This window comes from Martinezella lusitana, assembly GCF_010668395.1.
Lineage (GTDB): Bacteria > Pseudomonadota > Alphaproteobacteria > Rhizobiales > Rhizobiaceae > Rhizobium > Rhizobium lusitanum_A.
In genome coordinates, this window is sequence record NZ_WUEY01000034.1 from 1 (window position 1) to 47,914 (window position 47,914).

Annotated in this window: 35 protein-coding genes and 6 pseudogenes; 24 read left to right on the plus strand and 17 right to left on the minus strand. The window is 60.2% G+C overall.

The features are described from left to right. The 3 genes and pseudogenes from GR212_RS34085 to cyoA all read right to left on the minus strand — a co-directional run. Positions 1-613, minus strand: a 613-nt coding sequence (locus GR212_RS34085) for a cbb3-type cytochrome c oxidase subunit I (protein WP_204326883.1), incomplete at its 3' end; no start/stop codon positions are given. Positions 614-723: 110 nt separating this feature from the next. Continuing rightward, positions 724-1,316: pseudogene (locus GR212_RS34090) on the minus strand (SCO family protein). Positions 1,317-1,346: 30 nt separating this feature from the next. Then, the gene (gene cyoA, locus GR212_RS34095) at positions 1,347-2,393 is read right to left on the minus strand and encodes a ubiquinol oxidase subunit II (RefSeq protein WP_246726193.1); all 1,047 of its coding nucleotides are present in this window, start codon (positions 2,391-2,393) and stop codon (positions 1,347-1,349) included. 1,175 nt (positions 2,394-3,568) lie between these two features. On the opposite strand from cyoA, the pseudogene panC reads away from it, so the two are divergent. The 4 genes and pseudogenes from panC (at position 3,569) to GR212_RS34115 (ending at position 8,204) form a co-directional block, all read left to right on the plus strand. Further along, positions 3,569-4,438: pseudogene (gene panC / locus GR212_RS34100) on the plus strand (pantoate--beta-alanine ligase). A 47-nt stretch (positions 4,439-4,485) separates the two neighbouring features. Continuing rightward, positions 4,486-5,251: pseudogene (gene panB, locus GR212_RS34105) on the plus strand (3-methyl-2-oxobutanoate hydroxymethyltransferase). 725 nt (positions 5,252-5,976) lie between these two features. Further along, positions 5,977-6,717 carry an SDR family oxidoreductase gene (locus GR212_RS34110; RefSeq protein ID WP_113335227.1) on the plus strand — a complete coding sequence of 247 codons (741 nt, stop codon included), beginning with the start codon at positions 5,977-5,979 and terminating at the stop codon, positions 6,715-6,717. A gap of 278 nt (positions 6,718-6,995) precedes the next feature. Then, positions 6,996-8,204: an MFS transporter gene (locus tag GR212_RS34115; protein ID WP_163993990.1), complete on the plus strand. Its 1,209-nt coding sequence runs from the start codon at positions 6,996-6,998 to the stop codon at positions 8,202-8,204. A gap of 240 nt (positions 8,205-8,444) precedes the next feature. Here the strand turns inward: GR212_RS34115 and GR212_RS34120 are convergent, their stop codons facing one another. Beyond that, positions 8,445-8,930, minus strand: a complete 486-nt coding sequence (locus GR212_RS34120; RefSeq protein WP_113335215.1) for an Lrp/AsnC family transcriptional regulator — start codon at positions 8,928-8,930, stop codon at positions 8,445-8,447. A 132-nt stretch (positions 8,931-9,062) separates the two neighbouring features. Here GR212_RS34120 and mdeB point away from each other — a divergent pair, with 132 nt between their 5' ends. The 4 genes from mdeB (at position 9,063) to GR212_RS34140 (ending at position 15,972) form a co-directional block, all read left to right on the plus strand. Then, positions 9,063-11,744 (plus strand): alpha-ketoglutarate dehydrogenase, encoded by a 2,682-nt coding sequence (gene mdeB, locus GR212_RS34125; RefSeq protein WP_163994049.1) that lies wholly within the window; start codon positions 9,063-9,065, stop codon positions 11,742-11,744. Between the two features lie 113 nt (positions 11,745-11,857). Further along, positions 11,858-13,138, plus strand: a complete 1,281-nt coding sequence (gene aceF, locus GR212_RS34130) for a dihydrolipoyllysine-residue acetyltransferase (protein WP_163993992.1) — start codon at positions 11,858-11,860, stop codon at positions 13,136-13,138. A gap of 39 nt (positions 13,139-13,177) precedes the next feature. Next, positions 13,178-14,911 (plus strand): dihydrolipoyl dehydrogenase, encoded by a 1,734-nt coding sequence (gene lpdA, locus GR212_RS34135; RefSeq protein ID WP_163993995.1) that lies wholly within the window; start codon positions 13,178-13,180, stop codon positions 14,909-14,911. Positions 14,912-15,084: 173 nt separating this feature from the next. Beyond that, complete coding sequence (locus GR212_RS34140; RefSeq protein ID WP_163993996.1) at positions 15,085-15,972, plus strand: DMT family transporter; 888 nt, start codon at positions 15,085-15,087, stop codon at positions 15,970-15,972. Between the two features lie 151 nt (positions 15,973-16,123). Here the strand turns inward: GR212_RS34140 and GR212_RS37405 are convergent. The 11 genes and pseudogenes from GR212_RS37405 to GR212_RS37665 form a co-directional block, all read right to left on the minus strand. Further along, positions 16,124-16,717 (minus strand): annotated as a pseudogene (locus tag GR212_RS37405) (3-oxoacyl-[acyl-carrier-protein] synthase III C-terminal domain-containing protein); the annotation flags it as partial. Next, a pseudogene (locus tag GR212_RS34150) lies at positions 16,707-17,156 on the minus strand (aminotransferase class III-fold pyridoxal phosphate-dependent enzyme); the annotation flags it as partial. The pseudogenes GR212_RS37405 and GR212_RS34150, both read right to left, overlap by 11 nt. An 8-nt stretch (positions 17,157-17,164) precedes the next feature. Beyond that, positions 17,165-17,791 (minus strand): dethiobiotin synthase, encoded by a 627-nt coding sequence (gene bioD / locus GR212_RS34155; RefSeq protein ID WP_163994004.1) that lies wholly within the window; start codon positions 17,789-17,791, stop codon positions 17,165-17,167. Continuing rightward, positions 17,788-18,932, minus strand: a pseudogene (locus GR212_RS34160) (8-amino-7-oxononanoate synthase). Before GR212_RS34160 ends, bioD begins: the two are co-directional and overlap by 4 nt. Then, on the minus strand, positions 18,929-19,906 hold the full coding sequence (gene bioB / locus GR212_RS34165) for a biotin synthase BioB (protein WP_348643595.1): 978 nt from the start codon (positions 19,904-19,906) through the stop codon (positions 18,929-18,931). The pseudogene GR212_RS34160 and the gene bioB overlap by 4 nt, the downstream one beginning before the upstream one ends. Before the next feature lie 189 nt (positions 19,907-20,095). Next, positions 20,096-20,395, minus strand: a complete 300-nt coding sequence (locus GR212_RS34170) for a putative quinol monooxygenase (protein WP_163994008.1) — start codon at positions 20,393-20,395, stop codon at positions 20,096-20,098. Positions 20,396-20,445: 50 nt separating this feature from the next. Beyond that, positions 20,446-21,084, minus strand: a complete 639-nt coding sequence (locus GR212_RS34175) for an RraA family protein (RefSeq protein ID WP_163994009.1) — start codon at positions 21,082-21,084, stop codon at positions 20,446-20,448. Between the two features lie 160 nt (positions 21,085-21,244). Then, complete coding sequence (locus GR212_RS34180; protein WP_163994011.1) at positions 21,245-22,258, minus strand: zinc-binding alcohol dehydrogenase family protein; 1,014 nt, start codon at positions 22,256-22,258, stop codon at positions 21,245-21,247. 151 nt (positions 22,259-22,409) lie between these two features. Continuing rightward, complete coding sequence (locus GR212_RS34185) at positions 22,410-23,600, minus strand: M24 family metallopeptidase (RefSeq protein ID WP_348643596.1); 1,191 nt, start codon at positions 23,598-23,600, stop codon at positions 22,410-22,412. Positions 23,601-23,723: 123 nt separating this feature from the next. Continuing rightward, positions 23,724-24,260 (minus strand): flavin reductase family protein, encoded by a 537-nt coding sequence (locus tag GR212_RS34190; RefSeq protein WP_163994015.1) that lies wholly within the window; start codon positions 24,258-24,260, stop codon positions 23,724-23,726. A gap of 64 nt (positions 24,261-24,324) precedes the next feature. Continuing rightward, positions 24,325-25,539 (minus strand): hypothetical protein, encoded by a 1,215-nt coding sequence (locus tag GR212_RS37665; RefSeq protein ID WP_204326884.1) that lies wholly within the window; start codon positions 25,537-25,539, stop codon positions 24,325-24,327. Positions 25,540-25,748: 209 nt separating this feature from the next. Between GR212_RS37665 and GR212_RS34200 the strand changes: the two genes are divergently transcribed. From GR212_RS34200 to GR212_RS34235, 8 genes are all read left to right on the plus strand, one after another. Then, a complete protein-coding gene (locus GR212_RS34200) occupies positions 25,749-26,348 on the plus strand; it encodes a TetR/AcrR family transcriptional regulator (RefSeq protein WP_163994017.1) in 600 nt (199 codons plus the stop codon). Positions 26,349-26,405: 57 nt separating this feature from the next. Beyond that, complete coding sequence (locus GR212_RS34205) at positions 26,406-27,608, plus strand: acyl-CoA dehydrogenase (RefSeq protein ID WP_163994019.1); 1,203 nt, start codon at positions 26,406-26,408, stop codon at positions 27,606-27,608. 222 nt (positions 27,609-27,830) lie between these two features. Continuing rightward, positions 27,831-28,904 (plus strand): sugar ABC transporter substrate-binding protein, encoded by a 1,074-nt coding sequence (locus GR212_RS34210; protein ID WP_163994021.1) that lies wholly within the window; start codon positions 27,831-27,833, stop codon positions 28,902-28,904. Between the two features lie 14 nt (positions 28,905-28,918). Then, positions 28,919-30,511, plus strand: coding sequence for an ATP-binding cassette domain-containing protein (locus tag GR212_RS34215; RefSeq protein WP_204326885.1), 1,593 nt, complete (start codon positions 28,919-28,921; stop codon positions 30,509-30,511). Beyond that, positions 30,508-31,710 (plus strand): sugar ABC transporter permease, encoded by a 1,203-nt coding sequence (locus GR212_RS34220; RefSeq protein ID WP_163994024.1) that lies wholly within the window; start codon positions 30,508-30,510, stop codon positions 31,708-31,710. The genes GR212_RS34215 and GR212_RS34220 overlap by 4 nt, the downstream gene beginning before the upstream one ends. Positions 31,711-31,850: 140 nt before the next feature. Beyond that, complete coding sequence (locus tag GR212_RS34225) at positions 31,851-32,267, plus strand: hypothetical protein (RefSeq protein WP_163994026.1); 417 nt, start codon at positions 31,851-31,853, stop codon at positions 32,265-32,267. A gap of 162 nt (positions 32,268-32,429) precedes the next feature. Next, entirely contained in the window at positions 32,430-33,821 is a 1,392-nt protein-coding gene (locus tag GR212_RS34230) for an amidase family protein (RefSeq protein ID WP_163994028.1), read from the plus strand. Positions 33,822-33,907: 86 nt separating this feature from the next. Further along, the gene (locus GR212_RS34235) at positions 33,908-34,300 is read left to right on the plus strand and encodes a PAS domain-containing protein (protein WP_163994030.1); all 393 of its coding nucleotides are present in this window, start codon (positions 33,908-33,910) and stop codon (positions 34,298-34,300) included. Between the two features lie 138 nt (positions 34,301-34,438). Here the strand turns inward: GR212_RS34235 and GR212_RS34240 are convergent, their stop codons facing one another. Further along, on the minus strand, positions 34,439-35,155 hold the full coding sequence (locus GR212_RS34240; protein WP_163994032.1) for a DJ-1/PfpI family protein: 717 nt from the start codon (positions 35,153-35,155) through the stop codon (positions 34,439-34,441). 140 nt (positions 35,156-35,295) lie between these two features. Here GR212_RS34240 and GR212_RS34245 point away from each other — a divergent pair, with 140 nt between their 5' ends. Continuing rightward, positions 35,296-36,246: a GlxA family transcriptional regulator gene (locus GR212_RS34245; protein WP_163994034.1), complete on the plus strand. Its 951-nt coding sequence runs from the start codon at positions 35,296-35,298 to the stop codon at positions 36,244-36,246. 297 nt (positions 36,247-36,543) lie between these two features. Further along, a complete protein-coding gene (locus GR212_RS34250; protein WP_163994053.1) occupies positions 36,544-37,746 on the plus strand; it encodes a pyridoxal phosphate-dependent aminotransferase in 1,203 nt (400 codons plus the stop codon). A 41-nt stretch (positions 37,747-37,787) separates the two neighbouring features. Here GR212_RS34250 and GR212_RS34255 read toward each other — a convergent pair whose 3' ends face one another. Next, positions 37,788-39,206, minus strand: coding sequence for a helix-turn-helix domain-containing protein (locus tag GR212_RS34255; RefSeq protein WP_163994036.1), 1,419 nt, complete (start codon positions 39,204-39,206; stop codon positions 37,788-37,790). Between the two features lie 128 nt (positions 39,207-39,334). On the opposite strand from GR212_RS34255, the gene GR212_RS34260 reads away from it, so the two are divergent. The 6 genes from GR212_RS34260 (at position 39,335) to mce (ending at position 47,727) form a co-directional block, all read left to right on the plus strand. Further along, a complete protein-coding gene (locus GR212_RS34260) occupies positions 39,335-40,867 on the plus strand; it encodes an acyl-CoA carboxylase subunit beta (protein WP_163994037.1) in 1,533 nt (510 codons plus the stop codon). A gap of 113 nt (positions 40,868-40,980) precedes the next feature. Further along, positions 40,981-42,174, plus strand: coding sequence for an ADP-forming succinate--CoA ligase subunit beta (gene sucC, locus GR212_RS34265; RefSeq protein ID WP_163994039.1), 1,194 nt, complete (start codon positions 40,981-40,983; stop codon positions 42,172-42,174). 18 nt (positions 42,175-42,192) lie between these two features. Then, the gene (gene sucD / locus GR212_RS34270; protein WP_163994041.1) at positions 42,193-43,095 is read left to right on the plus strand and encodes a succinate--CoA ligase subunit alpha; all 903 of its coding nucleotides are present in this window, start codon (positions 42,193-42,195) and stop codon (positions 43,093-43,095) included. Positions 43,096-43,168: 73 nt separating this feature from the next. After that, positions 43,169-45,169, plus strand: a complete 2,001-nt coding sequence (locus tag GR212_RS34275; RefSeq protein WP_163994043.1) for an acetyl-CoA carboxylase biotin carboxylase subunit — start codon at positions 43,169-43,171, stop codon at positions 45,167-45,169. Further along, positions 45,169-47,310 carry a methylmalonyl-CoA mutase gene (gene scpA, locus GR212_RS34280; protein WP_163994046.1) on the plus strand — a complete coding sequence of 714 codons (2,142 nt, stop codon included), beginning with the start codon at positions 45,169-45,171 and terminating at the stop codon, positions 47,308-47,310. Before GR212_RS34275 ends, scpA begins: the two co-directional genes overlap by 1 nt. Before the next feature lie 6 nt (positions 47,311-47,316). Further along, positions 47,317-47,727, plus strand: a complete 411-nt coding sequence (gene mce / locus GR212_RS34285) for a methylmalonyl-CoA epimerase (protein ID WP_163994048.1) — start codon at positions 47,317-47,319, stop codon at positions 47,725-47,727. The last annotated feature ends 187 nt before the right edge of the window (positions 47,728-47,914 follow it).

Consider the following 47,914-nt stretch of genomic DNA (forward strand, 5'->3'; position numbering starts at 1 on the left):
GCAGGCCCCAGATATAATAATCGACGCCGACGTCGGGACTGTAGGCGATGCCGGAAAGCGGCGGATAGGCGAGCCAGCCGGTCTTTGCGAATTCGCCGATGAAGAGCGAGATCATGATGATGATCGCGCCGGCCGTCGTCATCCAGAACGAGAAGTTGTTCAGGAACGGGAAGGACACGTCGCGCGCGCCGATCTGCAGCGGCACGACGAGGTTCATCAGGCCGGTGACGAAGGGCATCGCCACGAAAAAGATCATGATGACGCCGTGGGCGGTGAAGATCTGGTCGTAATGGTGCGGCGGCAGGTAGCCCTCGGAACCGTTGAAGGCGATGGCCTGCTGCACGCGCATGAGCAGCGCGTCCGAAAAGCCGCGCAGCAGCATGATCAGCGCCAGCACCACGTACATGATGCCGATCTTCTTGTGATCGATGCTGGTGAACCACTCCTTCCAGAGGAAGCCCCAGAGGCGGAAATAGGTCAGCAGGCCGAGAACGGCGATACCGCCGATGGCGACGCCGATGAAGGTCGCGACGAGGATCGGCTCGTGATACGGGATGGAGTCGAGCGTCAGCCGGCCGAAGATGAACTTCAGGAGGTCAGGATTGGAAAACATTGGATAGGCCCCATGGTGGCGACGGGTTTGCGTCACCGATTTTTGCCGCCGGTACGGAAAAACGCCGTCCTGGCAGGACACGAATTGAGAAAGCTACGGATGGGCTCTCGTCACTTGAGCAGCTTGCGGGTTTTATCGACCGCCGAATCCGCGCTCTCTCGATAGGCAATTGTGCCTTTGAGATCGCCGTTGCATCGACAAGGAGAACCGAGGCCGTATGGTCCATTGTATAATCACCATCGTCGGTCGGAACTTTCTTGGCGTAGATCCGCCATCCCTTGATCACGCGTTGAACCTCCGCCGGATCGCCGGTTATGCCCGTCACCTTGTCGCTGAACGAGGAGACATATGTCCGCATTGTTTCGGGCGTGTCCCGCTCCGGATCGACCGAGAAGAAGAAGGCGTGCAGGTCCTTGGCGCCTGGTCCAAGCGTCTTGAACCAACCAGACATCTCAAAAAGCGTTGTCGGGCAGATTTCAGGGCAATGCGTAAACCCGAAAAAGACAAGCGACGGATGTCCCTTCAACGCAGCCTCGGTAATCGGTTGGCCGTTGTCAGCGATCAGGCGAAAGCTCGCCCCGAAACCTGACGACGCGGGCTCCTGTTTGCCCGCCGGCATCTTCGAGACATAGCCGGCGGCACTCACACCCGCGAGCACGGCAAAGCCGATAACGACGGAGAGGAACGTTTTCCTGTTGATCATGGTATGCACCTTGATAGATGGCTGGACGGCTTAGAAGCTGAGCTTCGCTGCTGGCGGAAGCACTTCGCTGCCGCCAGGACCAGAACCGGTTGGTGTGCACCGCGCGACGACGAAGGGCAGCGAGCTGCGCCCATTTGCCCCCCATGTTCGCTCGCGATCGTAGGTGAGTCTGAAGACGTTGTTGACCGACTCCATGCCGCCGCCACCCCTGGCATCGAGGTCGTACATTTCGTTGAGACACATTTTCGATGGATCCGTGCACATGTTCAGGATGGCATCGTAGAGGCCGTCTTCGACCCTTGCGTAGTACCGCACGGGATCGTTTTGGCTCGGAAGGTCGAGATCGCGATAGACAGGTCGCGTCAACGCAACACCGCCGTTTCGCACTCTTGCGACCCAACGGTCGAAGTCATCCTTTTCCATTCCGTGGAACTTGAAGCGCATCTGGGAAAACCCGGGCCCGCTGTAGTTTGCGGAAAAACCGTCGTAGATGCCCACGTGATTGATGACGGCATGCATCTTTGTTTCCATGCCGGCCATCGCATAGATCTGTCCGGCAAGTGCGGGGATGTAAAACGAGTTCATGACCGTCGAGGCGGTGATCTTGAAGTTGATGGGAACATCAACAGGCGCAGCCAATTCGTTGACGGTCGCTATTTTGAGGTCGGGATAGACAAACAACCACTTCCAATCCATGGCCACGACTTCGACCGTGAGCGGCTTGACGTCCGGGGTGACCATTCGGTCGGCGTCGATCCGGTCAAGTTGGCGGTATGGGTCGAGCTTATGCGTGCTGATCCATGTGATCGTCCCAAGGGCGATAATGATGGCGAGTGGAGCCGACCAAACGATGATTTCCAGTCGCGTGGAATGATGCCATTCAGGATCATAGGGCGCGGAAGTATTAGAACTGCGATAACGAAACGCAAAAAACAGGGTCAGCATGATCACCGGCACGATGATCAGAAGCATCAGCACGGTGGAGATGACAATGAGGTCACGTTGCTGTGCGGCGACATCACCTGACGGCGCCATCACCACCAGGTTGCAACCCGCCAGCGAGGCGAAGAGCGGCATGAGAGAAAGGCGCACCGTGATCCGCGCGAACGATCTTAGCGTTCGACATGCGTGATCAACGGCGGCCCTCGGCAGAGAAGGTGCGATCATAAAGATGTTCCGAAAATTTGTTGGCGCGGAGGGCGCCGGTCCTGAATGTGGGTTTTATCCCGAAGGATCAGACCAATTGGACTGAACGCGGCGGCGCGCGCGGCCGCGATTTCGGAGGCACGAAGGGATAGAGCGGTGTCGGACGTGCGCCAGGCAACGCAGGCTGCAGCGAGAACGCAATCCGCCGACCGCATTGATCCGAAGGCGGAGGCAGAAGGACGGATGCGATAATCCTGCAGGCCTCGCAACTTTGCGCAAAACCTGCCGGTTGCTTTCCGCCAGAACTTTTGTCGTTTTCGCAAAGCGACGGGATAGAGCCGTCGGGCAGAGCGAATTCGGCCGCCGCATCGATCCGCTGCTGCAAGAGCAAAACCGGACTGAATTGATGGCCGAAACCAACGGATGCCAGGGCCAGCACGCATAGAATGCGTAAGTACCTGGTTACGATCATCCGTTCGAAAAACACGGCCCTGCATCCCTCATTCATCCGAACCCGCGGATGGCACCCGCGGCGTCTAAACATTCGCCCTTGATCGAAGCCCTTCGCAAGCCACTGATATAACTTCGTGTTTTTTAGTATCCAAAGCGACGGCGAAGAGTGCAAGGTTGCGATCTTGCACCAGGAGGCTTCCGACACGCGCTGCTCATCGACAGCGTTAACGATGATCGCTTCGCAACGCAACACGAGGCCGTCGGCGCCGACCCGCAAATCGAGCATTATGACGCGATCTGAGGTGTCTTTGTCCGAAAGGAACGGCTGACATGCGTCTGCTTGCCCCTTGTCGATGGACGGGGCGCATGCGGGCGCTGTCTCTTGAATCGAAGGAAGATCGGCAGCGAACTTGTGAACCGCGTAGCTCTGTCAGACCCGGCAGCAGCCGGGCGAGGATGAGGGGACGATGCGCATGGCGATGGAGCGGCCAGTCATAGAAGTGGCATTATGTTCCAATCCCCATGCCCAAGGCCCGAATAAGGAGAGCTTGTCAACATGCAGCTTATCTAATCGATATTATGTTTTGCGCCCGATTGACGTCGTTCTTCTCTTGCCGTTTTTGTGTCGGCCCGAAACCGGAGGAGGAGACGGAATGAAGGTTTATGCAAGCATCGAAGCGCTACGCCACGCGCTCGCAGGCCTGAGGGGAGAGGGGCGCACGGTCGGGTTGGTCCCGACAATGGGCTATCTGCATGCCGGGCATATGGAGCTGATGGCCCGTGCGCGCGCCGCAAATGACATCGTCGTTGCCTCGATTTTCGTCAATCCTCTGCAATTTGGCCCCAACGAGGATCTGACGAAATATCCCCGGGATCTCGAGCGCGACGGCACAATGCTCAGGGAGGCGGGCGTTGATATCCTGTTTGCTCCGACCGTCGAAGACATGTACCCGCGCCCTATGCTGACGGTGGTCGATGTTCCCGTGCTTGGCGGGCTGTTGGAAGGCTCGGTCCGGCCCGGGCACTTTGCCGGCGTCGCAACGGTCGTCTGCAAAATCCTCAACATTGTTTAGCCCGACAGGGCCTATTTCGGCGAAAAGGACTATCAGCAGGTTGTGATCATCGAGCAAATGGTGGACGATCTCGCAATCCCGGTCGAGATCATCCGCGTGCCCACGATGCGCGACAGCGACGGTCTCGCTCTTTCATCGCGCAACGTTTATCTCAGTGGGCTCGAAAGAAAGGCTGCGGTCATTGTGCCGCGGGCGCTCGACGAGGCCGAGCGGCTCGTGGCATCAGGCGTTTCAAGTGCCGATGATCTTTGAAGCAAGCTCGCGGCGTTTCTCAGTCGTGAACCCTTGGCAAAACCGGAAGTCATAGAGGTCCGAGACGCAACAACCCTTCAACCTGTCTCGTCAATCGATCGTCCGATCGTCATTGCCCTCTTTGTCCGGTTCGGGACCACGCGTCTCCTTGATAACCGTGTCGTGGCGGCCAATCGAAGCACGGGAGCTGCAGCGTGAGCACACCATCATCCACCAAGCGGCTGTCACCCCCTGGCATTCGCGCCATGAAGGGTTCGCGCCCGATCGTCTGCCTGACGGCCTATACGACCCCGATCGCGCGCCTGCTCGATGAGCATTGCGACCTGCTGTTGGTCGGGGATTCGCTCGGCAAGTGCTTTACGGGATGGAAACGACCACTAGCGTGACACTCGACCTGATGATCGCGCATGGTCGGGCCGTCGTGCGTGGCGCCAGCAGGGCCTGCGTTACAGTCGATATGCCGTTTGGCACCTATCAGGAAACGAAAGAGCTAGCCTTTCGCAATGCCGTTCGGATCCTGCAGGAAACGGGATGTGATTCCGTCAAGCTCGAAGGCGGCGAAGAAATGGCCGAAACCGTCTCCTTCCTGTCAAAGCGCGGCATTCCGGTCCTCGGCCATGTGGGACTGATGCCACAGCTCGTGCATGCGACGGGCGGTTACCGCTCGCTCGTCACTCCGACGTCGAGGCGTCCAAGATACGTCAAGACGCCCACGCGATCGCCGACGCGGGCGCTTTCGGCCTTGTCATTGAAGGAACGGCGGAGCCACTGGCCCGCGAGATCACCGGAACACTGAAGGTTCCGACGATCGGCATTGGTGCGTCGTCGGCATGCGACGGGCAGATACTCGTCTCCGACGATATGCTCGGCTCGTTCAATGACTTCAAACCCCGCTTCGTCAAAAGGTATGACGAACTCGCCGAACGCATTGCGCAGGCGGCCGCACACTACGCCGACGACGTGCGTTCGCGCTCCTTTCCGGCGCCCGAACATACTTCTGGAAAAAAATGACGTGATCAGAGGCAAGTGACGGAAGGCCTTGATGCTTGCGGGCGATCGCGGCTGTCTGCAGGCCGGCACGCTGAGGATTGGCTGGGACAGGAAATGGCCCGCGTGCATGCATCTTTTGCTGTTTTAAGGATCGCTTAGGGAGATCCGCGATCCTTGTCCGTCCCGCGCTGGCGCCCGACCCAGTCTGTCGCGCCTCAGAAACTGAGCCATCTCTACCATGGATCAGATGCAAGGATCTGTTGCCGCGCCGGGCCCTCTGGCCGGGCGCCAGCCTCGGCATGGTTGCCACCGCAATGTCTCATTTCAATCCGGCAGGAAACCCGCGACCGTTTTCGAGGGAAGAATGTCGTATTCGTCACGAACGATTCGTCCTATTCCGACCTCGGATCGAAACGACGCAGCCTTCGAGATGATTTCACGCAACGGATCGGAGCATGGCGATGCGGGTGCGGTAATTTCTTGAGGAGTGCCCGGTTGGATGGCCGACGATCGCTCGGCACGGTGACGACTGACGCATGCGCCGGCCAAGCCACAACAACGGCGAGACCCGAATGCCGATGCGGCACTCCTCGGCTGGCTGTTGCTGCGGTGAGGTCCGTAGATACTCCGAACACCACAAGACAGTGCACCTCCTGCCCATTTTGAGCAGAGCGGAAAAATCCCTGCCTTCAGGCAAGCGGAACCACTCCCAGTCCGCATGGGATTACTTATGTGAAAGGATCATGATGACCGAATTTCTAAACAAGCGCGCCCTGATCACTGGGGCCGCCCGCGGCATTGGCGCGGCGATCGCCCTCGATCTTGCCGAACGCGGCGCCGACATCGCCTTCACCTATGTCAGTTCGACCGAGGTCGCCGCCGAACTGGTTCGCAAGATCAAGGCTAAGGGTCGGCGTGCTTTTGCGATCAAAGCCGACAGCGCAGACGCCGGCGACGTAAAGCGATCGGTCGATGAAGCTGCCACGTTGCTTGGCGGATTGGACATTCTGGTCAACAACGCCGGCGTGCTGTTCATGGGTCTGGTCGAGGAGATGCAGCTCGAACACATCGACAAGATCCTCGCGGTCAACATCCGCGCCGTCGTGCTCGCCTCGCAAGCCGCCATTCCACACCTTAAGGAGGGCGGCAGGATCGTGACGATCGGCTCGTGTCTCGCCGAGCGCGTGGCGTTCCAGCAGGTCGCGGTCTATTCAATGTCGAAATCCGCGCTCCTGTCCTTTACCCGCGGTCTCTCGCGTGAACTGGGGCCGAGGGGGATTACCGTTAATCTTATTCACCCCGGCCCAACCGAGACCGACATGAGCCCACCGGATGCACCGGGGGCCGAAGCCATGCGCGCGCAGATCGCCCTCGGCCGATATGGCACGGACAAGGATGTCGCAGCGGCGGTCGCATTCATCGCAAGCCCGGCCGCAAGGCACATTACCGGCACGGGTCTGAACGTGGACGGCGGCATGAACGCTTGATCCAATTGTTTTGGATGTCCTAGCCGGCAATCGGTCCGACCTGCGCAATCGATAAGATTTCCGCTCGTCCTGCTTTGCCAACAAGGCGCGGTGCAACAGCAATGTCGCATCGCGCCGTCACCGTGACGCAGCGATCGTTCGGCGATGCAGATCCGGCGACAGCCTGGCTCATCAGCGACCCGAGAGGCATCCGCTCCGTTCGCAGCAGCCTCTTGACGTTTGCCTCAGATGGCACGGCCCGAAGACCTCCCCATTCAGATCAATGAAAGGAACTATACTTGTCATCCTACGACGCCGAGATTGCGGATGGCGCGACCGTTCGCGAGGAAGAAATTTCAAACGGCCCCCTCGCATGGACCTCTGTTTTTGCCGTTGCACTTGGGATTTTTGCCTTCGTCACGGCAGAATTCCTTCCGGTCGGTTTGCTGACCGAAATGGCGTCGGATCTCGGCGTGTCGGAGGGCAAAGCAGGGTTAATGGTCACGATGCCCGGTGTGACGGCAGCCTTCATGGCTCCGGTTCTGACGGTCATCACGGGTAGATTGGACCGGCGCACTGTTCTTTGCATATTGATCGTCTTGCTTCTGCTTTCAAACCTCCTGACGGCGGTCGCTTCAGATTTCGTCATCGTCCTCATCGGACGGTTCTTCCTGGGCATGGGACTGGGAGGCTTCTGGGCGATTGGCGCCGCCCTCGGTCCGAGGCTGGTTCAACGCGCCTCGGCTGGAAAAGCAACCTCGATCATCTTCGCGGGCATTTACGTTGGCTCCGTTGCGGGTGTGCCGCTCGGGACCTTCCTGGGTAATGCCTTTGGGTGGCGACTTTCATTTGGCGTCTCTGCGGCGGTCTCCGCCATCCTGCTGCTGCTGTTGTTCGCCGTCATGCCGAAACTGCCGCCGCTATCTCGCATCCTCTGGTCGGACCTTCCGGCGCTCCTCAACAATCCGGCCGCTCGTAGCGTCCTGTCTGTGGCCATTCTAGTCTTCTTCGGCTATTTCGCGGCCTATACCTACGTCACCCCGCTGCTCGTCCAAATATCCGGCCTCGAGCCGAATGTCGTCGCCATCGTGCTGGTCGGCTCGGGAATTGCAGGATTTTTTGGAAACCTGCTTGGCGGCTGGGCCGTCAGTCGAGGTTACCGGCGGCCTTTGCTTGTTGCGATCGCCCTCATGTTCGTCGCCATCGGACTTCTTCCGATGACATATGGCCAACCATTCGCCGCAGTCGCGCTGGTCTGCCTCTGGGGTGCCGCGTACGGACCTATCCCAATGCTGCTCCAATCCTGGGTTTTGGATGCCGCATCCAAGTCGATGGAAAGCGGTTCGGCCCTTTACATTGGCTTGGTCCAAGCCGCGGTCGCGGCAGGATCCCTTGCCGGAGGCTTGCTGATGGACGCCACCGGCATATCGGCAACGATCTATTCGGGGGCAATCACCATCGGCTGCGCCCTGATCGCAACCTATGCGCTCGCGCCACGAGGGCGTTGACCAGGACGGTATCCGCGTTTGCTTTTCTGCCGCGACCGAGGTGAATACACGTGGGGTGAATACACATGGCAGGAATTTTCCTGACCGCTCGTTTCCGACCGCGTGAGAGCCGATCGATATCGGCTTTCGACCGTCCCATGGTTCGCCGAGACGAGCACGCGCCGCCGGCTCTTGACGTCCATCGCACGTTCAGCGCGGCGCTCTCGCGCATTGTCTCCGGCCGCCCCAGGGCGTCAATATTTATCGCGAGATTGCCGGCCACAATTCGGCAATCGGGAGCGACGTGTTGTATTTAACCTGCTTCAAGGCGAAGCTTGACCTGATATTCGCAACGCCAGGTGTGCGCGTCAGTTTGTCGAGGATAAAATCCTTGAGCGCGACGGTGTCACGCACGACGACGCGCAACAGATAGTCCGCGTCTCCTGACATAAGATAGCACTCCATCACTTCAGGCAGTCGGCTGACGGTCGTCTCAAATACGTCAAGGACGGGCTCGGACTGCCTTTCCAGTGTGACATGGATGAAGACGCTGACCGTCCCGCCAAGCTTCTCGGAATCCAGAAGCGCCACATAGTCTTTGACGATGCCGGCGTTCTCGAGCGCCTTGACGCGGGCAAGGCAGGGCGAAGGCGACAGCCCAACACGTGAGGCGAGCTCGACATTGGTCAGCTTGCTCGATTTTTGAAGCTCCGCAAGTATTTTGCGATCAAAGCCGTCAAGTTTCATTCCATCCCCATTCTATGCTGAAGATCTTAGCGAATGCCGCATGATCTGCCGGACACCACGTATTCCGGGTCATTTCCGGCATAATACGCTTACCGGTTTATGGTACAAGTGTTCTAAATAGGAGGAATGATGATGGATGCCATTTCCAGTCAAACGAACGCACATGCACTGACCGCCGGTGATCCCGATCCGGCCGAGACCTCGGACTGGCTCCAGTCGCTGGAATCCGTCACCAAGACGGAAGGCGGTCGCCGTGCACGTTTCCTGTTGGACGCGCTCGACCGCAGGGCGAAGGAGATCGGTGTCGTCGAGGAAAGCCCTCCTTACTCCCCATACCGCAACACGATCGAACTCGACAAACAGCCGCCCTTTCCAGGTGATCTGGCCATGGAAGAGCGCATCACCTCGATCATCCGTTGGAACGCATTGGCAATGGTCGTGCGCGCCAACCGCGCCTATGGCGAGCTCGGCGGCCATGTCGCAAGCTACGCGTCCGCGGCGGAAATCTTCGAGATCGGCTTCAACCATTTCTTCCACGCCAAGAGTGCCGATCACGGCGGCGACCTCGTGTTCTTCCAGCCCCACTCTGCGCCGGGCGTCTATGCGCGTGCCTTCCTCGAAGGGCGCTTGAGCGCAGATCATCTCGCGCACTATCGCCAGGAAATCGCCGGCGAGGGTCTGTGCTCCTACCCGCACCCCTGGCTGATGCCCGACTTCTGGCAGTTTCCGACGGGTTCGATGGGCATCGGGCCGATCAGCGCCATCTACCAGGCTCGCTTCATGCGCTACATGCGCGACCGCAAGCTGCAAGATACCGATCCCCAGCATGTGTGGGGCGTGTTCGGCGACGGCGAAATGGACGAGCCGGAATCAATCGCGGCCCTGTCGTTGGCCGCTCGCGAGAAGCTGGACAACCTGACGTTCATCATCAATTGCAATCTGCAGCGTCTCGACGGCCCCGTGCGCGGCAATGGGCAGATCATCCAGGAGTTGGAAAGCCTATTTAAAGGCGCCGGATGGAATGTCATCAAGGTCCTTTGGGGTTCGGAATGGGATCCGATTTTCGCGCGCGACGAAAACCACAACCTCCTCAAGCGCTTTGCGGAGACGGTCGATGGCAAGTACCAAACCCTTGGGGCCAAGGACGGCGCCTATAATCTCGCCCATTTCTTCGATGGCGACCCCGAGGTGCGAAAACTTGTTGCCCATATGTCGGACAAGGATATCGATCAGCTAAAGCGCGGCGGCCACGATTTCCGCAAGCTCTACGCAGCCTTCGACGCTGCCAAAGCGACGAAGGGCCGTCCGACCGTCATCCTCGCGAAGACCAAGAAAGGCTACGGCATGGGCGGGGCGGGCGAATCCCGCATGACCGCGCATCAGGCAAAAAAGCTTGATATCGATGCCTTGCTCGCGTTCCGCGACAAGTTCAATCTCCCGCTGACCAACGAGCAGGTCGAAAAGCTCGAATTCTTCCGCCCGGGCGAAGATTCGGCCGAGCTCACCTATTTGCGAAACCGACGCGCCGCCCTCGGCGGCTATCTGCCGAAGCGGCAACGGTCTGCCGACGCGGTTTCGGTTCCGGCCTTTGCGAGCTACGCGGATTTTGCCGTCAAGGCGGACGGCAAGGACATGTCGACGACGGTCGCCGTCGTGCGGTTGTTCAGCAATCTGCTCAAAAGCAAGGATTTCGGGCCTCGCATCGTGCCGATCGTCGCCGACGAAGCGCGTACCTTCGGCATGGACAACCTGTTCCGCCAGGTCGGCATCTACTCACCGGTCGGCCAGCTTTACGAGCCGGAGGATGCCGGATCGATGCTGTACTACAAGGAATCCGTCGATGGTCAGCTCTTGGAGGAAGGCATCACCGAAGCGGGGGCGGTTTCTTCCTGGGTGGCGGCAGCCACCGCGTACAGCGTCCACGGTTATCCGATGCTGCCCTTCTACATCTACTATTCCATGTTCGGTTTCCAACGGATCGGCGATCTGATTTGGGCTGCCGCCGATCAAAGGGCGCGCGGCTTCCTGATCGGCGCCACGGCCGGCCGTACAACGCTTGGCGGGGAGGGGCTGCAGCATCAGGATGGAAACAGCCACGTCATGGCGGCGATGATCCCCAATTGCCGGGCATACGATCCGGGCTATGCCTACGAGATGGCCGTGATCCTTGATCATGGCGCACGCCGGATGATCCAGGATGGCGAGGACGAATTCTATTACATCACCGCGATGAACGAGAGCTACGCACAACCCTCAATGCCCGCCGGCATCGAGGAGGGGATCGTCAAAGGCATGTATCGCCTTGCCGGCCCCAAGGATATCGCGATCGTCCGGTTGCTCGGCTCAGGCGCAATCCTGCCGGAAGTCGTCGCAGCCGCCGAATTGCTGAACAGCGAATGGGGCGTCGAAGCCGAAGTCTTCAGCGTTACGAGTTTCAGCGAACTGGCGCGCGAAGCTCGTGAGATCGAACGGGAGCAAATCTTCGGACAGAATGCGGCAACGCGCAAAAGCCATGTCGAAAGCCTTCTATCCGGTTCGGCACCGATTATCGCCGCGACGGACTACGTCCGCGCCTATCCGCAGCTCATTGCGTCCTATGTTGCGGCCCGGTTTGTCGCGCTCGGGACGGACGGCTTCGGACGAAGCGATACCCGCCAGGCCCTGCGATCATTCTTCGAGGTCGATCGTCACCACATCGTCGTTGCTGCCCTTTCGGCCCTCGCCGCGGAGGGAAAATTCGACCGAAAGAAAGTTTCGAAGGCGATCGACCAATACGGGCTCGCAAGCGGGCGTGCCGCGCCGTGGCTGCGCTGAGCCCAGGCGCGCCAACCGGGTAGACGACAACCGTTGAGATTTCGGCAAGCGATCCGGCCAGGACCCTGAGAGGTGTCTGCAGGCCCGACGTGTCGAAGAAGGAGGAAGCGCCCATGGGCGTTCAGCAGACAATCGAGTTACCAGATATCGGCGACTACAAGGACGTTCCGGTGGTCGAGATCATGGTCAAGCCCGGCGACACCGTCACCGTGGATCAGCCCCTGATCGTCTTGGAATCCGACAAGGCCACGATCGAAGTGCCATCACCTGTGGCCGGCACGGTCGTGGACCTCTTGGTCGAAGTGGGCAGGAGGGTCTCCAAGGGCGTTCCGGTTCTGACCATAGAGGCGGGCGAGGGGACGGGCGCGTCCGCCTCGCCGGCGAAGGCCGAACCGGTGGAGGAGCCGCAAAAGACGAGCGCGCCGGCCAAGGTCGAAACGCCCGCCGCGAAATCGGACCGCACAGTCCCGGTGGCACTTTCCACTGCCTCGACACATGCCACACCCTCGGTGCGCGCATTTGCCCGCGAGCTCGGCGTCGATCTCAAGGAGATCGCCGCCTCTGGCCCTAAGGGACGCATCCTGCGCGAAGATGTCCAGACCTTCGTCAAGGGCAAGCTCACCGCGGCCGGCACCACGCCCGTCGCCGGCGCAACGTCAGGATCGGGCATTCCGGCAATGCCTTCCTTCGATTTTGCCAAATATGGCGAAATCGATCGGGTGCCGTTGTCGCGGATCCAACAGATTTCCGGTGCAAACCTGCATCGCAACTGGCTGAACATTCCGCATGTCACGAATTTCGATAACGCCGATGTCACAGATCTCGAAACCTTCCGCCTGGCGTTGAACGCTGAAAAGCGCCAGCCCCCGATAAAGCTCACGATGGTCGCCTTCCTGATCAAGGCATCCGCCCTGGCGCTTGCTGCCTATCCGCGATTCAACACCTCGCATGAAGGCGATACGCTGATCCAGAAAAAATACGTCCATATCGGATTTGCCGTCGATACGCCGAAAGGCTTGATGGTGCCTGTGATCCGCAATTGCGACCGCAAGGGCCTCGTCGAGATTGCCAACGAGATGGCTGCACTGTCCGAGAAGGCGCGGCAAGGAAAACTCCTGCCGACCGACATGGAGGGTGGCTGTTTTTCCGTCTCGTCGCTGGGCGGTATTGGCGGGGCAGGCTTCACGCCGATCATCAACGCGCCGGAAGTTGCCATTCTCGGCGCCGCGCGTTCGCAGATGCAACCGGTCTGGGACGGGACGGCCTTCCAGCCAAGACTGATCATGCCGGTCAGCCTGTCATGGGATCACAGGGTCGTGGACGGTGTCGCGGCTGCTCGATTCCTCGGGCACCTGGCCGCCCTGCTTGGTGATTTTCGCCGCGCCATCCTCTGATCGTCCATCCCGACGTCCTTTTTTTGCGAAAGAGCCCGCATGACAACAGTGGAAATTCTCATCCCCGATCTTGGTGACTTTAAAGACGTGCTGGTTGCCGAGGTCTTCGTCAAACCCGGCGATATCGTTGTCGTCGAGCAGCCCGTCGCCTCCGTCGAGACCGACAAGGCGACGATGGATATTCCTTCTCCCGCGGCCGGGACGATAGGCGACGTCAAGATTAAAATCGGAGACAAGGTTGGAAAAGGCACGTTGCTGGCGACGCTCGCACTGGCCGGATCGCCGCAATCCGAAGCCCCGATGCCGATCGCTGCTCAATCAGCGTCGGTCGAAGTCGCCGCACAACCGTCGGCTGGCGCGGCGGTCACCGCCGTCGAGGGAGCCTACGACCTCGTCGTGATCGGCGGCGGTCCGGGCGGCTATTCTGCTGCCTTTCGCGCCGCCGACCTCGGCTTGCGGGTAGCGCTCATCGAACACTACCAAACCCTGGGCGGCGTTTGCCTGAATGTCGGTTGCATTCCCTCGAAGGCGCTGCTCCACGTCGCGGCCATCAAGGAAGAGGCAGAAAGACTCGGCGCGCATGGCGTAAGCTTTCCCGCCCCGGTGATCGACATCGACAAACTGCGCGCCTTCAAGGACGCAACGATCCGCAAGTTGACCGACGGACTGGCGCAGATGGCGAAGATGCGCAAAGTCGAGCGCATCACCGGCACGGCGCAGTTTGCAGGCTCGCACCACCTGCTGGTTTCAGCCGGCGGAAGCGAACAACGCGTCGATTTCACATTCTGCATCATCGCCGCCGGTTCCACGCCGGTGTCGCTTCCCTTCCTTCCGAGCGACCCGCGCATCGTCAATTCGACAGGGGCACTGGCGCTTGCGGCAATCCCGGCGCGGATGCTGGTGATCGGCGGCGGCATCATCGGGCTCGAAATGGCGACGGTCTATAGTGCGCTCGGCGCAAAGATTGACGTTGTCGAGCAATTGGACGGGCTGCTTGCAGGCGTCGATCGCGATCTCGTCTCGATTTGGCAAAAACGAAACGCTCATCGCTTCGATCGCATCATGCTGGCAACAAGGCTTCAGTCTGTCAGCGCCTCCGAAGAATCTCTGACCGCGACGTTCGACGCAGATCAAGCCAAAGGCGACTACGATCTGATCCTTCAGGCAGCAGGGCGTCGCCCGAACGGCGACAGTCTCAATCTTGCTGCAGCCGAAATTCGTGGCGAGCGCGGTTTCATCGCTGTCGATCAGGAAATGCGGACGAATGTTCCCCACATATTTGCGATCGGCGATATCGTCGGTCAACCGATGCTGGCCCACAAGGCGGTGCATGAGGGACATGTGGCCGCAGAAGTCGCAGCGGGCCACAAGACAGCATTTGAACCTGTCGTCATTCCAAGTGTCGCCTATCTCGATCCCGAAATCGCCTGGGTGGGGGTGACGGAAGATTCAGCCAAGGAAAACGGCATGAAGGTCAAGGTCGCACGTTTCCCTTGGGCCGCATCGGGACGTGCGATCGCCAACGGAGCCGAATACGGGATGACGAAGCTGGTATTCTCCAGCGAGACCGGCCGCATTGTCGGCGGCGCGATCATCGGTCCAAACGCCGGCGACATGATCGGGGAAGTTTGTCTCGCAATCGAACTCGGCGCCGATGCCGTCGATATCGGTAGGACAATCCATCCTCACCCAACCCTCGGGGAAACCATCGGCATGGCGGCCGAAGTCGCCGAAGGCAGCTGCACCGACCTGCCGCCGTCGAGAAGGTCGTGAGCGACCTTGCTCTCTGCCCAGATGACGGTGACCGGTTGACAGCCATGACCTTCCTTTCCGGTTGAAGCGATCTGGCCGATTCAATTCATCTGCAAACACCATTGTTCCCGCGCGCCTCCAAAGCGGGGGCGCAAGCCCTCATCGAGACAATCAGTCACAAAGATCGGCCTAACATGCACGGCGCGGCTCATTCCTATCGTGGTCCTCTTCTCATGGTCCTCTCGATGGGCTCCTATATCGTCAGCGACACATTCATGAAGCTCGCAACCGCAGGGCTCCCGCCTTACGAAGTGTTGTCCCTGCGCGGAATATTTGCGACGAGCTGGGGCATGTTGCTCCTAAGTGTCCTGAGGAAGTGGCGCCAGATGCCCGTTGTCTTCGACCGTTGGGTGACGGCGCGAAACCTGATCGAACTGCTCTGTGTCCTCTGTTACGTCCTTGCATTGGCGAACATGCCGATTGCCAATGTCGTCGCACTCACGCAGATCACGCCGCTCGTCGTCCTCATCGGGGCATCCTTGATGTTTGGTGAGCGTCTGAGTGTCCTGTCGATGGTGCTGATCGGTATCGGCTTTGCCGGAGCCGTGCTGGTCGCCCAACCGGGAAGAGGCACGCTGTCTTCCTTTGCGCTTCTTGCAATCGGCAACGCGGTCTTCGGTGCGTTGCGCGACCTTGTCGGCCGACGCGTCCCCGGCCATGTTCCTGGGATCATGGTGGCCTTCGGCGCTTGCATACTTGTCCTCGCCGGCGCAATCGCGATGCACCTTATCTTTGAAGAGACAGCCGTTCCCGGCGCGCACCATCTCCTGCTGCTGGCCGCATCGGGGCTCTTCCTGTTCGGCGGGCATTATCTTCTTTTCATGGCCTATCGGCTCGGCCCGACGGCCAATGTCGCGCCCTTCTACTATTTCTTCACGTTCTGGGCATTGATTGCGGGCATTCTCGTTTTCGGCACTTTGCCCAATCTGGTGGCGCTGGCAGGCATTCTGCTCGTCATTGCAAGCGGCCTTGCGATCGTCGTTCTCGATCGGCGCCAGCTCCGAAAGGCACTCGTCGAGTAATCAGGGACGGAAAAGCCCCCATGCTTGTTTGAGAGGCGAGCAATGCGGCGTGCTCGGACTGCTCAAGCGGTTCCGGCGCGACGCTTCCCATCGACCCGCCTTGAGGGCCCACAGGACCGGCCGGCGGATTTCGCCGGCGCCTCGACCAGTGCTAGAGACCGAACACGACGGCACCACCCATCATCCCCGCGCCGGCTGCCGTCAGCAGCAGGGTCTTGCCTTCGACCAACCGGTTGCTGTTGCGGGCGATCGACAGCGACAACGGAATGGTTGCCGCCGACGAATTGCCAAAGATCTCGATCGTGCGGACGGTTTTTTCAGGCGATACGCCGAGATTGCCGGCAACAGTATCGAACATCCGAGCATTGGCCTGATGCGGCACAAAGCAATCGACGTCGCCCGCGGCAATCCCGGCTTGCGCCAAGGCCCGCAGCGACGTCTCCGTCATCAAGCGGACCGCGCGAGAATAGACCTCACGGCCATCTGGCATCGTCATCAGGAAATCGTCACGCGGAACATCAGGAGCGAAGGGCCGGTTGCTGCCCCCGGCGGGGATCTTGATCAAGTCGTAGCCGCTGCCGTTCGTCGCAAGATCGACCGACAGGATCCCGTGTCTCGGATGTGCACTCGGTACGAGTAAGACGGCGGCAGCGGCATCCGCAAACACGACCGCAGTTGCCCGTTCTGCAGGATTGATGCGACGGCTGAGGATATTGGCTGCAACGACCAGGACGGCGCGCCCGTGCCGACATCGTGCCGATCGTGTCACCGTGGTAGCTGTGTTCCAAAACAACGATGCGATCGCGTCCTTCTCCATGATTATGGAAAAAGCCAAGTGCCATCTTGAGCGCCACCTCGACCGACGTTGAGCCACTGTCGGAATAGAAGACGTGTTTTAGCCCGGCCGGCGCGATCGCGATGAGGCCCGCCGCCAATATTTCGGCCGGTTCATGTGAAAATTCCGCAAATATGATCTGGTCGAAGCGCCGGGTCGCGTCACGGATCGCATCCATGATCGGCCGGTGCCGATGACCATGCGTGATGACCCACCAGGACGAGATCATGTCCAGATAGGCCCGGCTCTGCTCGTCGAACAGATAGGCACCTTCCGTCGAGGCAATGCGCTCCATCCGGGGCTCCAGCGCGTGCTGCGTGAACGGGTGCCAGACGGGCGAGGGTTTCATGAGGTCATCTACGAAAATGACGCGCGATCGAAGCCGCGTTCAAAAGCCTCGAGCAGATAAGCGGGACTGAGGTGCGGAAGCGATGCGAGACGGCCAAGCCGTCTGACCTTGCCGAACCTGGCGATAATGCGCTCTGTTTCGATATTCTCGTCGCCAATGAAGGCAATGCCAAGGAGCGGTATCCCGCGTTGGCGCATCGCCTCGATGGAAAGCAGCGTGTGGTTGGTGGTGCCGAGCGAGGTCCGGGCACAAAGGATGATTGGAATCTGCCAGCGGGCAAAGACGTCGGCAAAGAGAAGGTCCTCCTTCAGGGGCACGAGCAAGCCGCCTGCTCCCTCGATCACGAGCGGCCTGTCGGTCGTCGGCGGAACGAGCGTCTTTGCGTCGATTTCCACACCGTCCAGGCGGGCCGAAAGATGCGGCGAAAGCGGCGCCGAGAGGCGATAGGCTTCCGGGAAAATGCGCGCCGGCGACAGGGCGGCGAGCGTAGCAACACGCTCGCTGTCAGTCTCCTCTTCGAGGCCCGACTGGACAGGCTTCCAGTAGTAACCATCCAATGCACGGGTGAGGGCCGCGGCAAAGACGGTTTTGCCAATGCCCGTGTCCGTACCGGAGACGACAAATCTGGAAGTCACGGCTGCGCCCCATTCATTGCGACAGCAAGTTCATCGATCATCGCTTCAATCTGCTCCTCGTCGATATTGAGCGTGATGGATAGCCGCAGCCGTGCCGTTCCCTCCGGCACGGTCGGTGGACGGATTGCCCTGACGTCAAAACCTTCTCTGCGCATGTGTTCGGCAATCCGAAGCGCCCTGGCATTATCTCCGATCGTGACGGGCAGGATGTGCGAGCCGCTCGAACGGATGCCGAGCCGCGCGGACGCTGTCTCGCTCGCAAAAGCAGTGAGCCTTCGCAGGCGTGCGCGTCGTTCTGGTTCGTCGGCGATTATGCGCAGTGCCTCGCGCACTGCGGCGGCCATGAGCGGTGAGGGGGCAGTCGAATAAATGAAATTGCGGGCACGATTGACCATGTAGTCGGCAAACACTCCGGGCAGCCCGACAAGCGCGCCAGAAACGCCCAGCGCCTTTCCGCAGGTGTGCAGCACCAAAACATTTGCGCGTCCTTCCAGGTCGGCGGCCAGGCCACGGCCCTGAGGGCCCAACACTCCGGTCGCCTGCGCTTCATCGATGACAAGGAAGCCGTCATGCCGGCTGGCGAGATCAGCGAGAGCTGCAAGCGGCGCCCTGTCGCCATCCATGGAATAGAGGCTCTCCACCGCGATCCATGGGCGGCCATTACCGCCTTTGGCGCGCCAGAGACGGATCGCCCCGTCAAATGCGTCAGCCGCGTTATGGGATACGCTGATCGCCTCCGCCTTGCTGGCAGATATGCCGTCGTGAACGTTTGCATGGATCAATGCGTCATGGGCGATCAGGTCACCGCGCTGGGGCAGGGACGAAAAGAGCGCAACGTTGGCGGCAAATCCGCTGGAGAAGTAGATCGCCTTTTCCATACCGAAAAGGACGCGGCTTCGGCTTCAAGCAGCTCATGTTCGGCGTGATTGCCGCGAAGCAGACGTGATCCGCCCCCGCCGACCGGCACCCCCCTGTCGAGCGCAGATGTGAGGGCAGCTTTCATGCGGGGTGCTGTGGCCGGTGCCAGATAGTCGTTTGACGTGAAGTCGATGCCCTGCGGCAAGACGCGCTCGCGGATGCGCGACCGGGTGCGCAGGTCAGCCAGCGCTGCCTCATAGCGGGCGAGCGCCGGCGCCCTCAACGCGCTGGCTCCCGCTCGAGCGGCCTGAGGCCGAGCCGACGGAAGAGCGCGCCGTCATGATTCTCAGCAGGATTGTCCGCCGTCAGCAGTGTGTCGCCGACGAAGATTGAGTTGGCGCCGGCAAAAAAACAGAGTGCCTGCATCTCGTCGCTCATGTCGGTGCGGCCGGCGGAGAGGCGAACATGCGACTTCGGCATGAGAATGCGCGCCAGCGCGATCATGCGAACGAAGTCGATCGGCTCTGCATTCTCCAGTTTGGAGCCGGGGATCGGGATCAGCATATTGATCGGAACGCTTTCGGGCGGTACCGGCAGATTGGCAAGCGTCACCAGCATCGAAATGCGATCCTCGACCGTTTCCCCCATGCCGAGAATGCCGCCGGCACAGACCTTGATGCCGGCGTCGCGGACATTGGCGAGCGTTTCCAGCCGATCCTCGAAGGTGCGGGTCGTAATGATCTCGGAATAGAAGCGTTCCGAGCTATCGATATTGTGGTTGTAGTAGTCGAGGCCCGCGGTGGCGAGCTTTGCGGATTGATCAGGCGTCAGCATGCCGAGCGTCATGCAAGTCTTCATGCCAAGCGCCCTCACGCCCTCGACCATGGCAACCAGTGCATCCATGTCGCGGTCCTTGGGGTTGCGCCAGGCGGCACCCATGCAATAGCGCGTTGCTCCACCATCCCTCGCCTTGCGCGCCTCGCCGAGCACGCGCTCGACCTCCATCAGCTTCGACGCCTTGAGGCCGGTCGGATAGTGGGCGGATTGGCTACAATAACCGCAATCCTCCGCGCATCCGCCGGTTTTGATCGATAGCAAACGGCTCATCTGAATCGCGTTCGGATCGAAGTTCGCGCGGTGAATCTGCTGGGCACGGAAAAGCAGGTCGTTGAACGGCACACGATAGATCTCTTGCGCATCGGCAAGTGACGAGAAGCTCGGGGATTGAGCTTGGAGTAACGATTTGCTTTCTGACACCGAGATCACCTCGTCAAAGTCCAGCCCGCTGTGGCGCGGGGTTTCACCTGAATGTCGCAGCCTGTTGGACCGCGAGATCCTCTGCGCCGCCCGCGTCAGCCCCTTCGCATGCAGCATCTGAACGGGCGCTCCAGGCAATTGCGGAAACGCGCTGGCTTAGCGGACCGTGGCGCGCCTCAGCATTCGGGCTCATGCCGGGCCGCCGTCGAGCTTCCGCAAGGCAATGACCTCCGCGCTGTCAACCAGCGCCGGGATCTCAGCCAGTATCGCTTTGATATGCGGAGCCGCCGCATGCTTCTCCAAAAGTGCGCGGCTCTCCCATTCTTCGGTCCAGACGAAGCGACGAGGATTGTCGAGATCGCGATTGAGCTGATAGCTGATGCAGCCTTCCTCAGTCAGCGTCGTGGCGATCACCGACCGGAAAAGAGCCTCGAGCTTGTCTTCCGCTCCAGGTTTGGTGACAAAGATTGCAACGGCAGGCGTCGTCATTGGCAGTTCCTTCATGCGGTGGAGTCAGCGGCTTAGCATTTCAAGGCGTGTCAGGATCGGGCGTAGGTTCCCTCGTATCGGCCTTCACGGATCGTCTTTATCATTTGCTCTTCGCGCGCTATCTGGGCCTGTACGGATGCCAGGAGTGTCGCAGCGTTGTCTGCCGGGAACGAAACCAGGCCGTCCTCGTCGCCGACAACGATATCGCCGGGCGAAATCACACAGCCGCCGATCGATACAGGGACGTTGATTTCGCCGGGACCGTTCTTATAGGGACCGCGATGTGTGACGGCGCGTGCGTAGCAGGGGAAATTGGATGTGGCGAAAGCAGCGACATCCCGGATTGCGCCATCAATGACGAACCCCTCTGCCTTACGCCACTCGGCGATCTCCTTCATGATCTCGCCGACAAGCGCACGTGTCTCGTCGCCACCGCCATCCACCACAATGACATCGCCTGGCCCAACCAGCTCGAGCGCCTGATGGATCGCGAGATTGTCGCCCGGTCGCGTGCGGACGGTAAATGCCGTGCCAACAAGCTTGGCGCCGCGATGAAACGCCCGCAACCCGACCGAGCCGGGCAGTCGGCCGAGATTATCGGAAATCACGGCGGTGGGTGCGTTTCGGAAGCCTTCGATCAAATCTGCCGGGGGCTTGGGTACGGATGCCGCGGCAATGGTGACATTCATGGAATCAGATCCTCCAATTTTGGCGGACGCGCTGCCCGTGGTCGCCGGGCAGCCGCAAAGCATGCCGGCCTCGAACACGCGGCCGACGCATCGTTAAGGTTCGAACCGTCCGGCCGGATTTTCGATGGATGCGACCGGACCGGTAAGATCGGACGAGGGCCTACCAACCCTCGAGGACGATCTTGCCGCGCGACTTGCCGCTCTCCAGCAACGCATGTGCGCGCTTGAGGTTGTCGGCGTTGATGACCCCGAAGGTCTGGTCGAGCGTGGTGCGCAAGATGCCCTTGTCGATGAGATCGGAGACCTCGTTCAACAGCTGGCCCTGGGCGCCCATGTCCGCGGTCTGGAATGTCGATCGGGTGAACATCAGCTCCCAGTGGATCGACACGGCCTTGGCTTTGAACACACCGATATTGAATTCGGCGGGATCGTCGATGAGCCCGAACCGGCCCTGCGGTGCGATGAGCTCGGCAACATCCTTGTAGTGCTGATCGGTGAACGTCAGGCTGGCGACGAAAGCAACCGGATCTCGGTTCAGGGCGGCGATCTGCCCCTTCAGTGGCTGTGAATGATCGATGACCGCATGCGCGCCGAGATCGAGGCACCACGCCTGCGATTCAGGACGCGTCGCAGTCGCAATCACCGTCAATCCTGTCAGATTGCGTGCAAGCTGGATGAGGATCGAACCAACACCACCGGCTCCTCCGATCACCAGTAGTGTGCGTGGATCAGCGCTCTGGCCGCGCGTAGCGCCCAACCGGTCAAACAGCAGCTCCCAGGCCGTGATCGCGGTCAGAGGCAGAGCGGCAGCCTCGGCAAAGGAAAGAGTTTCCGGCTTTTTGCCGACGATGCGCTCATCGACGAGGTGGAACTCGGCATTGGTCCCCTGGCGCTGGTTTGAGCCGGCGTAGAACACCGCGTCGCCCGGTTTGAACAGCATTGCGTCCGGACCGACCGCATCGACGATGCCTGCTGCGTCAAACCCGAGAACCTTATAGTCACCTTCAACGGGTTCGGCACGCTTGCGGATCTTATAGTCAACGGGATTGACCGAAACCGCCTTGACGGCAACCCTGATGTCGCGGCCCGATGGTTCGGGTTTGACGGCGTCAAAATCAACGAGTGACTGTGCATCCTCGATTGGAAGCGACTTCTGATACCCAACGGCTTTCATGAGATGTCTCCGTAAGTGCGGCGGTGTCCCGCCCTGTCATTGCCGAGCTGAGCCGAACCGGACCGACCGCGTCGCATCCCGTTGTCTCGCCAAATGTTGAGAAAGCTTCGAGCGGCGGGCCAGGACGCGCAGGGCCGCCGCAACGCCGCGACTAGACCCCGCCGTAGACCCCGGCGCGGTTCCAACCGCGAAACTCGTCGCCGAACCCTTCCGATCCGGAAGCCGTAACGACAACGGTGTCCTCGAGCTTGATGTATCCTCTGGTCGGGTGCTTGATTGCGGTTTCGATGGAAATGACCATCCCCGCCTCCAGCGCACGATCCTCGTCATAACCCTGGTAAGGCACGGGCCCGACACTTGTCAGGCGCGGGCCTTCATGGCTGACAAGTCCCATGCCGTGCGCAAGGAACTCCATGTACGGCTTGTGGGGAGACTGATCGATGATCGCGTCTGCGATGGTGAAGATGTCGCCGCCGCGTGCGCCAGCCTTGACGGGCTTGCGCGCCTCTGACTGGATGTGCGTGATCAGGCCGAGCAGGTCCTCCAGTTCGGCATCGGGCTCTCCAAGGATCCCCATGCGGCACAGGTCGCCGATATAGCCGTGAAAATTGCCGGCCGAATCCAGCGAAATGACATCACCGGCCTGTAGCTTCTGCTCCGAGGGCGATCGGTTGAGATCGCGCCCTGCCGTGATCAGGCAATATTCGAATTTGAGGTCGCGATTGACTTCCTCGCGCCTGAGCTTTGCCACGAGGTCGTTCTTGGTCATGCCCGGGAGGCAATAGTCAAATGTCGCCGCCATGGATTGCACGACCCTCTCGGAGGCTTCCCGCAGCAGGGTAAGCTCGTCTGGCGTCTTGATCAGGCGCAACCTCTCCAGGACGAAAGCTGCATCGGCGATCCGGTAACCATTGTCGTGCAGCAGCTGCCCTCCATCCATCGGGACGAAGGCTTTTTCCACGCCGATGGTTGACGAGGAGGCACCGATCTTCCTGATATGCTCGACAGCGAGCTGGATGGCGTCGGTGCTGCTCCACGTTCCCGTTTCAACGACCGGGGGCCAGAATTTGCCAAGCTGGCGTTCGAAGATCTCAAGCGCTGCGCCGAAATAGGCCGTATTGTCGGGCTTTCCCTTCTGGTAGACGACGACGGGCAGATAGCGGTTCAGCGCGACCGCATCCATGTAGTCGAAGAAGAAGAAACGATAACCGCCGAGCAGATATTGAACATTGTGCTTGGACGTGGCGATCAAGATGTCGATACCCGCCTCATCCATGAGGCGGTCAAGCCGCGCCTGGTCGAAGGGCAATGATCGATAGCTTGAGGATTGCGAAACACTCACTGACAAGTTCCCTGTTGTTGTTGGCACGTTGGGGCCATGTTGGCAAAGATCGGCCTCTCCAAGGCCGGAACTCCGCATCGAAATGATGAACCGGATGGACGCGGACGACAGCGCTCGACAATTTCAGCCGGAGCTGATTAGCGGCGACGGAATCCCGTAGGAGCGAGACCAGTACACAAGCGGCTGTTCAGCGCCCGATACGATGTCCTCAACGCGTCCGATCAGGAGCACGTGCGAGGCAATGGTGCGCGCCTCGACCAGTTCACAGTCGAAGGCAGCCACGGCTCCTTCGAGGTAACGATGCAGTTCGCCCGGGCCACCTGCCCAGCGTGCGGCGGTCAGATCATAGGGTTGGCCGGTGCGCGGGCGGCCGGAAAAGCGTTCGGAATGCTCCACTTGTTCGGCAGACAGCACGTTGATGGCGAACCGACGGTGCGAGGCGACGGCCTTGCAGAGCGGGTTGCTGGATTTGACGGCCACCAGGACCATTGGCGGATCGGCCGAGACCGAAATGAAAGTTCCGACGGTCAACGCGACCCGCTCGTCCGGGGCGCCGGCCACGACCACCGCCACACTGAGCGGCACCCGGCTCATCGCCGACACGAATTGATCGCGCAAAATATTCGAACTGCTGGTAATCGATGGTGCAGAGGTTGTCATGGCACATGAGACCTTCAATCTGGGTTTCAGACGGCGCCGCTTCCGCGGCGCTGCGGACGGGTCACTAGAGCGTCGGATTGTCGAGCGGCAGACCGAGAGCGGTGCGGCCATGCGATATCGCGCTGACGTCCCAATTTTGGGTAATGTGGCGGTTTGCTGCGCTCATGTCGGCGAAATAACGCGATAGCGGATTGCGCTCGTAGATCGCTCCGCCACCAGCCGCATCCCACACAACATTCACCGCACGGGTCGCGAGCTGGCCGGCAAAGGTTGCCTCGGCCCGGCAGCGCGCACGCTCCTCGTCGGTCGGCAAACGATCGGATTCGAGGATTTTCGTCATTTCTTGGCACGCACCATAGATCAGCAGGCGTGCGGCCCTCAGACATGACAGCGCCTCGGCCACCTTAACCTGCTGGGTGCTGAAATCGCTGACGGCTTTGGCCGAAACGCGAGAGACCCTCGTGCGCGCCTGTTCGAGATAGATGTTGACTGCGCCCTCGGCGATACCGAGCGCGGTACCGCCGATATAGACGCCGAACATGCAGTAGAGCGGTGCGCGCATGTTGATCGCCTCGCCGTCAAAGAGCGGCTTTCGCGCCCGCATCGTATCGACAGTTGTCGTGCGATGTTCGGGGACGAAAACCTCCTCGAGCGTCACATCGTGGCTGGCCGATCCTTTCAGGCCGATGGCATACCATGTGTCGAGGATTTGATAGTCGCTCTTCGGCACCAGGAAGTGCCGGTCTTCCTCTTCGCCGTTCGGGCCAGGCGTGAAAGCCGTGAAGATTGCCCAGTCCGCGAGGCTGACTCCGCTCACGAAGGGCCAGCGACCCGAAAGGATATATCCGCCGTCCACGCGGCGCGCCTTGCCAAGATTGGGGATGAGGATGCCGGACAGGAGGGCTGCTGGGTCTTCTCTCCAAACGTCTTCCTGGGCCTGCTCGGGCCAGCGGCACATCATCGAATTGTGGGAAATGTTCTGAACGATCGCCCAGGCGGTCGATCCGCAGGCCTGGCCGAGTGGTCGCATCACATCGACTGCGGCGCTGAATGGCGCATCGGCACCGCCGAAGCGGGCAGGCTGAAACAACCTATGGATGCCGGTTCGCCTGATGTCGAGGCGCGTTGCTTCCGGCGGCTGGCGAAGCGTCTGGGTCTCGGCACTCCGTTCGCGAAGGGCAGGAGCGAGTTCCTCGGATCGCTTGATAAGTTCATCGGGCGTCCCAGCGCGCTCGATGGCCGGCAGGTCGTCTCTCTTCAGTGCAGTGGGGTTACTCACATTAATGCTCCCGTTTGATGCGATTTTTATAGAACATATGTTATATTAAAAATCAACGCAAGCCCCTCAAGGTGCCGGAGAACGGTTCAAAACGCCGAATATAACGCTGTTGCAGGTGAAGTTTGTTGCTGATAAACTAGAATAAACGTTCGAAAAGGGTGAAAAATATGCCGAAACTCGGGATGGAAGCGATCCGTCGAAGGCAAGTGATGGATGCCGTCATCCACATTTTGTCGACCAATGGCTGGCGCGACCTGACAATCCGGGAGGTCAGCGACGTCGCTGGGATTTCGTCTGGCGTCATTACCCATTATTTCAGCAACAAGCGTGCGCTGACATTGGATGCGATCAATGATGCGACGCTGCAGTTCGTCAAAGCGCTGAGCAAATTCGAACATCGTCGCAGTGATGCGGCAGATCGGCTCGTCGCGCTTGTGGACTATGTTAGTCAGCCGTCTCCCGCGGGCATTCCCGAATGGCGATTCTGGCTGAGCCTTTTCGGGCGGATGCCCTTCGACAAGGTCCTGCAGGCCGAGGTGCAAAAGGTGCACCGGCTCTATGGCGAGATCATCGTGCGGCTGATCGAAGCCGGGGTGGAGGAGCGCAGCTTTCGCCCGACGCGCGCGCCTGACGATATCGCGGTGACGTTTATCAGCACGTCGTTTGGGCTTTGCACGCTGATGGTCGCCGATCCGCAAGACATGCCGCCGGCTCGTTGCCGGCGGATGTTGCTCGATGTTCTGGGCCAGGATCTCGGCGTTGCCCTGGAGGCGGCGCCATCGGCCAAGGGGCTACGGGTCCGTGAATGACGCGCGGGCGAGGCATGGCGAGCGCATGCCTAACCCGTCATCCCAAGGAGCATCTATTTGACAATCATCTATCCAGACGACTTCAAGGGCCAGCGCGTCTACAGTCAGGCTCTTATCAATTCTGCGCGCAATCTCATTCCGGTCCTCAGGGAGCGAACGCAGGAGACCGAAAAAAATCGCTGCCTGCCTGAAGAAACACGGCAGGATCTGCGTCGCTCCGGCGTTGCTCGCCTGCTTCAACCCGCAAGTTTCGGAGGTGCGGAAGGCTCACTCGAACATCTCGCCGACATATTGATCCCGGTTGCCAGCGGCTGTCCCTCGACGTCGTGGTGCCTGGCTCAGTACCTGTTTCACAACTACATGATCGCCCACTGGCCCCTTGAGGCGCAAAAGGAAGTCTGGGAAGACCCGATGAACCTTGTCAGCGGCATTCTTGTGCCCCGGCTTGGCAAGGCACGCCAGGTCGAAGGCGGCTACGAGCTCACAGGGCAATGGCCTTTCGTCAGCGGCGTCGAACCCTCCGATTGGTGCATCCTCTCCGGGATGGTGGAGCAGGACGCGGCGCCCGACGAGGAGCGGTATTTTCTCGTGCGGAAATCGTCCCTGACCATTCTCGATACGTGGGATCCGATCGGCCTTCACGGCTCAGGCAGCCACGACGTCAAGGTCGAAAGCCTTTTCGTCCCCGAACACCTCACATTATCCATTCAAAGCATGAAGGGCGGGGACTTTCCCGCCAAATCCATCAATCGCGGTGCCGTCTATCGGCCGCCGCTCCTCATGATCAGCGGCATCCTGCCGGCCGCCTGCCTGATTGGCATGACCGAAGCGATGTTTGAAAACTTCCTGCTGCAATCACGAGACCGGAAGTCTCTGAGAACCAGCGAGGATACGGTCGGGTTCCCGACGCACCAGATGCGCGTCGGAGAGGTGTCAGCCTCCCTTCAGGCCGCTGAAATGCTTCTTCGGGCAGACTGCAGAGAAATCATGGAGCTTGCCGCTGCCGACTGCACATTTTCCGCGATCGAGCGATCAAACTACCGCTCGAACTCGGCCTATGCGGGACAGCTGGCGCGACGGGCATCAGAGGCCGTATGGGATCTGATCGGAGCGCGTGGCGCCTACGCGACCAATATGATCGCAAGTTATTACCGCGATATCGCCGTTGCGTCCCGCCATACGGCCATTAACTGGGAAGTCAATGCGACTGAGCACGGCCGTGCCCGCCTCCGGTTGCCGTTGACGAACCCCTCGCTCTAACGGCGCAATCCTCAGTCTTAAGTGAACTGCATAAAAATTAAACTCCTGTAACTTTGCTCAAAAATCTCGCTATTTTAGTAGTGTGTCCTTGACAATTTTTTTTAGATGGGATGTTCTATATAAATCAGATCGCAACGACGATCGGATTGGGAACGATTGATAGGGGAAGAAAACCGCCAAGGTTCGCCGCCTCTCAACAAACAATATTCTCCGGAGGACTTTATGAGTGACTTGTTCTCACTAGCCAAGATGATGGCCGAAGGTCGCATCTCGCGTCGCGGATTCATGAAAACGGCTGCTGCCTACGGCGCCGCATCTGCAACCCTGGGTTCATCAGCATTTTCCGCCCGCGCGGCAGATGGCCCGCTCGTCGGATTCAGCTTTCCGAGCTTCGATGCGTTCCGCTGGCCGCATGACCGCCATTATTTCGAGATGCGGGCAAACGAGCTCGGTCTGCGATATATCATCCAGGGCGCCAACGAGGATGTATCGACGCAGGACTCCCAGATTGACGCCATGCTGTCGCAGGGCATCCAGGCGCTCATCATCATCCCCGTCAACGTTGAAGCCGGGGCGAAGATCGTCGAGCGCGTTAAGAGCGATTCCAACATCCCGATCATTTCCTACAATTACGTGATCCCGTCCGCCGCCATCGACTATTGGGCCGGCCGCGACAATTATCTCGTCGGCGAACTCCAGGCAAAACAGGCCCTGAAGGAGGCCAAGAAGGGCAATTGGGCGATCGTCAGCGGGCCGGAAGGCATCGATGTGGCGCGTCAGAAGACCGAGGGCGCCCTTCGCGTCCTGCAGCCCTTTATCGACTCCGGCGAGATCAAGATCGTCTCTCACCAGTGGCACGATAACTGGCGACCGGAATCGGCGCTGAAGCAGATGGAAGACGCTCTGACGGCCAACAACAACGATATCCAGGCCGTTGTCGCCAACGAAGAAGGCCTGGCACTCGGTGCGCTGAAGGCGCTGACCGAAGAGGGCCTGAACGGAAAGGTCTGGATCTGCGGCGAAGACGTCTGGCCGGAAGGCGCACGCGCCATCGTCAAGGGCGACATGGCCATGAGCGCCTGGACCGACCTTATTCAGATGGGTCGCGTCGCGGCAGAGGCGGCGCACGCCCTCATCAAGGGCGAAACGCCTCAGAGCAACGACAGCATCGATGTGGGCGGCAAGAAGATACCGGGCATGCGCATTCAGTCGCGCGTCGTCAACAGGGAATCGCTGCCCGAATTCCTCAAACTGACCGATTGGTTGAAGCCGGAAGATATCGGCCTCAAGGGTTAAGGGGAGTGAAAGCGGTGGCTACGTCTGCAGTCCTTGCCCCATCGGGCAAGCAGAATGGCGCTGGTTTGTTGCAACTCGACGGTATCACCGTCGAGTTCGGCGCGACCCGTGCGCTCAACAATGTCAGCTTCAACGTCTCGGCCGGTGAAGTGGTCGGCCTCATGGGCGCCAACGGTGCCGGCAAAAGCACGCTGGCAAAGGTTATCGTCGGCGAGATCCCGCACGGATCATATCGCGGCACGGTCATGTGCAGCGGAGTTCCGGCCGCCTTCGCCGATGCACGCGACGCCCACGAGGCCGGTGTTGCTCTGGTTCACCAGGAAGGCGCCGTCGTTCCGCAATTGACGATTGGCGAAAACGTGATGCTTACGATCGAACCATCGCGTTTCGGGGTGATCGACTGGAAGGCTCTCTACGACCGGGCGGATGCCGCCATGCGCCGTCTCGGTCTCGATATCGACACGAGGCGCCCGCTCGCCGGCCAGGGCGGTGTTGCCTTGATGGAGCAGGTGGAAATCGCCCGCGCCATCGCCAGCGGCAGTCGCGTTTTCGTGTTCGATGAATCGACATCGGCCCTTGGCGCCGACGAAATCGGACTTCTGCTCGAGCGCATGCGCGAACTGGCCGCCCAGGGCGCAGGGATCATCTTCATCTCCCATCGGACCGATGAAATCCTGAAGGTTTGCGATCGTGTCGTCATCCTGCGTGATGGGCGGGTGGCCTTGGAGGCCCCAAGAGCCCAACTGGACCAGGCAGGCATTGTGCGCGCCATGCTCGGCAATGCACTCGCGGAGCCGCAGCATGTTGCACACAATGAGCGATCGGATCGAGGTGAGGCTGCCGTGCGCCTGCGCGGCTGGAACCGCGCACGCACGCCTGAATCGCCGCGCGATGTCGGTCCGATCGATATCGAGCTTGCGGCCGGCGAAATCGTTGCCGTTTACGGTCCGTTGGGAGCGGGAAAGACGGAGCTGGTCGAATCCCTCTATGGCTTCATGCCGGAGTTGACCAGCGGCTCGGTGGAGCTCGGCGGCGCGGACTTTTCCCCGCGCAATCCGCGTGATTCCATCGCGCACGGGATCGCCTATGTCTCGGCCGAACGTCAAAAGGACGGCCTCATCCCCAATCTCTCGGTGCTGGAAAACATGATGCTCGGATGGCACCGCGGCGCGCCTCGCAAGGGCTCCGTGGTCAATCACGAGAAATCGAAAGAACTCTGTAGGTCGTTCATCCGTGATCTGGCGATCCGCACGCAGGGACCTGACCAGCCGATCAGCAGCCTCAGCGGCGGAAACCAGCAGAAGGTCCTGCTTGCGCGAGCGCTCATCAACGAGCCGCGGCTCGTCTTGCTTGACGAGCCGACGCGAGGCATCGACCTCGGGGCAAAGCAGGACGTCTATCGCCTAATCCGAAACGTCGCGTCCAGAGGCACGGCGGTGCTCTACGCCACCATGGAAGAGGACGAGGCGCTCGAACTCTCGGACCGTATCCTCGTCCTGCGCGACGGAAAAAAAGTCACCCTCGTAAATACACGAGACACCAACCGCCACGAGCTTCTCGCTTTGGCCGGCGGCACAGCAATAAAGACAACGGTGGAACAGCAATGAAATCAAATGTAGCCAATCTGAAGAACGACGCGGTTGCAGTGGCGTCTTCGGACGCGAAGACCGAAACACCGAACCGCGCGAACTCCATCATTTCCATCCTGCGCTCGGCGGCCGGACTGCTCGCCGCCATCGCAATCGTCTGGCTGGTCTTCTCGCTGCTGACGGATGGCATATTCGTCAGCGATCGAAACCTCAGCAATCTCATGCGCCAGACCGCGATCACCGCCATCGTGGCGCTCGGAATGCTGGTCGTCATCGCCCAAGGGGAGATCGACCTGTCGGTCGGATCGTTCATGAGCCTTTGCGTTACCGTGGTCGCCATGATTGAGGCGAGCGGCACCGTCGGCCCATGGGTGACCATCTTCGCAGCCCTTGCGATGGGCGTCGCAGTCGGGCTCTGGAACAGCGCCTGGGTCGCAAAGCTTGGGCTGCCGTCCTTCGTTGCCACCCTCGGCTCCCTGATGCTGTTGCGCGGGCTCGCGCTTGCACTGTCGGGCGGGCGCACGATCTCCGGCATCTCCGATGGAATTCGCTTTTTTGGCGACGCGTTCGTCACCGGTCCGGCGCTTTGGGCCTTTATCGCGGTTGCGGCAATCATCGCGCTCTGGCCGTTGCGCAGTCTCAGCCAGAACAGCAATCCGCGCAGCGTCCTGATACGCGTTGCCCTGGGATTTGCGAGTGTCGTTCTCCTTGCCTGGGCGACGCTCTCTTATCGCGGCCTTCCCATGCCGGTCGCGATTACGCTGACGGCGGCGGGACTTCTGGCCTGGATGCTGACCAACACCGTTTGGGGACGCCATGTCTATGCCGTTGGCGGCAATCGGGCTGCCGCAAAGTCGGCCGGCATCCCCATCACCAAGCATTTGGTGACCTCCTTCATCCTGATCGGCGTGCTGACCGCGATCGGTACGCTGATGTTCGTCGGGCGCCTTGGATCGGCCCCCCCGGAATCGGGCCTGTTCCTGGAATTGAATGCGATTGCAGCCGTGGTTATCGGCGGCGCAAGTCTCTACGGCGGCACCGGCCGGGTGTCGGGTGTCCTGCTCGGTGCCTTGCTCATGCAGAGCCTCGGCAACGGCCTCTCGCTCCTGAACGTGCCGACAGCCTATCAGAACATCACGAGTGGCATCGTCCTGATGCTCGCAGTATATATCGATGTTCTTTCAAAGCGCGGAGGCAAGCTATTCGCACGCCCTTGAAAAATGCCGCTGCAGTCTGTCTGTTGCCCCTCGCAGTCGCCGCTTACGGGGCCGGATATGCAGCGAGCAGCGCACGCAAGGTTTCGCGTGCGCTGCGGCGGATCCTTCGTCTGGATTGGCGCAGGATTTCCCATGGCCCGTTGGAACTCAAGACACCTGCCACATGGGGCGATATCGAGACCACGAGCGACGGCATGCTGGTGCTCCACAACCGCCCGGAAAGGATGAGAGTGGACGGCGATCTGGTGTGGTACGGATCGACGATCGAAATCAGGATTTACCGCGCTCTCGATCCCCGACCGACGATCGACAATGCTTCGCGCTTCTGGAAGGTCCGCCTCGGTTCTCCGCAGGATCCGCTGATCGCCGAGCTCATCGTCGCCAACGGCGTTCGACCCACGAAGGAGAGGGAAGCACAGCAGGTCTTTCGCTCCCTTCGCCTGACGGGCGATCCAGCGTCTATCGTCTGGCCGAGGCAGGAAGATCAGGGCATTGCGTTGCGACGTGTCGTCCCGCCGCATGGCTCGAACATCGCGCGCGATTTCGAGAGCTTCTAAACCAGCTCACAATGTTTCCGGGCGATCGCGAGGACCGTGCCAGCGCATCAAGCGGCTGTGCACGCCTATTCGCTATGGCCGGGTCTTTGGCCAATGGTTCCGGTTATCGGCGCCTCAAGAATATTTTAGCGACAATCATCAACGTCACGGGAGCGGATACCCATGGAGGAACTTTGGCGCATATCGGCTAGCCAACTCGCGGGCCTCATAAGGTCGAAACAGGTTTCGGCAAAGGAGTCCGCGGAAGCGGCGTTGAAGCGGCTTTATTCGGTCAATCCGATGATCAATGCAGTTGTCGATCACCGGCCTGGCGACGTTCTCGCCCAGGCGAGCGCAATTGATGCGGCAATCGCCCGTGGTGAGGATCTCGGACCCCTGGCGGGCGTCCCCGTCACGATCAAGATCGGCGCCGACCAGAAAGGCTATGCGACGACTGACGGAATGAGGTTGCAGCGCGACAATGTTGCGGCCGCCGACAATCCGGCCGTCGGAAACATGCGCAAGTCCGGCGCCATTCTGCTCGGCAGAACCAACTGTTCGGCCGTCTCTTATCGCTGGTTTTCCACGAACCTGCTCCATGGAGACACGAAAAACCCGCGCGATCCCAGTATCACGCCGGGTGGCTCTTCCGGTGGGGCAGGGGCAGCCGTTGCAGCCGGTATCGGGCAGATTGCGCATGGAAGCGACATTGCCGGATCGATCCGTTTTCCAGCCTACGCCTGCGGCGTGCATGGCCTGCGTCCGAGCCTGGGTCGCGTTCCGCACTTCAACCCGTCATGGGGCGGGCGCTCCATCGGCGGCCAGATCGGTGCGGTCTCCGGCCCGATCGCGCGCACCATCGACGACCTGCGGCTTGCCTTGGCCGCCATGGCGGCGCCTAACCTTTACGACCCATGGTATGCCCCGGTGCCGCTCGAAGGACCACCAAGGCCCAAGAGCGTTGTGATGTGCGTCAATCCCGATGGCCTCAATCCCGTGCCCGAAGTGATCGCTGCCGTGCGCGACGCCGCTTCGCGACTGGAACGTGCGGGCTGGAATGTCGAGGAGATTTCCGAAACGCCGTCCTTGCGTGAAGCTGCCGACATCCAGGCGAAGCTGTGGCTTGGCGACGGCTACGAAGCACAGCTCGACATGGCAAAGATAGAGGGTGATCCGGGCGCGCTGGCCTGTTTGAACGGCATGCGCGACAAGGTTTATCCCTTCGACCTGTCAAAGGCATTAATACGGCGGGATCTCTTGGTCCGGGCGTGGTTTGCGTTTTTTGCCAAATATCCTGTCCTTCTCATGCCGGTATCCGGTGAGCTGCCGTTCCCCGACAATTTCGACCTACGTGATGAGGCGTCGTTTGAACGGGTGTGGCACGCGCAATTGCCCCAGGTCGGCATTCCCTTGATGGGGCTTCCGGCGTTGTCGGTATCGACGGGGCTGGTCGATCGCGTCCCGGTCGGGGTGCAACTGGTGGCCGGCCGCTTTCGCGAGGATCTATGTCTTGCAGCGGGCGAGGCAATCGAGGCCGGCGGAACGCCCGTGGCTCCAATTGATCCGATCGTCTAGGCACCGGTCGGGAAGCAACCTGGATTTCGTCATTCAAGGCCACCTCACCATCATGAGAGGCGCGCGGGAGCGGGAGGAGTGCTCTGATGCCGGATGCTGCTGAAGCCGAGATATTTACCTGCTCACTTGCCGACAATGCGCTCTATGCCGACACGGCCGTCGCAAGGCTCTTCGGCCTCGATCCGAAGGAAACCCTTCTAGGCATGTCTCCCGCCGCCTATCTTGCCCGGGTCCACGCCGAGGATCGGGCAAACGTTGCCGGTCTCTGGATGAAGGCGGTTGCAGACGGCCTGCCCTATAGCGGCATCTATCGTGTCATCGGTGCAGCCGGCGCCGTCAGACATGTCATTGCCCACGGCCGCTGCTTTCGCGACAGGGCCGGCACGCCAGCCCATTACGCTGGTATCGTCTACCCTTGGGAAGGCCAGTTTCAGCTCTATGCGGAGGAAGACGTTGGAAGACAGCCACGGCTTCAGTAGACCGCGCCTGCGGATTTGATCGGGTGAGGCGAGGTCATGCGCGCTAGGCGATTGTCGGATTGTCGTCGGGCTGCCGGCGACCAGCATCATGATTGTGGGCAGCCCGAGATATCGGAAAGACGAATAGAAAGGCAGGTTTCAGCCGGCTTGCGCGCGCCGCTCCATGTGCGCCTTGGCAACCCTGACGGCTTCCGCGGTCCTTCCCCATAGGCCCGAAATCTGCTCAACGATTTCCGGTCGTGCACTGCGCGGGTGGCCCGCGGTGAAAACCGGTTGCGGGTCATATTCGAGGACGAGTTGCGTGAATTCGGCCGCATCTTGACCCTTGATCTCGGCGATCAGGGACAGCGCGAAGTCAATACCGGCCGTCACACCACCGCCAGTGATCCTGTTGCGATCGATGCAGACACGATCGTAGCTCGGTTCAATGCCGAGCGCGATCAGAGGTTCGTAGAAGGGCCAATAGGTGGCTGCGCGATAGCCTTCAAGCAGTCCGGCCATCGCCAGGATCACCGAGCCGGTGCAGGCAGCGGTAATGTAGCGGGCCGTCTTGCCGGCGCGGGCGATGAAGTCGAGATATTCCTGGTCCTTCATGATCTCGGGCGTGCCGCCGCCGCCTGGCACGAAGAGGATGTCCAAATTCTCCGGAACGTCGTCAAACGTGATGGTCGGGTTCATCGTCACGCCCATGTCCGTCGGAACCGGTTCCATCGTTTTCCAGATGAGATGTGTCTTACTGTGCAGTCCCAGTGCTGTCTGCGGACCGGCGAGATCCTGGAGCGTAAATCCGGGGAACAGCATCATTCCAACCTGAAGGGGTCTGTCTTCGGTTGTCTTATTCGTTTCATCGGCCATGTGAGGTCTCCTTGTTGCTGGGCACCACCATTGAATAGCGATAGCCAGCCACCTAGGTGAGTGGCAGGAATGACAAAGTCCGATCAATTACCGCCAGACGAGATCAAATCCCTGGCTCGCCAAATCAGAGGTTTTTCTCGATGCATAAGGTCGCCGTGCTCGTGTTGAATGACGTCGTGCCGCTTGACTTCGGTATTGCCTACCAGGTCTTTGACATGGCGCGCTTGGACGGGACCAACAAAGCCTATGATGTTTTCGTTTGCGCACCCAGGCGAACCGTCCGGTCGGGTTGCTTCGACATGCAGGTTCGTCACGGGCTAGACGCGCTCGCCCATGCCGATACGATCATAATCCCGGGCAGTGAAGGCCCATCCAGGCAGGTCCCAGATTCTGTGATCGTTGCGCTGCAGAATGCTTATGCGCAGGGAAAAAGGGTAGCTTCGATTTGCACTGGCGCCTTCATCCTGGCGGCGACCGGTCTCCTTGATGGACGGCGCGCCACGACCCACTGGCGCTTCACGGACGAACTGGCAAGATCTTATCCAAGCGTCACCGTCGAGCCCAACGTCCTGTTTGTCGATGAAGACCAAATCGTCACGTCGGCCGGCGCCTCGGCGGGGCTCGACATGTGCCTCCACCTTGTCCGCCGTGATTACGGACAGTCCGTTGCTGCCGACGCTGCGCGTATGACGGTCGCGCCCTTGCATCGCGACGGTGGCCAGGCGCAATTCATCCGGCATGAACCGCCAGGATCACCGACGAGCCTGACACCGCTGATCGAATGGATGCGCGACAACCTACATGGCTCGCACACCGTCGACAGCCTCGCAGGTCGCGCCAACGTGAGCCCACGGACATTCGCCAGACGCTTCCTCGATCAGACCGGGACGACGCCCTTGCAGTGGCTCGTCATTGCAAGGATAGACCGAGCGAGAGAGTTGCTGGAAGAGAGCGAAACATCGATCGACCAGATCGCCTTTCTCACCGGCTTCGGTTCGCCCGTGACATTCCGGGCGCGGTTTCGCCGCATCGCGGGGCTCACTCCAACAGAGTACCGGCGCCGGTTTAACGCGAACGCCGCGACTGCCTAGAGAATGGCCGATATGGCTCAGGTGGCGCATCACATCGCCATCAAATGGTCGATGACGATGATGGGTGGTGGGTAACTCCCCTGACCCGACATTACCGGATGACAGTTACTGAGGGATATTTGTCCTTTCGACCTTCAAACGTCGCAGATATGCAATCGCCCGTGAGTTCGTATGGTGCGTTTGGCGGATCGGCCCGATCCGGTTGCACTTCAGCCGTTTCGTCGATCTTGCAGGATCAAGAACACGGGAGGTCCGATGACCGACTTGTCCCGGTTCCAATGGTACAGGACCGATATCATGGCCTTTCTTGCCGATGCTCTTGCCCGCGTAAAGCCTTCAGCCACCATCGCCGTCGCTCAGAAAGCGCGCGAGCTGCAAGCCGAAGGACGAGACGTGATCAGCCTTGGCGCCGGCGAGCCGGATTTCGATACGCCCGATAATATCAAGGAAGCGGCGATCGACGCGATCCGCCGCGGCGAAACGAAGTACACGCCGATCTCCGGCATTCCAGAACTGCGCAAGGCGATTGCCGCCAAGTTCAAGCGTGAGAACAATCTCGATTACACCTGGGAGCAGACGATCGTCGGCACCGGCGGCAAGCACATCCTCTTCAACGCCTTCATGGCGACGCTGAACGCCGGCGATGAAGTGGTCATTCCGACGCCTTGCTGGGTGACCTACCCGGAAATCGCTTCGCTTTGCGGCGCCGAGCCGATCTTTGCGCCGACAAGCCAGGAAAACAACTTCAAGCTCCAGGCCGCCGATCTCGCAAAGGCGATCACGCCGAAGACCAAGTGGTTCGTCTTCAATTCTCCGGTCAACCCATCGGGCGCTGCCTATACGCATGATGAGTTGAAGGCGCTGACGGACGTGCTGGTCAAGCATCCGCATGTCTGGGTGCTGACCGACGACATGTACGAGCACCTGACCTATGGCGACTTCAAGTTCGTGACCCCAGTTGAAGTCGAGCCGTCGCTCTATGACCGCACGCTGACGATGAATGGCGTCTCCAAGGCCTATGCCATGACCGGCTGGCGTATCGGTTACGCGGCCGGCCCGATCCAGCTCATCAAGGCGATGGACATGATCCAGGGCCAGCAGACTTCGGGCACGACCTCCATCGCCCAGTGGGCTGCCGTCGAGGCGCTGAACGGCCCGCAGGACTTCATCCCGGCCAACAAGAAGATCTTCGAAGGCCGCCGCGATCTCGTGGTTTCCATGCTGAACCAGGCCAAGGGTATTTCCTGCCCGGTTCCGGAAGGCGCCTTCTACGTCTATCCGTCGTGCAAGGGCCTGATCGGCAAGACAGCTCCGTCGGGCAAGGTCATCGAGACCGACGAGGACTTTGTCACCGAACTGCTGGAATCGGAAGGCGTTGCCGTCGTTCACGGCTCGGCCTTCGGCCTCGGCCCGAACTTCCGCATCTCCTATGCGACGTCGGAAGAGCTTCTCGAAGAAGCCTGCCGCCGTATCCAGCGATTCTGCCAGGCATGTTCTTGAGGCGTACCGCGCCGACTGCGGGCGTGCCTTTCATGAACAACCTACGACTCGCCAATGCTGTAGGGCAGAATCGTCCTCACATCGTGGTCCACATGAAGTTTGCGCATCAAGGGGGGAACGGCGCGCTGGGGACAGCCGACACGCTCGCAGATCCGGCAGGATATGCCGATGGGAGCGAAATTCTTGCGGGCGGGCAAGTCGAGGTCATCCGCATAGACGAATGCATGCGCATAGGAGATTTCGCAGCCGAACGCGATGGCGTAACGTGGTTGCGGGTGATGAAATCCCGAACCGAATTTCGTGATCTGCGTGGCGAGACACAGATATCTGACGCCGTCTGGCGTCTCGGCCAGCTGCCTGATGATACGGCCCTGCGCCTCGAAGGCCTCATGAACATTCCACAGCGGGCATGCCGCGCCGAATCTCGCAAACTGAAGTTTCGTCGCGCTATGGCGCTTGGTGATGTTGCCGGCGCGGTCTATGCGCGCAAAAAAGACCGGAACACCTTTGTTTCCCGGTCGCTGCATCGTGCTCAACCTATGGCAGACCTGCTCCAGGCTCGCCCCGAAACGCGCGGCGAGCAATTCCAGGTCGTGACGAAGCCCTTTTGCCGCCGTTAGGAATTCACCGTAAGGCAGCAGTAACGCACCGGCGAAATAGTTTTGCAAACCGATCTTGCAGATCTCCAACGCTTCGGCGGTGCGAAAATTGGCGTTGCGCGCGATCGGTTCGATGAGGTCGGAGGCGTGAAGCTGAGCGATCTGCAATGCGATCTGAAAATCGCGGGTGGCGGCCGGTGCATAGCGGCTGAGGGATAAAGTCCGGCCGGTCTTGTCAAACCTGCGGAGCGCTTGATCGTTAGGCTCTGACCTTTTTATCTCGACCTGGTACTGCGATCTCAGAAAGCCGGACAAGGCGGAATAGTTATCACCGTCGCCGAGCCGTAGCTGAGTTGCCAGCTTCTCCGCCTCCACGTCGAGCTGGTGGATATAGTTATCGACGAAATGAAAGAAGTCGCGAACTTCCTCGTAGGAGGTCGTTTCTGCAAGCGAAGCCGAGCGGCCGAGGCTGTCGCTGAGGCCGACAAGTTGCTCGTTGTTTCGCTTATAGGCCTGATGCGCCCGGATCAGCGACCGCGCCAGGTTCGGCGCACCTTGGGTGACGAGTTTCATTTCCTGGACGTTGAGGGCGAGGTTCTCGAAAAGAGGATCGGCCAGTGCTTCTGTCAGGGCGGACAACAACCTGTCACCTTCGCCCGACGACAGCTCACTCACATTGATCTGAAATTTCTCGGCGAGTGCGACGAGGACGGCTGCCGACACCGGTCGCTGGTTGTTTTCGATTTGGTTCAGATAGCTGGTCGAAATGCCGATCCGTTCGGCGAACTGGGCTTGGGTCGCCCTGTTTGCTTCCCTGAGGTCGCGCACCTGACGTCCTATGAAGAGCTTTCCTGCCGCCATGTTTGCAACTTTGCAAAAGAGGAGTTTGCATTTTTATAGTTTACTCATCCATGCACGATCAAGTGTTTTGTGAACCCCGTCCCTTCGCTACAACACCGCGAGATCAGGGCATTTTCGAAGGACATGACATGCGATCCGTTCTTGAACAGCTAGAATCGCGGCGGGCAGAGGCAAGACTGGGTGGCGGCCAGAAACGCATCGACGCCCAACACGCCAAGGGCAAGCTGACGGCCCGTGAAAGGATCGAGGTGCTGTTGGACGAAGGGTCGTTTGAAGAATACGACATGTACGTCGTCCATCGGGCCGTCGACTTCGGCATGGCAAGCCAGAAAATCGCTGGCGACGGCGTCGTCACCGGCTGGGGAACCATCAACGGCCGGCAGGTATATGTTTTCTCCCAGGACTTCACCGTCCTTGGAGGATCGCTCTCCGAAACGCACGCGCAGAAAATCTGCAAGATCATGGACATGGCGCTCAAGAACGGGGCGCCTGTCATCGGCCTCAACGATTCCGGCGGCGCGCGGATCCAGGAAGGCGTCGCATCGCTTGCCGGCTACGCGGATGTCTTCAAGCGCAATGTCGAGGCGTCAGGGGTCGTTCCCCAAATCTCTGTCATCATGGGACCGTGCGCGGGTGGGGCAGTCTATTCGCCAGCCATGACGGACTTCATCTTCATGGTGCGTGACAGCTCCTACATGTTCGTCACAGGTCCGGACGTGGTCAAGACCGTCACCAACGAGATCGTCACCGCAGAGGAACTCGGCGGCGCAAGGACGCACACCACGAAATCGTCCGTCGCCGACGGCGCCTTCGAAAACGATGTAGAGGCTTTGGAGCAGATCCGGCTTCTTTTCGATTTCCTGCCGCTCAACAATCGCGAACCGCCGCCGACCCGTCCGTTCTTCGATGATCCGGCTCGTCTCGAGCAACGCCTCGACACCCTCATCCCCGACTCGTCGAACAAGCCCTATGACATGCGCGAACTGATCGTCGCTATCGCGGATGAGGGCGCGTTTTTCGAGATCCAGGAAGCGTTCGCGAAGAATATCATTACCGGCTTCATGCGCATCGAAGGACAATCGGTCGGTGTCGTTGCAAATCAGCCAATGGTGCTTGCCGGCTGTCTCGACATTGATTCCTCACGCAAGGCTGCGCGGTTCGTCCGCTTCTGTGATGCGTTCAACATTCCGATCCTCACCCTTGTGGACGTTCCAGGTTTTCTTCCCGGCACCTCGCAAGAATATGACGGGGTCATCAAGCATGGCGCAAAGCTCCTGTTCGCCTATAGCCAGGCGACCGTGCCGATGGTGACGCTGATCACACGCAAGGCCTATGGCGGCGCCTATGATGTCATGGCATCGAAACATATCGGTGCCGACGTCAACTACGCCTGGCCGACCGCGGAGATTGCCGTCATGGGCGCCAAGGGCGCAACCGAGATCCTTTACCGATCTGAACTTGGCGACCCGGAAAAGATCGCCGCTCGAACAAGGGAATACGAGGAACGCTTCGCCAATCCGTTTGTCGCTGCGGAGCGCGGCTTCATCGATGAAGTCATCATGCCGCATTCCTCACGCCGTCGCATTGCCCGCGCCTTCGCCTCGTTGCGCAACAAACAGGCCGATGTGCGATGGCGCAAGCACGACACGATACCACTCTAAGCATTTCCGCCGCCTCGACGCCCAACGCCTGGCACCATTGGATCTGGCACCTGACGCGAGACAACCACGCCAGAACCGCTCCGCGCTGACGTTATCGAAATAGGGATAAACCCATGAACATCCATGAATATCAGGCCAAGGCTCTGCTGAAGGGCTATGGTGCGCCGGTTGCCGAGGGTGTGGCTATCCTCAAGGTCGAAGAGGCCGAGGCGGCTGCAAGGTCGCTTCCCGGCCCGCTCTACGTGGTCAAGAGCCAGATCCATGCGGGCGGCCGCGGCAAGGGCAGATTCAGGGAACTCGGTCCGGATTCCAAGGGCGGTGTTCGTCTCGCCAAGTCGATCGACGAAGTCGTCGCGCATGCCAAGGAAATGCTGGGTCATACGCTGGTGACGGCGCAGACCGGCGAAGCCGGCAAGCAGGTCAACCGCCTCTATATCGAAGACGGCGCCGACATTGCCCGCGAACTCTACTGCTCGCTGCTGGTCGACCGCTCGGTCGGCAAGGTGGCCTTTGTCGTTTCGACCGAAGGCGGCATGGATATCGAAGCAGTCGCCCACGACACGCCCGAGAAGATCCACACGATCGCGATCGATCCGGAAGCCGGTGTGACGGCTGCCGACGTCGCCGCGATCTCCACGGCGCTCCAGCTCGACGGTGCAGCCGCAGAAGATGCCAAGACGCTCTTCCCGGCGCTCTACAAGGCCTTCGGCGAAAAGGACATGGCTCTCCTCGAGGTCAATCCGCTGATCGTCATGAAGGACGGCCACCTGCGCGTTCTCGACGCCAAGATGTCTTTCGACGGCAACGCGCTGTTCCGTCACGACGACGTCAAGGCGCTGCGTGACGAGACGGAAGAAGATGCCAAGGAAATCGAGGCCTCCAAGTGGGATCTCGCCTACGTGGCGCTCGACGGCAATATCGGCTGCATGGTCAACGGTGCCGGCCTTGCCATGGCGACGATGGACATCATCAAGCTCTACGGCAAGGAGCCGGCAAACTTCTGCGACGTCGGCGGCGGCGCCGGCAAGGAGAAGGTTGCGGCGGCCTTCAAGATCATCACCGCTGACCCCAAGGTCGAGGGCATTCTCGTCAACATCTTCGGCGGCATCATGAAGTGCGACGTCATTGCCGAGGGCGTCATTGCCGCGGTCAAGGAAGTCGGTCTCAAGGTTCCGCTCGTCGTGCGCCTTGAAGGCACGAACGTCGATCTCGGCAAGAAGATCCTGAACGAGTCGGGTCTGGCCATCACGGCGGCTGACGACCTGGACGATGCGACCAAGAAGATCGTCGCGGCGATCAACGGCTAATGTGAAGGATCTGAAAGAATGTCTATTCTCGTCAACAAAGACACCAAGATCCTCGTTCAGGGTCTGACCGGCAAGACCGGCACGTTCCACACCGAACAGGCGCTCGCTTACTACGGCACGCAGATGGTCGGCGGTATCCACCCGAAGAAGGGTGGCGAAACCTGGACCGGCTCGAAGGGCGAAAGCCTGCCGATCTTTGCAACCGTTGCCGAAGGCAAGGAAAAGACCGGCGCCAATGCATCCGTCATCTATGTTCCGCCGGCAGGTGCTGCCGATGCGATCATCGAGGCGATCGACGCCGAGATCCCGTTCATCACCTGCATCACCGAAGGCATCCCGGTCCTGGACATGGTGCGCGTCAAGGCTCGCCTCGAGCGCTCCAGGTCGCGCCTGCTCGGCCCCAACTGCCCGGGCATCCTGACGCCGGAAGAATGCAAGATCGGCATCATGCCGGGCTCGATCTTCCGCAAGGGTTCGGTCGGTATCGTTTCCCGCTCGGGCACGCTGACCTACGAAGCCGTCTTCCAGACCTCCAACGAAGGTCTCGGCCAGACAACGGCTGTCGGCATCGGCGGCGACCCGGTCAAGGGCACCGAGTTCATCGACGTGCTCGAGATGTTCCTGGCGGACGAAGCCACGACCTCGATCATCATGATCGGTGAAATCGGCGGTGCGGCTGAAGAAGATGCGGCGCAGTTCCTCATCGACGAAGCCAAGAAGGGCCGCAAGAAGCCGATGGCCGGCTTCATCGCCGGTCGTACAGCGCCGAAGGGCCGCACCATGGGTCATGCTGGTGCTGTGGTTTCCGGCGGCAAGGGCGATGCGGAATCGAAGATCGCGGCAATGGAATCGGCAGGCATCAAGGTGTCTCCGTCTCCGGCTCGTCTCGGCAAGACGCTGGTTGAAGTCCTCAAGGGCTAAACCTCCGGCAAGGCCGAAACACCAACGATGGAATTCGTAGCGCAACTCCAGGCGTTACTTGCGGGATATGGGCATGTTCAAGAAAATTCTGATCGCAAACCGAGGCGAAATCGCTTGTCGGGTCATCAAGACGGCAAAGAAGCTCGGCATCGCGACCGTGGCTGTCTACTCCGACGCCGACGCGGAAGCGTTGCATGTGAAGATGGCCGATGAAGCGATCCATATCGGCCGTGCGCCTTCCAATGAATCCTATATCGTCATCGACAAGGTCCTGGCGGCAATCCGCGCCACCGGCGCTGATGCGGTCCATCCAGGTTACGGTTTCCTGTCGGAAAATCCGGGCTTTGCCGAAGCTCTCGAAAAGGAAGGCATTGCGTTCATCGGACCACCGGTCGGTGCCATTCAAGCGATGGGCGACAAGATCACATCCAAGAAGCTCGCCGCCGAAGCGGGCGTTTCCACGGTTCCAGGCCATATGGGTTTGATCGCGGATGCCGATGAAGCGGTTCGGATATCGTCGTCGATCGGCTATCCGGTGATGATCAAAGCCTCCGCCGGCGGTGGCGGCAAGGGCATGCGCATCGCATGGAACGATCTGGAGGCCCGCGAGGGATTCCAGTCATCGAAAAACGAAGCCAAAAGTTCCTTCGGCGACGACCGTATCTTCATCGAAAAGTTCGTCACCCAGCCGCGCCATATCGAAATACAGGTGCTGGGAGACAAGCATGGCACGGTGCTTTATCTCGGCGAACGCGAATGCTCGATCCAACGGCGTAACCAGAAGGTCATCGAGGAGGCGCCGTCACCCTTTCTCGACGCGGCAACACGCAAGGCGATGGGCGAGCAGGCTGTCGCCCTGGCGAAAGCCGTCGGCTATCATTCGGCCGGCACGGTCGAGTTTATCGTCGACGGCGAAAGGAATTTCTATTTCCTCGAGATGAACACCCGCCTGCAGGTAGAACACCCTGTTACCGAGCTCATCACCGGCATCGATCTCGTCGAACAGATGATCCGGATCGCGTCGGGCGAGAAACTGAGCTTTGGCCAGAACGACGTCACCCTGACCGGCTGGGCAATCGAGAGCCGCCTTTATGCCGAAGATCCATACCGCAACTTCCTGCCCTCAATCGGCCGGCTTTCACGCTATAGGCCGCCTGAAGAGGGAAGGAAGACGGACGGTACGGTCGTCCGCAACGATACCGGCGTCTTCGAAGGCGGCGAGATTTCCATGTATTACGACCCGATGGTCGCCAAACTATGCACATGGGCGCCGGATCGTCTGGCCGCTATCGACGCGATGGGCCGAGCCCTGGACGATTTCGAAGTCGAGGGCATCGGCCACAACCTGCCATTCCTCTCCGCCGTTATGCAGCATGACAGGTTCCGTTCCGGCAAGATCACGACAGCCTTCATCGCAGAAGAGTTTCCAGACGGATTTCATGGCGTCGTTGCCGATGCGGTGTCCGCCGGCAAGCTGGCTGCGGTCGCAGCTTTCATCAATCATGCCGTCCAGAGCCGCGCAGCACTGATTTCGGGAACGATCGGCAATCACCGCCGCGTCATTGGTCGCGATTGGGTGGCGAAGGTGGGCGACCATTCGTTGGCTCTTTCCATCGACCGATCGGGCGAGGTTGCGACGGTCGGATTCGACGGAACCACGGTGCGTGTCGAAAGCCCCTGGAAGCCCGGCCAGAGCCATGCGGTCTTCCGATTGGATGGCGATGAAATTGGCGTAAAGATCTCGACCTCGGGCACCGGTATCCGGCTGCGCTGGCGGGGCATGGACATCATTGCCCATGTGCGCGAACCCCGAGTTGCCCAACTTGCAGCGCTGATGCCCGTCAAGCAGGCAGCCGACACCTCCAAGATGCTGCTTTGCCCGATGCCGGGCATCATCACACATGTTGCGGTGAAGGAAGGCGACGCGGTCGAGGCCGGACAGGTTCTTGCCACGGTGGAGGCGATGAAGATGGAAAATACGCTGCGTGCCGAACGGCGCGGCGTCGTCAAACGCGTCGCAGCCACTGCCGGCCAAAGCTTTGCGGTCGATGAATTGATCATGGAGTTTGAGTGATGTCGTCCGACAAGACGCTCGCCGATTGGGAGGCATTGGCAACGCGAGAGCTGAAATCGCCGGTCGATTCCTTGACCTGGGAAACACCTGAGGGAATAGCGATCAAGCCGCTTTATACCCGGGACGACCTCAAGGCGATCGACCATCTCGATTCCTTGCCGGGTTTTGCGCCGTTTGTGCGAGGGCCGCGCGCCACGATGCATGCCGGCCGTCCCTGGACGATCCGGCAATATGCTGGCTTTTCGACGGCCGAGGCGTCCAATGCCTTCTACAAGCGTAACCTCGCCGCTGGCCAAAAAGGCCTTTCCGTCGCCTTCGACCTTGCCACCCATCGTGGCTACGACAGCGATCATCCCCGCGTCGTCGGCGATGTCGGCAAGGCGGGCGTAGCAATCGACAGCGTCGAAGACATGAAGATCCTCTTCGACGGAATTCCTCTCCAGGACATGTCCGTCTCTATGACCATGAATGGCGCGGTCATTCCGATTCTGGCGAATTTCATTGTCGCGGGCGAGGAGCAGGGTGTTCCGCGGGCCATGCTGTCCGGCACGATCCAGAACGACATCCTCAAGGAGTTCATGGTCCGCAACACCTATATCTATCCGCCGCAACCCTCGATGCGGATCATCGCGGACATCATCGAATACACGGCGCGCGAGATGCCGAAATTCAATTCGATCTCGATCTCGGGCTACCACATGCAGGAAGCCGGCTCCACGCTGGTGCAAGAGCTTGCCTTCACGCTGGCCGACGGGCGCGAATATGTACGGGCGGCCATCGCCAAGGGCCTCAATGTTGACGATTTCGCCGGCCGGCTCTCCTTCTTCTTCGCCATCGGCATGAACTTCTTCATGGAAGCGGCCAAGCTTCGGGCCGCGCGCCTGCTCTGGTCGCGGATCATGGAGGAATTCCAGCCGAAGAAAGCCTCTTCCCTGATGCTGCGTACGCATTGCCAGACCTCGGGCGTGTCGCTGCAGGAACAGGATCCCTACAACAATGTCATCCGAACCGCCTACGAAGCGCTCTCTGCCGTGCTCGGCGGTACCCAGTCACTCCATACCAACGCTCTGGACGAAGCCATTGCGCTCCCCACCGAATTTTCAGCCCGCATCGCCCGCAACACCCAGCTCATCCTGCAGCATGAGACCGGCGTCACCAAGGTCGTCGATCCGCTGGCCGGTTCCTATTATGTGGAAAGCCTGACAGACGAGCTCGCAACGCAGGCCTGGGCGTTGATTGAAGAAGTGGAAGCACTCGGTGGCATGACCCAAGCAGTCGCAACTGGCATGCCAAAGCGCAGGATCGAGGAAGCCGCCACGCGCCGGCAGGCCGCGGTGGACCGCGGCGAAGAGGTAATCGTCGGCGTCAACAAATACCGGCTCGAAAATGAAGACACGCTCGACATCCTGGACATCGACAATGCTGCCGTTCGCCTCGCCCAGGTCAGGCGCATCGAAGACACGAAATCCCGGCGCGATCCGACGGCAACCGCAACGACCCTCGCGCGGTTGACCGAAATCGCCCACGGCGGGCAAGGAAATCTACTGGGGGCCGCCGTCGATGCCGCCCGCGCCCGCGCCACGGTCGGCGAGATCTCGGATGCCATGCGTCTGGTCTTCGGCGATCATAGCGCGACCCCCGAGGTGGTGAGCGACGTGTACGGCACTGCCTATGACGACGATCCGGAATATACGACTTTGGTTCATCGCCTCGGCGATTTTGCGAAATCGCTATCGGTCAAGCCTAAGATTATGGTGGCGAAGCTCGGGCAGGACGGGCACGACCGCGGCGCCAAGATCATTGCGTCAGCCTTCGGCGACATCGGATTCGAGGTCCTGGCCGGCCCCTTGTTCCAGACGCCGGAAGAAGCGGCCGATATGGCGGTCAGCAACAAAGTCCACGTCGTCGGCATGTCGTCGCTCGCAGCCGGGCACAAGACCCTGGCGCCCCAGCTTGTTGCCGCACTCAAGGCGCGTGGCGCAAGCCATATCATCGTCGTCGTCGGTGGCGTCATTCCGCGACAGGATTACGACTTTCTGCTCGAAAACGGGGTCGCTGCCGTCTTCGGTCCCGGAACGAACGTTCTCGAAGCTGCCCGCGCGATCGTTGATCTGATGCAGGGCAAATTGCGCAATCAGTGAGGTCACATGCTTGGTCCCGTAAACCACATTGCCATCGCGGTGCCGGACCTGGCCGGTGCGGTCGCTCTTTATTCGAAAATCGGCGCCCAAGTCTCAGCGCCGCAGGATCTGCCCGAGCACGGTGTTACGGTCGTGTTCATACAGTTCCCGAACACCAAGATTGAGCTGCTGTACCCGCTTGGAGAGGACTCTCCGATCAAGTCCTTTCTGGCCAAGAACCCGTCGGGAGGCATTCATCACATCTGCTTCGAGGTAGACGATATCGAGGAAACAGGCAGGAACGTGTTAGAGGCGGGGGTACGGATCCTCGGCAACGGCGCCCCGAAAATTGGTGCACATGGCCTTCCGGTATTGTTCGCCCATCCAGCCGACTTTTGCGGAACGCTCGTCGAGTTCGAACAGGCTGACGGGACCTGAGCTGCGGCGATCTCCGCTGCTCGGGTTCGAATTATCGATCGCATCGTGATCCTGATGCTTCAAGCCCGTCCCATCAGGTCGTTGGTCTGCGGGGGATTGCGTGCGCTTAAAACTATGGCGCTGGTCGCGCGCTGCCTATGTGGGAAGAGGGGAGTTGATATGATTGTAGGTGCTGTTCAGGAGCGGG

Bases quoted from the DNA above. Each gene is read 5' to 3' on its own strand.
- GR212_RS34230 (WP_163994028.1), top strand. From the start codon at position 32,430: ATGGAGGAACTTTGGCGCATATCGGCTAGCCAACTCGCGGGCCTCATA.
- cyoA (WP_246726193.1), bottom strand. From the start codon at position 2,393: ATGCCGCTCTTCGCCTCGCTGGCGGGTTGCAACCTGGTGGTGATGGCG.
- scpA (WP_163994046.1), top strand. From the start codon at position 45,169: ATGTCGTCCGACAAGACGCTCGCCGATTGGGAGGCATTGGCAACGCGA.
- mdeB (WP_163994049.1), top strand. From the start codon at position 9,063: ATGGATGCCATTTCCAGTCAAACGAACGCACATGCACTGACCGCCGGT.
- GR212_RS34210 (WP_163994021.1), top strand. From the start codon at position 27,831: ATGAGTGACTTGTTCTCACTAGCCAAGATGATGGCCGAAGGTCGCATC.
- GR212_RS34170 (WP_163994008.1), bottom strand. From the start codon at position 20,395: ATGACGACGCCTGCCGTTGCAATCTTTGTCACCAAACCTGGAGCGGAA.
- GR212_RS34110 (WP_113335227.1), top strand. From the start codon at position 5,977: ATGACCGAATTTCTAAACAAGCGCGCCCTGATCACTGGGGCCGCCCGC.
- GR212_RS34250 (WP_163994053.1), top strand. From the start codon at position 36,544: ATGGCCTTTCTTGCCGATGCTCTTGCCCGCGTAAAGCCTTCAGCCACC.
- GR212_RS34200 (WP_163994017.1), top strand. From the start codon at position 25,749: ATGGATGCCGTCATCCACATTTTGTCGACCAATGGCTGGCGCGACCTG.
- GR212_RS34120 (WP_113335215.1), bottom strand. From the start codon at position 8,930: ATGAAACTTGACGGCTTTGATCGCAAAATACTTGCGGAGCTTCAAAAA.
- GR212_RS34140 (WP_163993996.1), top strand. From the start codon at position 15,085: ATGCACGGCGCGGCTCATTCCTATCGTGGTCCTCTTCTCATGGTCCTC.
- mce (WP_163994048.1), top strand. From the start codon at position 47,317: ATGCTTGGTCCCGTAAACCACATTGCCATCGCGGTGCCGGACCTGGCC.
- GR212_RS34220 (WP_163994024.1), top strand. From the start codon at position 30,508: ATGAAATCAAATGTAGCCAATCTGAAGAACGACGCGGTTGCAGTGGCG.
- GR212_RS34190 (WP_163994015.1), bottom strand. From the start codon at position 24,260: ATGACAACCTCTGCACCATCGATTACCAGCAGTTCGAATATTTTGCGC.
- lpdA (WP_163993995.1), top strand. From the start codon at position 13,178: ATGACAACAGTGGAAATTCTCATCCCCGATCTTGGTGACTTTAAAGAC.
- sucD (WP_163994041.1), top strand. From the start codon at position 42,193: ATGTCTATTCTCGTCAACAAAGACACCAAGATCCTCGTTCAGGGTCTG.
- GR212_RS34235 (WP_163994030.1), top strand. From the start codon at position 33,908: ATGCCGGATGCTGCTGAAGCCGAGATATTTACCTGCTCACTTGCCGAC.
- GR212_RS34180 (WP_163994011.1), bottom strand. From the start codon at position 22,258: ATGAAAGCCGTTGGGTATCAGAAGTCGCTTCCAATCGAGGATGCACAG.
- GR212_RS34255 (WP_163994036.1), bottom strand. From the start codon at position 39,206: ATGGCGGCAGGAAAGCTCTTCATAGGACGTCAGGTGCGCGACCTCAGG.
- sucC (WP_163994039.1), top strand. From the start codon at position 40,981: ATGAACATCCATGAATATCAGGCCAAGGCTCTGCTGAAGGGCTATGGT.
- GR212_RS34175 (WP_163994009.1), bottom strand. From the start codon at position 21,084: ATGAATGTCACCATTGCCGCGGCATCCGTACCCAAGCCCCCGGCAGAT.
- aceF (WP_163993992.1), top strand. From the start codon at position 11,858: ATGGGCGTTCAGCAGACAATCGAGTTACCAGATATCGGCGACTACAAG.
- GR212_RS34240 (WP_163994032.1), bottom strand. From the start codon at position 35,155: ATGGCCGATGAAACGAATAAGACAACCGAAGACAGACCCCTTCAGGTT.
- GR212_RS34260 (WP_163994037.1), top strand. From the start codon at position 39,335: ATGCGATCCGTTCTTGAACAGCTAGAATCGCGGCGGGCAGAGGCAAGA.
- GR212_RS34275 (WP_163994043.1), top strand. From the start codon at position 43,169: ATGTTCAAGAAAATTCTGATCGCAAACCGAGGCGAAATCGCTTGTCGG.
- GR212_RS34245 (WP_163994034.1), top strand. From the start codon at position 35,296: ATGCATAAGGTCGCCGTGCTCGTGTTGAATGACGTCGTGCCGCTTGAC.